At 45.5% G+C, this 57,671-nt stretch carries 60 protein-coding genes (1 of these 60 cut by a window edge); 13 read left to right on the top strand and 47 right to left on the bottom strand.

Going from position 1 to position 57,671, the window contains the following annotated elements; translation table 11 throughout:
* A protein-coding gene (locus ACKXF9_RS07915) for a beta-glucoside-specific PTS transporter subunit IIABC (protein ID WP_418265799.1) crosses the window boundary here: on the bottom strand, window positions 1–972 show its 5' portion. 903 nt of this gene lie to the left of the window's left edge; 972 of the gene's 1,875 nt are visible here — the first part of the coding sequence; its start codon is at window positions 970–972; its stop codon lies off the left edge, out of view.
* 602 nt (window positions 973–1,574) lie between these two features.
* Here ACKXF9_RS07915 and ACKXF9_RS07910 point away from each other — a divergent pair.
* From ACKXF9_RS07910 to ACKXF9_RS07875, 8 genes are all read left to right on the top strand, one after another.
* Window positions 1,575–2,132: a TetR/AcrR family transcriptional regulator gene (locus ACKXF9_RS07910; RefSeq protein ID WP_339396189.1), complete on the top strand. Its 558-nt coding sequence runs from the start codon at window positions 1,575–1,577 to the stop codon at window positions 2,130–2,132.
* Window positions 2,133–2,275: 143 nt separating this feature from the next.
* The gene (locus ACKXF9_RS07905; protein ID WP_418265798.1) at window positions 2,276–2,896 is read left to right on the top strand and encodes a hypothetical protein; all 621 of its coding nucleotides are present in this window, start codon (window positions 2,276–2,278) and stop codon (window positions 2,894–2,896) included.
* A gap of 354 nt (window positions 2,897–3,250) precedes the next feature.
* A complete protein-coding gene (locus tag ACKXF9_RS07900; protein WP_120020325.1) occupies window positions 3,251–4,459 on the top strand; it encodes a phosphoglycerate kinase in 1,209 nt (402 codons plus the stop codon).
* A 104-nt stretch (window positions 4,460–4,563) separates the two neighbouring features.
* Window positions 4,564–5,334: a triose-phosphate isomerase gene (gene tpiA, locus ACKXF9_RS07895; protein WP_005945612.1), complete on the top strand. Its 771-nt coding sequence runs from the start codon at window positions 4,564–4,566 to the stop codon at window positions 5,332–5,334.
* Between the two features lie 156 nt (window positions 5,335–5,490).
* On the top strand, window positions 5,491–7,017 hold the full coding sequence (gene gpmI / locus ACKXF9_RS07890) for a 2,3-bisphosphoglycerate-independent phosphoglycerate mutase (RefSeq protein WP_418265797.1): 1,527 nt from the start codon (window positions 5,491–5,493) through the stop codon (window positions 7,015–7,017).
* Between the two features lie 235 nt (window positions 7,018–7,252).
* Window positions 7,253–7,447, top strand: coding sequence for a hypothetical protein (locus ACKXF9_RS07885; protein WP_418265796.1), 195 nt, complete (start codon window positions 7,253–7,255; stop codon window positions 7,445–7,447).
* A gap of 9 nt (window positions 7,448–7,456) precedes the next feature.
* Window positions 7,457–10,039, top strand: a complete 2,583-nt coding sequence (locus ACKXF9_RS07880; protein WP_418265795.1) for an NYN domain-containing protein — start codon at window positions 7,457–7,459, stop codon at window positions 10,037–10,039.
* 46 nt (window positions 10,040–10,085) lie between these two features.
* Complete coding sequence (locus ACKXF9_RS07875) at window positions 10,086–10,985, top strand: NAD(P)H-hydrate dehydratase (protein WP_418265794.1); 900 nt, start codon at window positions 10,086–10,088, stop codon at window positions 10,983–10,985.
* A 191-nt stretch (window positions 10,986–11,176) separates the two neighbouring features.
* Here ACKXF9_RS07875 and ACKXF9_RS07870 read toward each other — a convergent pair whose 3' ends face one another.
* From ACKXF9_RS07870 to ACKXF9_RS07835, 8 genes are all read right to left on the bottom strand, one after another.
* Window positions 11,177–11,317, bottom strand: a complete 141-nt coding sequence (locus ACKXF9_RS07870) for a hypothetical protein (protein ID WP_158538758.1) — start codon at window positions 11,315–11,317, stop codon at window positions 11,177–11,179.
* Window positions 11,318–11,469: 152 nt separating this feature from the next.
* Window positions 11,470–11,736, bottom strand: coding sequence for a hypothetical protein (locus ACKXF9_RS07865; protein ID WP_418265876.1), 267 nt, complete (start codon window positions 11,734–11,736; stop codon window positions 11,470–11,472).
* Between the two features lie 388 nt (window positions 11,737–12,124).
* A complete protein-coding gene (locus ACKXF9_RS07860) occupies window positions 12,125–13,117 on the bottom strand; it encodes a hypothetical protein (RefSeq protein WP_418265793.1) in 993 nt (330 codons plus the stop codon).
* Window positions 13,118–13,324: 207 nt separating this feature from the next.
* The gene (locus ACKXF9_RS07855) at window positions 13,325–13,672 is read right to left on the bottom strand and encodes a hypothetical protein (protein ID WP_418265792.1); all 348 of its coding nucleotides are present in this window, start codon (window positions 13,670–13,672) and stop codon (window positions 13,325–13,327) included.
* 14 nt (window positions 13,673–13,686) lie between these two features.
* Entirely contained in the window at window positions 13,687–14,505 is an 819-nt protein-coding gene (locus tag ACKXF9_RS07850) for a hypothetical protein (protein WP_418265791.1), read from the bottom strand.
* Window positions 14,506–14,519: 14 nt separating this feature from the next.
* Window positions 14,520–16,364: a recombinase family protein gene (locus ACKXF9_RS07845; RefSeq protein ID WP_418265790.1), complete on the bottom strand. Its 1,845-nt coding sequence runs from the start codon at window positions 16,362–16,364 to the stop codon at window positions 14,520–14,522.
* Window positions 16,365–16,366: 2 nt separating this feature from the next.
* Window positions 16,367–16,858 (bottom strand): hypothetical protein, encoded by a 492-nt coding sequence (locus ACKXF9_RS07840; RefSeq protein WP_418265789.1) that lies wholly within the window; start codon window positions 16,856–16,858, stop codon window positions 16,367–16,369.
* Window positions 16,842–17,831 carry an AAA family ATPase gene (locus ACKXF9_RS07835; RefSeq protein ID WP_418265788.1) on the bottom strand — a complete coding sequence of 330 codons (990 nt, stop codon included), beginning with the start codon at window positions 17,829–17,831 and terminating at the stop codon, window positions 16,842–16,844. Before ACKXF9_RS07835 ends, ACKXF9_RS07840 begins: the two co-directional genes overlap by 17 nt.
* Before the next feature lie 556 nt (window positions 17,832–18,387).
* On the opposite strand from ACKXF9_RS07835, the gene ACKXF9_RS07830 reads away from it, so the two are divergent.
* Window positions 18,388–18,732: a helix-turn-helix domain-containing protein gene (locus tag ACKXF9_RS07830; protein WP_390574073.1), complete on the top strand. Its 345-nt coding sequence runs from the start codon at window positions 18,388–18,390 to the stop codon at window positions 18,730–18,732.
* A 173-nt stretch (window positions 18,733–18,905) separates the two neighbouring features.
* Here the strand turns inward: ACKXF9_RS07830 and ACKXF9_RS07825 are convergent, their stop codons facing one another.
* The 8 genes from ACKXF9_RS07825 to ACKXF9_RS07790 all read right to left on the bottom strand — a co-directional run bounded on the left by ACKXF9_RS07825 (window position 18,906) and on the right by ACKXF9_RS07790 (window position 28,269).
* Window positions 18,906–20,573, bottom strand: coding sequence for an AAA family ATPase (locus ACKXF9_RS07825; protein ID WP_249233195.1), 1,668 nt, complete (start codon window positions 20,571–20,573; stop codon window positions 18,906–18,908).
* A gap of 114 nt (window positions 20,574–20,687) precedes the next feature.
* The gene (locus ACKXF9_RS07820; RefSeq protein WP_418265787.1) at window positions 20,688–21,281 is read right to left on the bottom strand and encodes a hypothetical protein; all 594 of its coding nucleotides are present in this window, start codon (window positions 21,279–21,281) and stop codon (window positions 20,688–20,690) included.
* Between the two features lie 35 nt (window positions 21,282–21,316).
* The gene (locus ACKXF9_RS07815) at window positions 21,317–21,829 is read right to left on the bottom strand and encodes a replication initiator protein A (RefSeq protein ID WP_418265786.1); all 513 of its coding nucleotides are present in this window, start codon (window positions 21,827–21,829) and stop codon (window positions 21,317–21,319) included.
* 104 nt (window positions 21,830–21,933) lie between these two features.
* Complete coding sequence (locus tag ACKXF9_RS07810) at window positions 21,934–23,655, bottom strand: relaxase/mobilization nuclease domain-containing protein (protein WP_418265785.1); 1,722 nt, start codon at window positions 23,653–23,655, stop codon at window positions 21,934–21,936.
* The gene (locus tag ACKXF9_RS07805) at window positions 23,567–23,962 is read right to left on the bottom strand and encodes a plasmid mobilization protein (RefSeq protein ID WP_418265784.1); all 396 of its coding nucleotides are present in this window, start codon (window positions 23,960–23,962) and stop codon (window positions 23,567–23,569) included. Before ACKXF9_RS07805 ends, ACKXF9_RS07810 begins: the two co-directional genes overlap by 89 nt.
* A gap of 978 nt (window positions 23,963–24,940) precedes the next feature.
* Window positions 24,941–26,353: a DUF4062 domain-containing protein gene (locus ACKXF9_RS07800; RefSeq protein WP_418265783.1), complete on the bottom strand. Its 1,413-nt coding sequence runs from the start codon at window positions 26,351–26,353 to the stop codon at window positions 24,941–24,943.
* A 678-nt stretch (window positions 26,354–27,031) separates the two neighbouring features.
* Window positions 27,032–27,457 (bottom strand): hypothetical protein, encoded by a 426-nt coding sequence (locus tag ACKXF9_RS07795; RefSeq protein ID WP_418265782.1) that lies wholly within the window; start codon window positions 27,455–27,457, stop codon window positions 27,032–27,034.
* On the bottom strand, window positions 27,457–28,269 hold the full coding sequence (locus ACKXF9_RS07790; protein WP_418265781.1) for a hypothetical protein: 813 nt from the start codon (window positions 28,267–28,269) through the stop codon (window positions 27,457–27,459). The genes ACKXF9_RS07795 and ACKXF9_RS07790 overlap by 1 nt, the downstream gene beginning before the upstream one ends.
* 366 nt (window positions 28,270–28,635) lie before the next feature.
* On the opposite strand from ACKXF9_RS07790, the gene ACKXF9_RS07785 reads away from it, so the two are divergent.
* The gene (locus tag ACKXF9_RS07785; protein ID WP_418265780.1) at window positions 28,636–29,115 is read left to right on the top strand and encodes a flavodoxin; all 480 of its coding nucleotides are present in this window, start codon (window positions 28,636–28,638) and stop codon (window positions 29,113–29,115) included.
* A gap of 253 nt (window positions 29,116–29,368) precedes the next feature.
* Here ACKXF9_RS07785 and ACKXF9_RS07780 read toward each other — a convergent pair whose 3' ends face one another.
* The 4 genes from ACKXF9_RS07780 to ACKXF9_RS07765 form a co-directional block, all read right to left on the bottom strand.
* Window positions 29,369–29,770, bottom strand: coding sequence for a hypothetical protein (locus tag ACKXF9_RS07780; protein WP_418265779.1), 402 nt, complete (start codon window positions 29,768–29,770; stop codon window positions 29,369–29,371).
* Window positions 29,771–29,784: 14 nt separating this feature from the next.
* Window positions 29,785–30,984: a toll/interleukin-1 receptor domain-containing protein gene (locus ACKXF9_RS07775; protein WP_418265778.1), complete on the bottom strand. Its 1,200-nt coding sequence runs from the start codon at window positions 30,982–30,984 to the stop codon at window positions 29,785–29,787.
* Window positions 30,985–31,329: 345 nt separating this feature from the next.
* Window positions 31,330–31,569 (bottom strand): hypothetical protein, encoded by a 240-nt coding sequence (locus ACKXF9_RS07770; RefSeq protein WP_418265777.1) that lies wholly within the window; start codon window positions 31,567–31,569, stop codon window positions 31,330–31,332.
* Between the two features lie 47 nt (window positions 31,570–31,616).
* Window positions 31,617–31,838, bottom strand: a complete 222-nt coding sequence (locus ACKXF9_RS07765; protein WP_418265776.1) for a hypothetical protein — start codon at window positions 31,836–31,838, stop codon at window positions 31,617–31,619.
* Window positions 31,839–32,079: 241 nt separating this feature from the next.
* On the opposite strand from ACKXF9_RS07765, the gene ACKXF9_RS07760 reads away from it, so the two are divergent.
* Window positions 32,080–32,340, top strand: coding sequence for a hypothetical protein (locus ACKXF9_RS07760; protein WP_418265775.1), 261 nt, complete (start codon window positions 32,080–32,082; stop codon window positions 32,338–32,340).
* Between the two features lie 92 nt (window positions 32,341–32,432).
* Here the strand turns inward: ACKXF9_RS07760 and ACKXF9_RS07755 are convergent, their stop codons facing one another.
* Window positions 32,433–33,362 (bottom strand): PASTA domain-containing protein, encoded by a 930-nt coding sequence (locus tag ACKXF9_RS07755; protein ID WP_418265774.1) that lies wholly within the window; start codon window positions 33,360–33,362, stop codon window positions 32,433–32,435.
* Window positions 33,363–33,580: 218 nt separating this feature from the next.
* The gene (locus ACKXF9_RS07750; RefSeq protein WP_418265773.1) at window positions 33,581–33,766 is read right to left on the bottom strand and encodes a DUF4316 domain-containing protein; all 186 of its coding nucleotides are present in this window, start codon (window positions 33,764–33,766) and stop codon (window positions 33,581–33,583) included.
* Between the two features lie 4 nt (window positions 33,767–33,770).
* Here ACKXF9_RS07750 and ACKXF9_RS07745 point away from each other — a divergent pair, with 4 nt between their 5' ends.
* Window positions 33,771–34,202: an ImmA/IrrE family metallo-endopeptidase gene (locus ACKXF9_RS07745; protein WP_418265772.1), complete on the top strand. Its 432-nt coding sequence runs from the start codon at window positions 33,771–33,773 to the stop codon at window positions 34,200–34,202.
* Between the two features lie 72 nt (window positions 34,203–34,274).
* On the opposite strand, the gene ACKXF9_RS07740 is transcribed toward ACKXF9_RS07745, so the two are convergent.
* The 4 genes from ACKXF9_RS07740 to ACKXF9_RS07725 form a co-directional block, all read right to left on the bottom strand.
* Entirely contained in the window at window positions 34,275–34,604 is a 330-nt protein-coding gene (locus ACKXF9_RS07740) for a hypothetical protein (RefSeq protein WP_418265771.1), read from the bottom strand.
* Window positions 34,605–34,668: 64 nt separating this feature from the next.
* Window positions 34,669–35,451 carry an RES family NAD+ phosphorylase gene (locus tag ACKXF9_RS07735; protein ID WP_418265770.1) on the bottom strand — a complete coding sequence of 261 codons (783 nt, stop codon included), beginning with the start codon at window positions 35,449–35,451 and terminating at the stop codon, window positions 34,669–34,671.
* The gene (locus ACKXF9_RS07730; RefSeq protein ID WP_418265769.1) at window positions 35,448–36,788 is read right to left on the bottom strand and encodes a BCCT family transporter; all 1,341 of its coding nucleotides are present in this window, start codon (window positions 36,786–36,788) and stop codon (window positions 35,448–35,450) included. Before ACKXF9_RS07730 ends, ACKXF9_RS07735 begins: the two co-directional genes overlap by 4 nt.
* 2 nt (window positions 36,789–36,790) lie before the next feature.
* Window positions 36,791–37,174: a VOC family protein gene (locus tag ACKXF9_RS07725; RefSeq protein ID WP_418265768.1), complete on the bottom strand. Its 384-nt coding sequence runs from the start codon at window positions 37,172–37,174 to the stop codon at window positions 36,791–36,793.
* A gap of 171 nt (window positions 37,175–37,345) precedes the next feature.
* Between ACKXF9_RS07725 and ACKXF9_RS07720 the strand changes: the two genes are divergently transcribed.
* Window positions 37,346–37,774, top strand: coding sequence for an ImmA/IrrE family metallo-endopeptidase (locus tag ACKXF9_RS07720; protein WP_418265767.1), 429 nt, complete (start codon window positions 37,346–37,348; stop codon window positions 37,772–37,774).
* A 324-nt stretch (window positions 37,775–38,098) separates the two neighbouring features.
* On the opposite strand, the gene ACKXF9_RS07715 is transcribed toward ACKXF9_RS07720, so the two are convergent.
* The 20 genes from ACKXF9_RS07715 to ACKXF9_RS07620 all read right to left on the bottom strand — a co-directional run bounded on the left by ACKXF9_RS07715 (window position 38,099) and on the right by ACKXF9_RS07620 (window position 57,187).
* Entirely contained in the window at window positions 38,099–38,428 is a 330-nt protein-coding gene (locus ACKXF9_RS07715; protein ID WP_418265766.1) for a hypothetical protein, read from the bottom strand.
* A gap of 66 nt (window positions 38,429–38,494) precedes the next feature.
* Entirely contained in the window at window positions 38,495–39,733 is a 1,239-nt protein-coding gene (locus ACKXF9_RS07710) for a hypothetical protein (protein WP_418265765.1), read from the bottom strand.
* Window positions 39,734–39,755: 22 nt separating this feature from the next.
* Complete coding sequence (locus ACKXF9_RS07705; RefSeq protein WP_418265764.1) at window positions 39,756–40,277, bottom strand: hypothetical protein; 522 nt, start codon at window positions 40,275–40,277, stop codon at window positions 39,756–39,758.
* A gap of 148 nt (window positions 40,278–40,425) precedes the next feature.
* Entirely contained in the window at window positions 40,426–41,040 is a 615-nt protein-coding gene (locus tag ACKXF9_RS07700) for a VanZ family protein (RefSeq protein ID WP_418265763.1), read from the bottom strand.
* Between the two features lie 3 nt (window positions 41,041–41,043).
* Window positions 41,044–41,946 carry a sugar phosphate nucleotidyltransferase gene (locus ACKXF9_RS07695; protein ID WP_418265762.1) on the bottom strand — a complete coding sequence of 301 codons (903 nt, stop codon included), beginning with the start codon at window positions 41,944–41,946 and terminating at the stop codon, window positions 41,044–41,046.
* A 22-nt stretch (window positions 41,947–41,968) separates the two neighbouring features.
* Window positions 41,969–43,837 (bottom strand): glutamine--fructose-6-phosphate transaminase (isomerizing), encoded by a 1,869-nt coding sequence (gene glmS / locus ACKXF9_RS07690; protein WP_418265761.1) that lies wholly within the window; start codon window positions 43,835–43,837, stop codon window positions 41,969–41,971.
* Window positions 43,838–43,926: 89 nt separating this feature from the next.
* Window positions 43,927–45,312, bottom strand: coding sequence for a phosphoglucosamine mutase (gene glmM, locus ACKXF9_RS07685; protein WP_418265760.1), 1,386 nt, complete (start codon window positions 45,310–45,312; stop codon window positions 43,927–43,929).
* 211 nt (window positions 45,313–45,523) lie between these two features.
* Window positions 45,524–46,957: a flippase gene (locus tag ACKXF9_RS07680; protein WP_418265759.1), complete on the bottom strand. Its 1,434-nt coding sequence runs from the start codon at window positions 46,955–46,957 to the stop codon at window positions 45,524–45,526.
* 38 nt (window positions 46,958–46,995) lie between these two features.
* Window positions 46,996–47,928, bottom strand: a complete 933-nt coding sequence (locus tag ACKXF9_RS07675) for a GT-D fold domain-containing glycosyltransferase (RefSeq protein ID WP_418265758.1) — start codon at window positions 47,926–47,928, stop codon at window positions 46,996–46,998.
* Window positions 47,925–49,112 (bottom strand): O-antigen ligase family protein, encoded by a 1,188-nt coding sequence (locus tag ACKXF9_RS07670; protein ID WP_418265757.1) that lies wholly within the window; start codon window positions 49,110–49,112, stop codon window positions 47,925–47,927. Before ACKXF9_RS07670 ends, ACKXF9_RS07675 begins: the two co-directional genes overlap by 4 nt.
* Window positions 49,109–49,846: an acyltransferase gene (locus ACKXF9_RS07665; protein ID WP_418265756.1), complete on the bottom strand. Its 738-nt coding sequence runs from the start codon at window positions 49,844–49,846 to the stop codon at window positions 49,109–49,111. The genes ACKXF9_RS07670 and ACKXF9_RS07665 overlap by 4 nt, the downstream gene beginning before the upstream one ends.
* A 12-nt stretch (window positions 49,847–49,858) precedes the next feature.
* Window positions 49,859–50,890: a glycosyltransferase gene (locus ACKXF9_RS07660; protein WP_418265755.1), complete on the bottom strand. Its 1,032-nt coding sequence runs from the start codon at window positions 50,888–50,890 to the stop codon at window positions 49,859–49,861.
* A gap of 19 nt (window positions 50,891–50,909) precedes the next feature.
* A complete protein-coding gene (locus ACKXF9_RS07655; protein ID WP_418265874.1) occupies window positions 50,910–51,116 on the bottom strand; it encodes a DapH/DapD/GlmU-related protein in 207 nt (68 codons plus the stop codon).
* A 121-nt stretch (window positions 51,117–51,237) separates the two neighbouring features.
* A complete protein-coding gene (locus ACKXF9_RS07650; RefSeq protein ID WP_418265754.1) occupies window positions 51,238–51,441 on the bottom strand; it encodes a hypothetical protein in 204 nt (67 codons plus the stop codon).
* Entirely contained in the window at window positions 51,441–52,622 is a 1,182-nt protein-coding gene (locus ACKXF9_RS07645) for a radical SAM/SPASM domain-containing protein (protein WP_418265753.1), read from the bottom strand. Before ACKXF9_RS07645 ends, ACKXF9_RS07650 begins: the two co-directional genes overlap by 1 nt.
* A gap of 30 nt (window positions 52,623–52,652) precedes the next feature.
* The gene (locus ACKXF9_RS07640; protein WP_418265752.1) at window positions 52,653–53,249 is read right to left on the bottom strand and encodes an acyltransferase family protein; all 597 of its coding nucleotides are present in this window, start codon (window positions 53,247–53,249) and stop codon (window positions 52,653–52,655) included.
* A complete protein-coding gene (locus ACKXF9_RS07635) occupies window positions 53,246–54,214 on the bottom strand; it encodes a glycosyltransferase (protein ID WP_120020563.1) in 969 nt (322 codons plus the stop codon). Before ACKXF9_RS07635 ends, ACKXF9_RS07640 begins: the two co-directional genes overlap by 4 nt.
* Window positions 54,211–55,419 (bottom strand): glycosyltransferase, encoded by a 1,209-nt coding sequence (locus ACKXF9_RS07630; RefSeq protein WP_418265751.1) that lies wholly within the window; start codon window positions 55,417–55,419, stop codon window positions 54,211–54,213. The genes ACKXF9_RS07635 and ACKXF9_RS07630 overlap by 4 nt, the downstream gene beginning before the upstream one ends.
* 6 nt (window positions 55,420–55,425) lie before the next feature.
* Complete coding sequence (locus ACKXF9_RS07625) at window positions 55,426–56,553, bottom strand: glycosyltransferase family 4 protein (RefSeq protein WP_418265750.1); 1,128 nt, start codon at window positions 56,551–56,553, stop codon at window positions 55,426–55,428.
* An 88-nt stretch (window positions 56,554–56,641) separates the two neighbouring features.
* On the bottom strand, window positions 56,642–57,187 hold the full coding sequence (locus ACKXF9_RS07620) for a glycosyltransferase family 4 protein (protein ID WP_418265749.1): 546 nt from the start codon (window positions 57,185–57,187) through the stop codon (window positions 56,642–56,644).
* Window positions 57,188–57,671: the final 484 nt, after the last annotated feature.

Raw genomic sequence — 57,671 nt, 5'->3', positions numbered from 1 at the left:
CAGCATTTCAAAACCGGGGTCGGAAATAGAAGCAACTGCATAGGGGACCAGAGCCTTGTGCATGCCCATGGAGATCATGAAGGGCAGCACAGCAGCCAGCAGAGCAACGGCCAACCAGCCCAGAGTGTTGTACAGAGCAAGGATCACAGTGGTCAGCAGGGCGCCGATGTTGTAACCCAGAGGTCCGAGGACGACCAGTGCCACAGGGAAGCCGATGCCGAAGCACAGCATGGGCACAAAGAACACGCGGATGGCCTTGGGGCACCACTTGTTGGCCCACTTTTCAATGAAGGACATGAAAATGACGGTCAGGATGGCCGGGAACACCTGGCCGCCGTAAGCGATGTTCTGCAGCTTGATGCCGAGGAAGTAAGCACCGCCCTCGGTAGCCAGCAGAGCGGAAACGCTGGGGTGGATCATGGCAGCAGCCAGAGCCACCGACACCAGCTTGTTGCAGTTGAACTTGGTTGCAGTGGTGAAGGCGACCATGACGGGCAGGTAGTACAGAGCCGCATCTGCCACGCCGACGAACACCTTATAGGCGATATCTCCGCTGCTCATCACGCCCAGAGTGCTCAGCAGCACCATGAGGGCCTTCAGAACGCCTGCACCTGCAATGGCGGGGACCAGCGGCTGGAAGATGCCGACCATGTAGTCCAGAATAATGCCGCCGATCTCTTTTTTGCCCTTGGGAGCAGCGGGAGCCGCTGCCTGACCTGCGTTGAAGGTGCCCAGCTTGAGCAGCTCATCGTACACTTCGATGACATCGTTGCCGATGACCACCTGACACTGCGGACCGCTGGAAATAACGCCCATGACGCCGGCAGTCTTTTTCAGGGCAGCAACATCTGCCTTGGAGGTGTCTGCCAGAGTGAAGCGCAGGCGGGTGGAGCAGTGCTCGACCTGCACAACGTTCTTTTCGCCGCCAACCAGACGCAGCACGTCGGAGGCAGTCTGCTTGTAGTTCTTCATTGTGTTCTCCTTTATCTTGTGTGTGATGGCATTCCCCTGCCGTCCGGCCGAAACGGGCAAAAGAAAAAGGATCTAACAGAATGACTCCGTATACAGCTTCTCCCGGAATCATAGTATCTGGCTATAATTCACCCAAAAGAAAAGGTATTCGTCATTCCGTCAGATCCTGCCTGCATTACCAGTAACATGTCCAACTGGATATCATAGTGCTAGTATATCAGCCCTGATTTAATTTTTCAATATTACTTTTTCACAAAATAAATCTTAAAAAACTATGAGCTCCGTACAATCGTCTATTTTTCCGCAGAGCCGTTTCCTCTCTTCCTGTGCCGCCGCACATCGGTTTTAGGATGTAAAAGCCGGAACGCCTCTCTTGCGCGTGCACGGGCCGCTTGCTATAATGGTTCTATCCTATCTTTTGCCTGCCGCCTGCACAGGCTGTACCACCGCATTTTTGTCAGGCAGCAGTCAGGATGTACCCGAAAAATCTTTGCAAAGCAGGAGGGCATGGAGAGATCCGAAAGCTCAAAATATCTCTTGACAATCCCCTATCCGGTGTGTATACTACGCATTATGAACAACGTTCACGTTGAGGTGATCGGATGAATCCAATGGCAACATCAAAAGAGAATATCCTGCAGATCAGCAGAAAACTCATCCAGCAAAACGGATGGGCCGGTGTCAACATCCGTTCGGTGGCTGCTGCCTGCGGAGTCTCGGTGGGCTGCATCTACAATTACTTTGAATCCAAGACCGATCTGTTGAGCGCCACGGTGGAAAGCATCTGGAGCGATATCTTCCATCATCCGGAGGATGAGGCTGTCTTTCAGGACACTCTGTCCTGCGTCCGGTGGATGTACAAGCAGCTGGAGTACGGCTGCCAGCGGTATCCGGGTTTTTTCACCCATCATGCGCTGGGCTTTGTCCAGCAGGACACCGCCGATGGAAAGCAGCAGATGCATCGGGCCTGGCAGCACATTCTGGATGCCCTGTGCACAGTGCTGCGGAATGATGCCAGAATCCGGGCTGACGCCTTCACAGCGGAGTTTACCGTTGAAAAATTTGCAGAGATGCTGTTCTCGCTGATGCTGTCCGCTCTGGTACGGCAGGACTTTGACCCTTCTACCGTGCTGGAGATCGTACGGCGGGCTGTCTACTGAAAAATGTCCCACAGATTTGTGGGAATTTTTTAAGCCTAAAATGAACACTGTTCAACTTGATCGGTACTGCAGGATGAAAGTATCCTGTTCACACACACTATATTATATTTTCTCCAAACCAATTTGAAAAAGGAGCAAACCCTATGCGTGCAATCATTGAAACCGTTTTCGACATCTTCTATCTGGCCACCGTGCTCACGGTGGGCATCCGTATGATCCGCAGCAGCAAGAGCGGCTCGCAGTTCAAGCTGTTCGGCCTTATGGCTGTGGTGCTGGGTGCAGGTGATTCCTTCCACCTTGTCCCCCGTGCGCTGGCACTGTGTACCACCGGTCTGGAAAACTACGCAGTTCCTCTGGGTCTGGGCAAGTGGATCACTTCCATCACCATGACCGTCTTTTACGTGCTGCTGTATTATGTCTGGCGCAAACGCTACCATGTGGAGGGCCGGAAGGGTCTGACCATTGCCGTGTATGTCCTGTCCGCTGCGCGTGTGCTGCTGTGCATGATGCCTCAGAACCAGTGGCTCACCAACAAGACTCCCCTCGCCTGGGGCATCCTGCGGAACATCCCCTTCGCACTGCTTGGCCTGCTGGTCATCGTGCTGTTCTACCGCAGTGCAAAGGAGCACAGCGACCGGGCTTTCCGCTGGATGTGGCTCACCATCGTGCTGAGCTTCGGCTTCTATATCCCCGTCGTGCTGTGGGCTGAAGTGAACCCGCTGATCGGTATGCTGATGATCCCCAAGACCTGCGCTTATGTGTAGACCGTCCTGATCGGCTACAACGCCATGAAGGCCGAGGGCGGTGCAAAAGGCTGAAAAACCGGAGCGGATGCTGCCGACCGTCCCTGCCGGTGCAGCGCTCATGGGCGTTGAAACAGATCGATCAAGTGACCATAAAGGCAGACTCCCCTGAAAAAACAGGAGACCTGTCCTCCCTTTCGGTCAAAATACACACATTTCCGTGCATCAGCGGCAAATGTTTGTTAAACTATTATCTATCTTGCGACCTTGCAATGTGCACGGTTTTTGTTTATAATAGTATCGTAACGGGGCATGGCCCCCGAATGCGAGCGAAACTCTAGTTCAGACATTAAAACTTGAGAGGAGTTTATTACCATGGGTTTAGGTAAGAAGACGATCGACGATCAGAACTACTGCGGCAAGAAGGTTCTTGTCCGCTGCGATTTCAACGTCCCGATGAAGGACGGTGTCATCACCAACGAGAACCGCATCAACGCAGCTCTGCCCACCATCCAGAAGCTGGTCAATGATGGCGCAAAGGTCATCCTGTGCAGCCATCTGGGCAAGCCCAAGAACGGCCCCGAGGCCAAGTTCAGCCTGGCACCCGTTGCTGTGGCTCTGAGCGCAAAGCTGGGCAAGACCGTTGTGTTTGCAGATGACGACAATGTTGTCGGCGAGAACGCAAAGGCTGCTGTTGCTGCCATGAACAACGGCGACGTCGTTCTGCTGCAGAACACCCGTTTCCGCAAGGAAGAGACCAAGAACATGCCCGAGTTCAGCGAAGAGCTGGCTTCTCTGGCTGATGCATATGTTGACGATGCATTCGGCAGCTGCCACCGTGCACACTGCTCCACCGCAGGCGTCACCGACTTCATCAAGGATACCGCTGTTGGTTACCTGATGGAGAAGGAGATCAAGTATCTGGGCAACGCTGTGAACGATCCCGTTCGTCCCTTCACCGCTATTCTGGGCGGCGCAAAGGTCGCAGACAAGCTGAATGTCATCTCCAACCTGCTGGAGAAGGTCGATACCCTGATCATCGGCGGCGGCATGGCTTACACCTTTGTCAAGGCTCAGGGCTACGAGGTCGGCAAGAGCCTGTGCGACGATTCCAAGCTGGATTACTGCAAGGAAATGATGGCCAAGGCTCAGGAGAAGGGCGTGAAGCTGCTGCTGCCCGTTGATGCTGTCTGCATCAAGGACTTCCCCGATCCCATCGACGCTCCGGTTGAGACCACTGTTGTTCCCGTCACCGCGATCCCGGCTGACATGGAAGGCTGCGACATCGGCCCCGAGAGCATGAAGCTGTTTGCCGATGCTGTCAAGGCATCCAAGACCGTTGTGTGGAACGGCCCCATGGGCGTGTTCGAGAACCCCACTCTGGCAGCTGGCACTCTGGCAGTTGCTAAGGCTATGGCTGAGAGCGACGCTACCACCGTGATCGGCGGCGGCGACAGCGCAGCAGCTGTGCAGCAGATGGGTCTGGGCGACAAGATGACCCACATCTCCACCGGCGGCGGCGCTTCTCTGGAGTATCTGGAGGGCAAGGAGCTGCCCGGCATCGCTGTCATCCAGAACGCATAATTTTTCCGGCATCGTAAATGGGTGCGGCGGCTTCAGCGCCGCCGCACCTTTTTGTTTGTGCACAGACTGCACATATAGAAGGTAAATAAAGGAGATAGAGTATCATGGATAAGGCAAAGCGCAAGGCTATCATTGCAGGCAACTGGAAGATGAACAAGACTGCCTCTGAGGCTGCTGTTCTGGTGGATGAGCTGGTCCCCGCTGTTCAGGACGCAGGCTGCGAGGTGGTCATCTGCACCCCGTATACCGATCTGGTCACCGCTGTGGAGAAGACCAAGGGCACCAACATCCATGTGGGTGCTGAGAATGTTCACTTCGAGAAGTCCGGCGCTTTCACCGGCGAGATCAGCGCTGACATGCTGGTGGATCTGGGCGTGGAGTACGTCATCGTGGGTCACTCTGAGCGCCGCCAGTACTTTGCAGAGACCGACCAGACCGTGAACAAGCGCGCTCTGGCTGCTCTGAACGCCGGTCTGAAGGTCATCATCTGCGTGGGCGAGAGCCTGCAGCAGCGTGAGGAGGGCGTCACCGAGGAGCTGGTCCGGATGCAGACCAAGATTGCTCTGCGCGACGTGACCGCTGAGCAGATGGCAAATGTCGTTATCGCCTACGAGCCCATCTGGGCCATCGGCACCGGCAAGACCGCTACCGCCGATCAGGCTGAGGAAGTCTGCGGCCAGATCCGCAAGGTCATCGGTGAGGTGTACGGCGAGGCAGTTGCCGAGGCTACTACTGTCCAGTACGGCGGCAGCATGAACGCCAAGAACTGCGAGGAGCTGCTGAGCAAAAAGGATGTGGACGGCGGCCTGATCGGCGGCGCATCCCTGAAGGCTCCCGACTTTGCAGTGATCGTCAACGCAGCCACCAAGGGCTGATAAAACCGCAAAATAAGCCTTTTCCACTGCGGAAAGGCGGCACGAAGTGCCGGATGAGGGGTAGCTGCGGAGAATGCGCTCTATCGGGCACATTGCAGGCGCTGCCCCTTGTTTTTATTGAAAATAGTGTTCTCAAATCAAAGGAGATTCATTTTTATGGCAAAGAAACCTGTTCTTCTGTGCATCATGGATGGCTTCGGCTGGGTACCGGAGGAGACCTTCGGCAACGCCGTGGTCGCCGCCAAGAAGCCCCATCTCGATGCTCTGATGGCAAAATATCCCATGACCACCATCGACGCTTCCGGCATGGCCGTCGGCCTGCCCGATGGTCAGATGGGCAACTCTGAAGTCGGCCATACCAACATGGGCGCAGGCCGCATCGTGTATCAGCAGCTCACCCTCATTACCAAGTCCATCAAGGACGGTGAGATGCTCCAGAATCCGGTTCTGGTCAAGAACATGAAGGCCGCCATCGATGCCGGCAAAGCCATCCATCTGATGGGTCTGGTGGGCACCGGCGGTGTGCACAGCCACGCAGACCACTGGTTCGGCGTGCTGGAAATGGCAAAGCATCTGGGTGCAAAGGACGTCTACCTGCACTGCATCACCGATGGCCGTGATACCGACCCGCACTCCGGCAAGGGCTTCCTGGCCGACCTGCAGGCCAAGCTGGACGAGCTGGGCATCGGCAAGATCGCCAGCGTCTCCGGCCGTTACTACGCCATGGACCGCGATAACAACTGGGATCGTGAAGAGAAGGCATACGCTGCCTTTGTCTACGGCGAGGGCAATCATGCCGCCAACGCTGCCGAGGCCATCGAGGCTTCCTATGCAGCAGATAAGACCGATGAGTTCGTTCTGCCCTGCGTCACCTGTGAGGGCGGCCGCGTGCAGGACGGCGACACTGTGATCTTTATGAACTTCCGCCCCGACCGTGCCCGCCAGATGACCCGTATCTTCTGCGACGACGCTTTCACCGGCTTTGAGCGCCGCGGCGGCCGCAAGCAGGTGAACTATGTCTGCATGGCCGAGTACGATGCCACCATGCCCAACTGCGAGGTGGCCTATCCCCCTGTGGAGCTGAAGAATGTTCTGGGCCAGTACCTGTCCGAGAACGGCAAGACCCAGCTGCGCATTGCCGAGACCGAGAAGTACGCCCATGTCACCTTCTTCTTCAACGGCGGCGTTGAGGCTCCCTACGAGGGCGAGGACCGCTGCGTGATCCCCAGCCCGAAGGTGGCAACCTATGACCTGAAGCCCGAGATGAGCGCCCCCGAGGTTGCTGCCGAGTGCGTCAAGCGCATCGAAAGCGGCAAGTACGATGTGGTCATCCTGAACTTTGCAAACTGCGATATGGTGGGCCACACCGGCGTATTCGATGCTGCGGTCAAGGCCGTTGAGGCTGTGGATACCGCTGTGGATCAGGTAGTGTCCGCTGTGCTGAAGGCCGGCGGCTGCGCCTTCATCACCGCCGACCATGGCAACGCCGAGAAGATGATGAACCCGGACGGCACCCCCTTCACCGCACACACCACCAACGTGGTGCCCTTTGTGGCTGTTGGCTGCGGCGATGTGAAGCTGCGTGAGGGCGGCTGCCTTGCCGACATTGCACCCACCATGCTGCCCTATATCGGCCTGCCCGTCCCGGCTGAAATGACCGGCAAGAGCATCATTGTGGAGTAATTGACCGTTAAAATGGCCGACGCGTTCGCTTTGGGACGAGTTGTGGCTCCCAGCATCCATTTCGCGCCTTAAACGGCGCTCATGTCTTGCTGGCCACTGCCCCAACAACTCTTCCCTGTTCCCGCCACTGGCGGCGGTCATCGTTGTTGCATCAATAGCGGAATTATTACTCTTATATTTACAGCTCTGGAAAATCCGTGGATTTTCCAGAGCTGTTTTTCATGAAAAAAAGTCGATGATAGAAACTGAATTTTCTGGTTCAGGCCCCATTCGTGAAAAAACAGTTGGAGCGACCCGCAGGCCGCAACAAACTCAAAATGAAAATAAACTTTCCGCTGAATATAGCCAGAGCGCAGCGGCGGCCATTTTCAATCAAAACTTTTCTTTTTTCCCCATCCGTGCTACAATAAACATGAATTTTGAATTGTAGGAGAAGCGGATGGAAACTATTCACAAGCATATTGTTCTGGGCATTCTGGCCCATGTGGACTCTGGCAAGACCACCCTTTCGGAAGCCATGCTCTACCGTTCCGGCGCGATCCGCAAGCTGGGCCGCGTGGATCACAAGGACGCCTTTCTGGACACAGACGCGCTGGAAAAAGCCCGTGGGATCACTATTTTTTCCAAGCAGGCACTGCTGACGGCAGGCAGCACGGATATCACCCTGCTGGACACTCCCGGCCATGTGGATTTTTCCACCGAGACCGAGCGCACTCTGCAGGTTTTGGATTATGCCGTGCTGGTGGTCAGCGGTACCGATGGAGTGCAGAGTCACACCGAAACGCTCTGGCGGCTGCTGCGGCGCTACCATGTGCCCACCTTTGTGTTTGTAAACAAGACCGACCTGCCCGGCAAGAGCAAGGAAGAGCTGCTGGCCCAGCTGAATCATCGCCTCGGCGAAGGGTTTGTGGATTTTGGCATGCCGCAGGCCGACCGGGATGACGCATTGGCCCTTTGCGATGAGAACCTGATGAACCGGATGCTGGAGGCTGGACAACTGGCAGATGCCGAGATCATCCCGGCCATTGCCCGGCGGCATGTTTTCCCGTGCTGGTTCGGCTCGGCGCTCAAGCTGGACGGCGTGGAGGAGCTTCTCACCGGACTGGACCGCCTTACACGCCCGGCTCCTGCACTGGACGTCTTTGGGGCCAAGGTGTTCAAGGTCTCGCAGGATGAGCAGGGTGCCCGCCTGACCTGGCTGCGCGTTACCGGCGGGGAGCTGAAGGTGAAAGCACAGCTCTCGGGCGAAGCGGACGGCGAACCTTGGGCCGAAAAGGCCAACCAGCTGCGGCTGTACTCCGGCACAAAGTATACACTGGCAGAGACCATCCACCCCGGGCAGGTGTGTGCTGTCACCGGCCTGACCAAAGCCCGTCAGGGCGAAGGCCTTGGCGCAGAACGCGACAGCGACCTGCCGGTGCTGGAACCGGTGCTCAGCTATCAGGTGCTGCTGCCGGAGGACGCAGACGTGCATGCTGCGCTGGGCAAGCTGCATCGGCTGGAGGAAGAGGAACCCCAGCTCCATGTGGTATGGAACGAAACGCTGGGCGAGATCCATGTCCAGCTCATGGGCGAGATCCAGCTGGAAGTACTGCGCAGCCTGCTGGCAGAGCGGTTTGGTCTGAACGTGGAGTTCGGCCCCGGCGGCATCCTTTATAAGGAGACCATTACAGAGCCCATGGAGGGTGTAGGCCATTACGAGCCGCTGCGCCACTACGCAGAAGTGCATGTCAAGCTGGAACCGCTGCCGCGCGGCAGCGGAATGCAGTTTGCCGCCGACTGCCGGGAAGAAGTGCTGGACAAAAACTGGCAACGCCTTGTGCTGACCCATCTGGAAGAGAAACAGCACCTTGGCGTGCTGATCGGAGCGCCGCTGACAGACGTGAAGATCACCCTCATTGCAGGCCGTGCCCACCTGAAGCACACAGAGGGCGGAGATTTCCGGCAGGCGACCTACCGTGCTGTGCGGCAGGGCCTGATGATGGCCAAAAGCCAGCTGCTGGAGCCGTGGTACGCCTTCCGGCTGGAAGTGCCGGTGGAAAGCCTTGGCCGTGCCATGACCGATATCCAGCGCATGGAAGGCAGCTTTGACCCGCCGGAAAGCGGAGAAGAAACTGCTGTGCTTACCGGTTTTGCTCCGGTAGCTTCCATGCGCAGCTACCCCATGGAAGTGGTCAGCTATACCCGCGGTCGTGGACGGCTGACCCTGACGCCGGATGGCTGCCGGCCCTGCCACAACGCGGCGCAGGTCATCGAAGCCGCAGGCTATAAGCCGGAACATGACCTTGAAAATCCCGCAGATTCGGTGTTCTGCGCCCATGGAGCCGGCTTTGTGGTACCATGGGATCAGGTGCGCAGTCACATGCATGTGGACAGCGGCTGGGGAAAAGCCGCGCGCCCGGAACCGGAGGCGCAGACTGTGCCGCAGCACCGGGCCATGGCCTACCGCGCCACTCTGGAAGAGGATGCTGAACTGCTCAAAATCTTTGAGCGCACTTATGGGCCCATCAAGCGGGACCCGCTGGCCGCATTCCGCCCGACGCAAAAGCGGGAACGTCCGGATTTTGACGCTCAGCAGTGGGAGATCCTGCCGGAATATCTGCTGGTGGACGGCTATAACATCATCTTCGCATGGGACGAGCTGAACGCCCTTGCAAAGGATAGTCTGGAAGCCGCCCGGCATAAGCTGATGGACATTCTGTGCAACTATCAGGGCTACCAGAAATGCAACCTCATCCTTGTGTTCGATGCCTACCGGGTGCCGGGCAGTCCGGGCTCCATCGAGCAGTACCACAACATCCATGTGGTCTACACGAAGGAAGCAGAAACGGCGGACATGTTCATTGAACATGTCACCCACGAGATCGGCAAAGGACGCCGCGTGCGCGTGGCCACTTCCGACGGTATGGAACAGATCATCATTCTGGGGCACGGTGCGCTGCGCGTCTCTGCCCGCATGTTCCACGAGGAAGTGCAGAACGTGGAAAAGCAGATCCGCGCCCTTGTGCAGGGGCAGGCGTGAGCTTTGAGAAACAGCAGATTTTAAATCATTTTCTGGAGGTGCCTTTATGGCTGTGGAAATAACCGAAGATTTTGTCTGGCAGGTCATCCCGCCGCGCCCGCGTGAAAGCCACAAGGGCACCTTTGGCACTGTTCTGGCCGTTGCGGGCGGTGCGTCTTACCGTGGTGCGGCCCTGCTTGCCGCCGAGGGAGCTCTGCGCACCGGTGCTGGCATCGTGACCCTTGCCAGTGTGGAGCCGGTGCTCGCTGCTGCCGCAGCCCGCCTGCCGGAGTGCTGTCTGTGCCCGTGCGCCGCAGGGGCCGAAGGCGGCATCTCACCGGAAAGCATCCCGTTTATTCAGCGACAGAAGGCCACAGTGCTGCTGCTGGGCCCGGGCCTTGGCGGTACGGCCCAGAGTGCAGCCCGCGCAGCAGAGACACGCATACTGGTACAAAGACTTCTGCCGGGCTTTGCGGGCAGTGCAGTGCTGGACGCTGACGGCCTGAATGCCGCCGCGCAGCTTTTGGCTGAGGGGAAGGCGCTGCCCCATCCGACGGGCGAGTTGATCCTTACGCCGCATCCCGGTGAAATGGCCCGGCTCACCGGCCTATCCGTGGCAGAGATCAGCGCCGACCGTGAGAAAATTGCCCGGCAGTATGCGAAAAAATGGAACGTCGTGGTGGTACTCAAGGGTTCCCGCACCGTTGTGGCTGCGCCGGATGGCCGTGCATGCGTGAATCCCACCGGCAACCCGGGCCTTGCCCGGGGCGGCAGCGGGGATGTACTGGCCGGTATGACGGCGGCCCTGCTGGCCTGCCGTCTGCCTGCGTTTGAAGCTGCTTCCTGTGCGGTGTACCTGCATGGTGCCGCAGCTGACCGTGCTGCTGCGCTTTGCGGGGAGTACGGGATGCTGCCGCATGATATCCTGCCGCAGCTTGGCCGGATGTTTGCGGAAAATCAGAGATAAACTTAGAACCAAGTCCTGATTGCCATTTCTCGCGCTGCCAGTCGATGCCGGCCGATGTCAAGTCTTGGACAACATTTTTCACAAATAAATTTGAAAAAAAAAGCAAAAAAATAAGCCCTACAAGGCTTTCAGTCGGTATCGAACCGATCTGAGCCTTGTAGGGCTTAACAGTTTACCCTATATGTTTTTTCTTAGACCGCCTGCAGAGAGGTGTTTTCCATCACTTTCTTGAATTTCTCTACTGTCATTCCAGCATCTTCCGCTGCTTCTTCAATTGTCACACGGCCTTCTTGCAGTTTTTCAACAAATAAAACTTTTAAAGAACAACTCAAGCCGTAAAAAAAGTCTTTAGTTATCGTAGTTTTTCTCAGTTGACCATATTATATCACACTCACCAATGTAATATCATGGGCAACTTTGCCTTTTTGAAATTCAATCCATGCTGTTCAGTTTATCCACGAACTGCTGCACGGCAGATACGATCTTACGGATTCTCTGCCGAGAACCCCAGCGCACTGGCGATAGGCGCACAGTACTTGAACGTCTCGTCCATCATTGAAACATTGGTGTTCGCATTGGAAGAAGCAGCGGCAGTCACCGGCAGGAACTTCTTGCCGACATTCTCCACAGAAGATCCGATGTTCTGGAGCTTTTCTCCAGCTTCATCGATCTTGGCAAGAGTCGCATTCTGGATGCCATTTGCGTAACCCCCTCCTTTTGGGCATAAGAAAAGCCCTACTTTCTTTGACATAAGTAGGGCAAAATTAAACTATAAAATTCTTAACTTGAAATTTCTATGGTGATTTTGCTTGAGCAATTTCACAAAAAGTCGTTTTTCTGAAATTTCTTTTGCTTCGTATTTTCACGATAAGCTGATTTTCTGAAATTTCTATGCTAAAATAGCCTCAGAAATTTCAATTTCCGTTTTTCGGAGGAAAGGAAACAATCATGACAAATCGAGCTGGTACACTCGTGAGTAATCTGTCAGACGAAATGGCTTATGAATCTTTTCGACCGACTCTGCTTCCACCGAATCCTCCTATTGAGGTGTCTGGTGAGCTTTTCACGAAACTTATGCACTCTTCTCAGGAAGCACCTGATAGGTCACGATCACATCTGTGACATACACAGGAGTCTTGTCAGAGGCTTCGCCCCAGCGGAGTGTTTTCCATCATTTTCTTAAACTGCTCCACTGTCATTTTTGCCTTTTCAGCGGCACGTTCCATTTTTAAATCGCCGTCTCGAACAAGCTGCACCAGCATCCGCATCTCACCAATGCTAATGCCTTCTTCTCTGCCTTCGGCCTTTACGCCCTGACTAAGGTTGCACATAACAAGCACCTCTCTTTCCAGATCTTCGTTCATTGCAACGCCAAATTCTTCTTCAAGAATTTTCTTTTTCTCAGTAGCTGCTCTGGATGAAGAGAGCAGCACATCCATAAATTTCACAATACCTGTATAGTTTTCTGTACCCGACTCTCCCAGACAAATCGTTACAACGCTCATCAAATCATAGTTTTCTGATTTTTCAACAGCATTTCCAATCAACTGCTCTGGCCGAATGGAATAACGAATCAGAGTATTCCGAAACTCTTTAGTTGGATGTGTACAAACCCAGATAGAGTACACTTTTCGGATTTTCCCATACTCTGAGTTCGTGAATATCGGGCCGTGCTGTGCAGAGATCATTCTGCTGCAATAATAGATTGCACGCTTCGTCAAAGGGTACCCCGGATTAAAAGCGGTCTGCGCTTCTACATTGATAATAAGACGTATCACATCTTTCTGTTCAGCAGAACCTTCTGATGCTGGTGCGATTGCATCGAACCGAACATCATAATTGATGGTTCCCTCAGTCAGCGTAGAATCCTCATTATTGCTACCAGCAATTACGTCAGAAGTTTTCTTGGGTCTGTTTGTATCATCAACATGAACGCCAACTGTACCCACTTCTGGAGTTCCTTCGATATACTTCTCTGCAATTTCGTCTACGGAGCAGGCACTGTACTCATTCACGCAGTTCTTCATAATCTGCGCCAGAATCTGTTTGTTGGCCAGCAGCTTCTTGGCAGCCTTATCATAACTCAAATCGTATTCCGTCTGCGTTATCGCATGAGCAAGCTGATTTTCCATCGGCATTCACTTCCTTACAGCAGGGTCAACAGGAGCATATACTATCCCTATTGTGCTTTCATCTTACCATAAAACACCTTGCATATCAAGCAGGCAGATGTAAACTTTTCAGCATAGATTTGTCCATATTGCCCATTCTGATTTGAATTCAGGCCAGCAAAATATTTCAATAGTGCCACACCTGTATTCCAGATTTTTCCGTCTTTTCTAACATTCCCGTTCATCTTTTTCAAGCGATATGATAACTGCGTTTTTCTCAGCATCATACCGTCCTTTAAATTGATGGTCTTTTCCTACAGCTAGACCATTTGTTTCCAGAAGTGCATGGATGAACTGTATTCCGTTAATCATCATCCGGCACTGGCCATCGGTCAGCAGCCTATCAGGAACCTTAAAGGACATGGGATGTTCAGCGGTGCACGGAGTAATCACAATAGATTTCCGATCTTTTCTCTGCAAAACACAAATATAGGTCGGACTCCCAAGAACACGAATAACATCCTTTCCCACATTCATTCTTCGGCTTTCTGCCGGAATTGTCACCAGCAGATTCATAATTCGTCCAGAACTCATGTCAGCATTCCTTTCTCAACAACCTCACTGCCCGGTCGTTGTACATTTTCAGGCTGTTCCGGCAAATCTGGTAATGGTGTATTTTCTGAGTCTTCACCTTGCGGTATCGGTACTGAAGTAGTGCCTGCTTCCCGTTCAGTCTCATCCAATACTGCAGAGCCCTGATACCCAATAAAATCTTCAAACAGATTCATCTGATGGCCTGCAATGTAATCAGTATAAGATTTCCCGATCCGATCCTTATAGACATCCGGGAAGAATTTTATCTGTTTCTTCTTTGTCTCACCCGTAACAGGGTCTGTGTATTCCTGTGGTTTTGGGGTGAACATGATTGCTTCTTCCAAGTCGAATAACATACAAAGGCCCTGATCTGAGTTCGCCACCCGTCCGAGTATCTTATAGCGGCATTCACGGTTCCAACTCATGATTTTGAAGATATTTTCCACAAATTCCAAAGAGGTAATATCCTTATTCACCCAGTTTTCGTCCTTCTGTCTTGCCCATTCAACAGATGCACTGTCCTCTTCCGGGCACATAATCAACGCAAGCCGCTTCTTATTGGGGTGCAAAATCGGAAGGACATACTTGATTCCTTCAAAAAGCCGAATGCACGCCATATTAAATTTCATAACACCATATTTTATGCTCACTGCAGGTTTATTCAGCATGGAAAACTGGGTGCGCGGCGGAAGTTCATAGCCATCGAACTTTTCGTACTCCAGTTCTCTTTTATGTTCTTTCCGTATCTGTGCGAGTTCACGAATCAAGGAGATTTCCCGAACGCTCAGTTCCTGCGCCCTGTTTTTTTCTTCCATTCTATAAGTTCCCCCTACATCGACATCAAAAGATCATCCAGTTCACGTTGAACTTCATTTTTGCTTGGAATTGCACCAATCATGGGATTTTCTACGACTTGGCCAGATTCCATCACATCACTAACTGTAATGCTCTGAACCCATTTACTCCGATATAGCCGGCATTTCAGATTCATCGAACAATTTTCTTGTTCATACTGATTTTTCCCAGTCAAAATCCGGGACTCATCTAATTCAAAGAGCAGGAATTTTGCGTTTTCCCGTTCCTGGCAGATACCACGGCACTGATAGCGGCAATTCCTTCTCCAGTTCAATGTTTGGAAGACCAGTCCAGAAAATGATCTGGCTGAAAAAGCACTATGAACGTCATTGTCATCTCTCCAGCGCATCGTCGTTGAAAAGCCATGATTGCTCTTTCGCAAAATCACGACCTGCAGAATCGGATGATAGAGCAGTTCCACATACTCGCAGTCGTCCAACCGGCTATGGCAGGCCTTGCTGAAACGGATTCCATTTTTAGAAATCGTCATAACCGGGCTGCTCTGGTTGATAAAGCAAGCACCTGAAACCGTCATATATTCAGATTGAAGTGCCTTTCCCAGTGTTGCCCCAGCCCTCATCTCTGCTATATCGTTCAGTTTCATCACCTCTTCCGGCAGATAGGTGCTCAGGCAAAGGCTGCGGATGCTTTCAACACTGATGCCGCTCCAATTCGGATGGATGCCAACAAAGCCTTTCAATGTTCCCTGCTGGATCACCACAATATCCTGCACACCGCACTTCTTCCTGCTGGATGCCACCAGATGTGCAGCCCGTGCAATTTCCGGCGAAACGATTGCTTCATGGTGTTCCGGAACATAGGCAGAGCAGCGATTCCCATTATTCTTTGTGACCTTGCCCAGCTTGTAGTCCACCACGATGCTCTTCCGGGCTTCCAGATCACCCCAGCGGCGTTCATTTTTCATGATGTTTGCCACCATCATGCCATTCCACTCCTGCTTGCCACGCAGGGTGCTACGCTTCTTCTGCGTCAGCACTGCCGCAATTTGATCGCAGTTATAACCATAGATAAACGCCAGAAAGATAAAACGCACCGTCTTTGCTTCTTCCGGCTCAATTACCAACTGTCCATCTTTGGTATGCCGATACCCCATCAGGTCGGCCACCGGGTACTGGCCTGTCATAATGCGCTGGTCATACGAAAGGATCATGCGGCGGCTCTTATTGCCCGATTCCCAGTCCGCCAGAAGCGCCTGAATGTCAAGGCTGTATTGGCTACTTGGATTCAGCGTGTAGATGTTTTCAGTTTCAAAGTACACGCCAATGGGATGTGCCGGGTGCATGGTTTTCAGTGCTGCGATCTGCGTCATACAATCCGAAAAATTTCGCGCAAACCGCGAAATGCTGGCGCAGATAATCAAATCCATCTTCTGGTCTTTGGCATCTCGCATCATTCGCTTAAACGCATCCCGTTTCCGCAGTGAAGTACCCGATTTTCCTTCGTCACTGTAAATATCTTCCAGACTCCAATTCTCTGTTTCCGCTATTTTTTGAGTATAATAGAGGGTTTGGTTCTCAATAGAGGAAATCTGCTCCTCGCTGGATGTACTGACACGGGCATAAACCGCCACACGTTTCAGGTCGCTGTCGTAAATCGACGGTGTCGGTTTTGCCGGACGAAAGTAGTCTTTTGCCGTTTTCTGGCCCTGTTCTGCCTGCTTATGGATTCTGTCACGAATCTCTGCTTTTCGCCTTTCAGATTCCAGATGCCGGCTCTGCCAATCCGCTCCACTCGGCAGCACTTCAAGGTTTTCTACCGAAATACACTCTACGTCTTTTGGATTATACTGTCCATCCACGTTCATTTTTCTTCAACCTTTGTCATTTCATGTTCCAGTCGGATTCTCCACTCAAGATAATCTTTCCTTCGGATCGATGTATATTTTTCGGCCAATTCTTTCAGGCTCTGCCGTTGGTTATCAACATTGAGAATCGTGTCAATTCTCTGGTCGTCATCATCCGTAACAACGTCCACCCGCATCGGCAAATCAAACAGATATTTCAGCAGAAAACAGAAATCACAGGTATTCGCTGCAAGGTAGGCCCTTGTCTGTGAAAAAATCAGATTGACGGCACCCTTTTTGCAATCTTTGAGCAGATGCACCATTTCCGGGCGTTTATAAATTTCCTTATTCCCTGTGATGTCAATATAGACACCAACCAGCCTTTTATCCGCATCATCCCTAAACTTTTCAGCATAGTAGGAACTGTGATAGGCTACTGCTGAATCCTTAGAGCGTTCCCACAGTTTTGCAAGTTTCACATATCCACCAACCTTATACTTGCGGTCCATTTATAGCACCTTCTTCCAGCTGAACACTCCAATACCATCTCCGCTTCTTCTGGTAGCAGTGGATTCCCATTTCCGTTTTTACCATCCGCGCCACTCGTTTGCTGACACCCTCATTGTCCAGACGGCAATAAATTTCATTTGCGCTCATATCGCCTTTTTCAAGGAAATGCTTGATCCAGTAGGCAGCTTTCTGTTGCTCTGTATCAAATTTAGGTTCGGCGTCCGGCTGTTGTTTTTCAAAAAGCTGTGGCCTGCATTCCAGCCATCGAAAGCCCTTGTCGGCAGAAATGGAAAAGCGGATGTCTTCTGCCGTAGGCGCAAGACTGTTTTTGATTTGATGTACGATTCTTATATCAGGATTCTCGGTATCTCGCTCCACCTGCAGGACGCTTCGTGCTGCTGCCACAACATCAATACTGCCAAGGCTGCGGTACAGCCCTTTGGAGCCTTCTTTTTTGTTGAGGTGTCCAATCAGAACGATAGCGCAGTCGTAACCAGCAGCCCACATTCCAAGGCGGCGCATGAGTTTCCGCGCTCTGCCTGCAATTTGCAAATCCGAATCGCTGCCAAGATAAGCCTGAATCGGATCGATCACGACCAATCGAGGCCGAAATTCAATGATTGCCTGACGGATGCGCTCATCGTCCAATGTAAGGCCGTTATAAACTTCTTCGTTGATGAAAGCAATCTTCCTGCAGTCTGCTCCGCAGCGTTCCAAGCGGGGCTTAATCGTGTCTGAAACACCATCCTCTGAGCACTGATAAATCACTTTTTGCGGCGTACCAATTTTGCATCCGTCCGGGGTCTTACCTCCTGTTGAAAGTTCCGCAATCAGATTCATCATCATGGTAGATTTTCCATCGCCGGGATCACCCTGCAGAAGTGTGATTTTCCCGATTGCAATAAAGGGATACCACAGCCACCGTACATCCGTTGACTGAACTTCGCTATACAGTGTCAGCAGCCGTTCCATTTCGTTTTCCCCACTTTATTTTCGCAGCTTGATTTCATGCTTTTATTATACTCTTATCAGATGATTTTTTCTGTGAAGTGGCACTTCACATGTGCAGCAAATTGTGATGTAACACTTCACAAAATTGCCTCAGAACACACGACCGCTAGGGGTGGCCCCGCCAAATTCTGAGCCACATTTTCATCATTTTCTCTATACAAATGAAAGTACATCCGTTAACTGAACCCCGCTGTACAGCGTCAGTAACTTTTTCACTTCGTTCTCGCTCACATTATCGTGCTGTTCAATTTTATGGTTTTATTATACACCTGTCAGATAATTTTTCTGTGACCCAGCAGGTCACTTGTTCCTTAAAATGTGACCCAGCAGGTCACTTGTTCCTTAAAATGTGACCTACTGGGTCACATTTTGGCCTCAGAAGCCATCTCCGCTAGAGGTGAAAAACGAAAATTCTGACTTCTATGTTGGCTGCTCTTTTCGTTCTTCTTGATTCGTTTTTCCATAGGCCAGATAATAAAAGTACTCTTATGCGGGCATTCGAAAGGAAGATTTACTTATGTCCGTCAATTATGTTGCTTTGGGAAAACGTATTGGTTATTTCAGAATGCAGTGTGGTAATATCACCCAGGAAGCCTTAGCCTCTAAAATCAATCGCAGTCGTGAATTTCTGGCCAAAATTGAAAAAGGCACAGAACACCCCAGCGTTGCCACTCTGGTCGATATTGCCGACGCCCTCTGCATTTCCATTGATGATTTGTTGATAGACAGTCTTCACTATTCCGTTTCAACTTCCAACACCGAATTGCATCGTCTGTTATTGGACTGCAACGAAACTGAGCAGGAAATCATTATCCGCACGGCGAAGGAGTTAAAGGCCACTCTCGTCAGCCTTGGAATTTAACATCCATCCGTATTAAAATCACAAAATAAAAAGGCCCGCATAAGTCGCAGACGCACCCTCGAATCATCTTGGGTGCTGTCTGTGGTTTATGCGAGCCTCTCTTATAATTCTTTTTCTGTATTTTAACTCATTTTAAGTTATAATACAGAATTCAAGTTAAGATTTGTTGTGAATCACTTTTTCTTTACCATGCAGCGCTTTTTAAAGAACGAAATACCGTAGCAAAGAATCTGATCGTAATCATCCTCATACTCCTTTGCATACATCCGATCATCAATTTGCTGCAAGGCTATATCGCATTCACTTTCCAGATTTTCCAAAACCTTCGTGTACTTTGCTTCAAAGATTGCAACGCGGGCATTGATGGAATCGTAAACGACCACATCACTTCGGCCTTCTCCATGCTCCTTATTGGAATCCACCATATATCCGGCACCTGTGAAGATGCCCGCAAGGAAAGCATGATAGAAGTCTTCCCGGTAGTCATGGTAGCTAATGGTGCGCCGGAGCAGAGCATTCATTTCCTTGGTAATGCCCTCGCTATCACCGTTCCAGACTGCATCGAACAAAGCATTTCGATTCCACTTCTTCGTACTGTCATCGAACCATTTGATGACTGTTGTTTCAAAAATCTCTTTGATTTCTGCGTTCGGAATCATAAGGGCAACCATGCCATCCGGCAACTCACCCTTATAATCTTCTTCACGCGCCTTGGTTAAGTACCCTGTCAGGTACAGCGTACTCCAAAGATTGTCTTCTGAGGAATGTAGATAATCATAGGTCAGGTTTTCATCCACACGCTGAACGATGCAGCCACCAGCCATCAGCGTTTCAAGTTTATTTGTGATGGTACTGCCTGCATAGTCAATAAAGGAACGGATGATTGCATTGTCGCTGGTGTTCTTCCAGTAGCTGATAGGCTTAGCTTTCGGATTGCGCTGCAGTTCCAGCAAATAATTCATTACATCCCACGGGCAGTAAACATCAAAGGCTCCGAAATGGTATCCATCATACCATTTCTTGATGCTCTCAGCCTGCGTTGTCAAGTCAGCATCCTTTAGCAACAGGTCAACCTCACTCTGTACAAATCCGAAATACTCGTTCAGACGAGAATTTGTGATAGTATCCGATACAAAATTATTTGTTCCCGTAAAAATGCTTTCTTTCGCAATCTTTAAGCAGCCCGTAACAACTGCAAACTGAAGTGCTTGATTGTCTTTTAGAGCCTGCATCAAGCCTTTCATAACATCGAGCATTTCATTATAATAACCGTTATTATTCGCTTTTGCTACAGGGACATCATACTCGTCTATAAGAAGAATTACAGGCTTTGCATAATAGCTCTGCATCATCGTTGTCAAAAGCATAAGGCTGTTCTTAACTTCTTTTATAGAACCATTGCCATGTGCAAGATGCTCAAACGCTGTTTTTTGGAATTCTGTAACACTTTTACTATCAAGCAAATAAAGATGTTTGTTGTACAAATCCGCTATCACCATTGTGAGCATATCGTATGCCCCAGTAAAATCCAGACCGTCTACCTGTCGGAATGAAACAAAGACTGTCGGATACTGGTTCATCCACTCATCACATAATACCTGATGCTCTGCAATTTCCAGCCCATCAAACAGTTCTTTGCTGTCTTTACGGATGTCAAAGAAGCTTTCTAACATACTCATGCCAAGCGTCTTACCGAAACGCCGTGGTCGAGTGATAAGTGTCACTTCTGCTTTTTCGTCCAAAATTTCCGCAATCAGGCCAGATTTGTCAATATAATAAAACCCACCGTTCCGAATCTTCTCAAAGTCCGAAATACCAACTGGGATGTTCAATTTTTTCATCTCTGCTGCTCCTTTCGCGTAGCCACACACAGACTTTTTATTGCTTCTATGATACCATGAATCTCATGTTCTTACAAGAAAAACTCTGCTTACTGCATTGATTCTGGCTACGACTCATTCGGCATAGTCTGCCAACACATTTTCAAATGTAAAATGAATTTTCACATGTTCATCGTTGAAAACCTCGATGCGGTCAATAAAAGTTTCTACCACATTCTGTGATAAGTACATCACATCGCCTGCTTCTTCTACAGTACTCATGACAGTCTGCAAATGATCGGTGTCCCTCTTCACAGGCTGGAAAGCTTGATTTTTCTCGGTACGCAGCCTTTGAATCTGCTCCATCTTTTCATCTTCCTGCACTCTGTAGGCATCTCTCTGCCGGATGAACTCTTCCTTACTCATATTCCCGTCGGCGTATTGCTCATACAGTGCAACGCGCTGTTTTACAATCTCTGCCTTTTCTGCACTCAGCTTTTCTTCCTGCCGTTCCAGTGCGGAAAAGCAAATCAACGCCTTGCGTTCCCGTTCGTGCAGGATTTCCAGTACGTACTCTGCCTGCTTTATCTGCGCTGTCAGCGCATTTCGGACGATATGTTCCAGCAGTTCCTCGGAGATCGGGATTCGCTTGCAAGGGCTGTCCACCGCTGTGGCCGAAAATCTGCAGTTAAACGAGGGACCAAGCTTCTTGAGTACACGATATTTCATCAGCTTCTGGCAGTAGCCGCAGTAGACCTTGCCTTTCAAGGGATACTGGTGTTTTGTGTAGTTCCCGGCCTGGTGCTTCCCATGCTGCAGCATAATGACCATTTGTGCCTGTTGTTCTTATTTATTTGGTTAGGTGTGCAGTTTTGCGCAACCGTATTGCTCACTTTTGAGCAATCAGGCTGCTCATTTTGGGCCATCTCGATTGCGCATTTCTGCACAGTCTGAGGAACGCCGAGAAATATCTGATTGGGCTTGGAAAAGCCATTGGACCGCCGTTCGATCAGCCGTGCGGCTTCCAGTTCCCGTAGAGCGCGGGTGACACTGGAAATACTGCTTTGCAAATCTGCCGCCAGCCCTGCCAGCGGATAAAGCACATATGCCCGGCCCTGCGCGTCCACCCAGCCGTTCTTCTGGGAAAGGGTCACGCGGTCCAGCAGCAGAACATAGGTCAGCCGCGCTGTATGGGACAGGCTCATCTGCAGCAGAAATTTCGGATAAGGGAAATACGCGGGCAGTGGGGTCTGTGCTTTGATGTACTCTTTACTCAAACTTCCTCCTAGTCGTTTTCAAAAGTTCCTGCCGAATGGGAAAGCCCTGCACGGGCTTACGCATCCGGCAGGGTTCCGGGGTGCGGGGTGGAAGACCCTGCTGCTTACAGGCTCATATCATAGCTGCGCTTCTTGCGTTTCGGTTGACGCTCGCGCTGTTCCTGTCGAGCCTGCTCCTGCCTTGCCTTTTCGCGGACTTTGGCCTCCCACTCGTGTTTCCATGCAAGGTCGGATTTCATCTCATTGGTTTTTCGGAAGATGCTGTATACATTATCCGATGCAATTTCCAGACGTCGGGATTCTTCTTTCAAGGGAGCATATGCCTTTTTCCTCTCCGCGATTTCTTTGGTCAGTTCTTCTTTCCGTTTTTTCAAAGATTTCAACGATGGAAGCTTTCCATCGTTTTCTTCCCGGAAATATTTCACGGATTCTGCATAGGCATCTAATTCCTTGGAATGCTCTGCACGGAATTTTTTCTTAAAAATCGCCTTCGCAAATTGCTGCTGGACCTCTTTTGTAGAAAGGTACTGTCCCGCATAATGAATCTGTTCATTGGTTTTGTACAGTTCATCCTCTGCCTGTGACAGCCGCTCATACGCTGCCTGCGCATTAGCCTGTGCTGTCTTACACAGATCGTTCAGTTCCGTCAGGTCGGTGATGTTGTTTTCCTGCACCCATACCAGCGTTTCAGCCATTTTCTGCAAATTGCTGATTTTGACCTTTAGTGCATAGGCCAGATTTTCCTGTGCCTTGACATTCTCCTGCAGGTCCACAACGAGCCGCAGCCTGGTTCTGGTCGTAAAGATCAGTATGGGTTCTTCCTTGTACCGCAGATTCTTCTCGGCGTTCTGAACAAAGAATCCTTCCAGACATTCTCTTTTGCAACTGTCCCCTAAAGAACGTTCCGATATAAACTTGTTCCGTTCCGGCGGCAGATAGCTGTAACGCCCACGTTGAGCTTTGACGAAAATGTCATATTCATCCTGCAGGATGTTTTGAAAATCTTCATACGAGATTGCTTTCTCACGAGCAGCGGCAACGGCATCCCGGATAAGCTGTTTCTGTGTTTGAAACTTTGTCAGGTTGGGCGTAAATCCTTCCTTTTCGATTTCCTGTTTTTTCTCATCCAGCCGACGCTGTGCCCAATACTCTGCTTCGGTCACACCCGTTCTGGATGGTGACAGTATATCGACCTGATGCAGAAATTCGCGGCGGCACAAATCCATGAGGGATTTCTGCAGGTGTTTCAGGTACTCGTTCGTCACATGGTGCTTGTACCCTGCCTTGCAGTCGATAGGGTGCTCCATAAAGGGCTGCTGGGGCACATCCAGTTTTCGCAAACTGTTGATTACGATATGGACATGAATGTTTCCGCTGCCATTGTGCCCGTCCATGTGCGTACAGACCAATGCCTGATGCCCCGGAAAATTTGCTTTTGCATATTCCAGTCCAAGCTCCTGCGCCCGTTTTCCCGTCAAACAATTTTCTGTACTGTCGCGCGGATCGAAGCTGATAATGTAATGGTGGCTTTTGATTTCACTCTTATTTTTGTTCTTCTGATATTCGCGGTTCAGCTGCTGGCAGGCTGCATCGAAAGAATAGGGTTCACAGTTCAGGCCGTCCAGATAAAACTCATCCCGCATGATACGATTGCCGTTTTTGTCCAATATCGGAGTTTTACGATACTCGTCATGTTTGAAAATCAGATATTCCAGTGCAGCACCATAGTTTGAACTCTTACTTGCGATATGCTTTAAGATTGCCATAGTTCTTTCCTGCCATTTCTGCGACCTGCTCCCGCATTTCAAAAATACAGGAAATCGCATGGTTGATGTTTTCGAGCATTGCACGCGACTGGATACCGCCACTGTTGAAGAACGCCGCGATCTGGTTCAAGTTGTTCCCGATGGTGGCAAACTCCCGTGTGATAGCTTCGATCTCGTCCGGGTGGACATAGAACACATACGAGGTATTCACGCGGCCTTTCATCAGCATCTGCGCTGTAAATTCAGAGAGGGTCATTCCGGCATCTTCTGCCTGCCGGTGTAAAAGTTCATGTGCTGTTTCTGTAACTCGTGCGGAGATTACTTTTGTCTTTACGATAGATTTCACTTTTTTCTTCGTTCGTGGCATGGGGTCTCCTTTCCAAAATCAAGCATTTGATTTTCCCGGCAGTGCGTCTGCACTCCGGCTGTGGCCTGCTGCGGCAGGCCACCAATGGGCAAAATCATGTGATTTTGCACGATGTGAGGGTATGGGGAGCGCAATCCCCATCAAGATGCCGCCGTAGAGAAACCGCCCGTAGGAGCGGTTTCGTATACAAAGGCGAATCTTGCTCTTAACTACCGTCCACTCTGTCCCGGCCCGTTCCTGCCCGATTTTCTCCGGCGTATTTTCCGGTAAGACGTGCAGAATGCACATTCAGTACCAGAGGTATCCTGCTGGGGTGGCTCATGCGATTTTCAAGGTGCGATGTAACTTTGTAAGGAATCGGGGAATTTCATCAGTGATACCGTAGCGAATTGGCTTACTTTTGAAAACACTTCCTATACCCTATACAAACTTTAAGGGGTGTTTTTAAACCGGGTCTTTTGAAAGTTCAAAGAAAATTCATTTTTCCAACGTTCCCCTCTACCTATAACATTCTAAAAGGGGTGTTTGGCAACCAGTTTTCTAAATTTTGTTGAACTACCTAATTTTAGAACATAGATTTTGTTTATTTTCCACTCATAAAACTAGAGGAAATCCGTTTCACAAAAGGTTTGAAAGCCCCTACACTAATAGGAATCCGCAGGGCCGTTTTGGAATACAGTTTTGAAAATTTCACAATTTTGGATAAAAAGAAAAACGGCAAAGTTCAAAATCGAGCCTTACCGTTGTAGCCAAAAACATGTTATAAAATAAAAGTCCCACGATAAGCAGATGTCATATCTACTCATCGTGGGCTTTACTATTATTTGAGTTTTGCGAGGATTCGACCCACACTACTAGTTAAAAGTTTTAGTGAAGATTCTGTTCCGTTTTTTTACTTCTAAGGGTGTCCGACTTTTTGTGCAGACTTAAGAGTATTTTCCCTTTTAAAATGGCCCTTGGCACATTGATACAACACTCTCACACAATTTGAATATCGATATATTGCTCTTCTGGTTCAACATATTCCGAACACATCATAGATATTTTAATTTTAGCATCACCTTTCTTTACCGGAACCATATAAAAATCGTCAAAAGTTTCTGCATCTTTGTGAGGGAGTTGTCTATTTTCTGCGAATATACTGTTTTCATCAATATAGAAACAGTAATCTTTTGTGTCTAGCCTATTGCTAAGAAACGAGGAATTTATCGCATCAAATGAATAGCTTGGCTGCACACATGCAAAATAATTGGCCAAATCCACCATGGGATTCATCTTTCTTTCATATTCTTTTTCTGCCGCATCAATCGGGTTTGGGGGAAGTTTCGGTGCTGGTGGTTCAACTAATTTTTTCACATCATCAATATTCATCAAATGAACACACTCCGGAAATGTTGCACTAACTCTAACGTCCGTTGCCTTGGCCGTACCATCATTTTCTATTTTCAAATAAAGTGCAACCCCGCCCTTTTTTAGTTTCTCATGCACCCTCATTTGTTTAATATATTCATCTATCGCTTTGGCATCAGGTAGTGACTCGTTATACTTTTGTATATCTTCTTTCCTAACATACGGCCTCAAATGGGCATCCACATAACCTATTTCCAGTGGCTCGTATTTATTTCTATAATTTTCCGCATTGCCAGTAATTTCCCGCATCTTTATATGATTCTCACTTATTTCTTGCACCAGGCCTCCGTGCAAATAACACTCCTCCTTCTTGCTCTCTTCTGCTGAGTCTACTTCTGCTATTACAAAAGAAACTTTCAAATGTGGCTTTCTTACGACAATCTGTGACTTGAGTTTTTCGTTTTCTTCTTCTAACTCACGGATTTTCTTGTTCAATTTTAATAATTCTGCGTAGCTTGCCTCAATATCAAAACTGTCGCCTCGAATCCATCCGGTTCGTTCTTTCCTATCCATCTGTTGATGCAACGATGCTATTACTTTTCTCGCCAACTCATCTTCATTCTCCCACCACTGCACCGTATGACCGTGACTTGCGATTACTTTGAATTTTTCCAACTTTTCCCGTTGACTATCCGATTCTATGAAGTCTCGTTGCAACGGAACACTATCAGCCATAATAAAGACTAGAATCGGAATCTTCTTTTCAGTCGCATACCTGAATTCTTTTTCTGTATAACTGATTCCTGCATCTGAGCCTTCTTCAATCTCAGATCCGTATCTCTGCCCTAAAATCAATACATAATAGTCCGAACTATCAATAGTTTCCTTAATTATCTCCCATTGCTCTTCATCGGCAGCATTAAACATTTCCATTCCCACAGGAAAGTGCATCATAGACAGAATGGCATCACGAACCTTTGCACGAGCTTTCACTAAGTCCTTATACGTGGATGAAATAAATATTTGGTACTTCTTTTTCATCAAAATTCACCCCGACCAGATTTTTCAGATAGACATATTGCTACTTGCAATCTCAGTATATCACAAATTGCCAAACGAATCACCTGAATTCGCACTTTTCCTACACCACTCTATTTATTCTCATTCACAATCTGCGAAAAAACAGACTCCCTATATCTCGCATTTTAGTTTTCTGAACCATTTACCAGCAAAGATATGAACAGCCTCCTGTATGAAATGCACAAATTCTATTTTAATTACAGTAAACAAAGCAAGTAATATAAATTTGTAAATTCCCATATTTACTAAATCGTTAATGAGATTGCTCAGAGTACTAAAACCCACAACATCAAACCGATTGCGCATAGCTACAGCCTAGACGTCAATGAAACGCATCGCAGATGGTCTAATCTTCATAAAAGATTATCCACGATAAACAGATAACATACCTGTTCATCGTGGACGTTGCTATTATTTCAGCTTTTTGAGGATTTCATTGGCACTCACTCCTACGGTAAGTGACTTTTCGGATCGGCTTTTAAAAAATCAATATTAGCTGATGATGGATCAGCCGAGAGTACTTTTTGCGGACCGCTTTTCTTTAATTTGCAATGCAAAGTCAATCGTAGGCTTGAGACAACTCTTGCTTTCTTTGGTTTCAGGCATGGTAGATGATTTCTTTTATAATAATACTTGGTATTAAAACACCTTTAATACAACAACCAAAATAATGAGTGCCACAGCAATTATCGGATAAAAGCATAACTCTGTTATTGAGAACAAACAACTGCAGAAGCAGAGCCGCTTCATTTCTTCCGTTGTTCCAGTTGCCGTACTTGTGTCTAAACAAAAATCAATCTGAGCTTCATCTTTTGCTATAACATTCTTATATAATTGTTTATATTTTCGTTCTTGCTGCAAATAGAACGAATCCAAAATCCAAAAACCTATAATTGGAATAAATGCCAGCAGAATAAATCTTTTGTCAGATCCTTGTGTTGAAATAGCACCAACAATCGCAATTAAGGTCATTGACCAGCCTTTTAATTGAAACGAGTTCTTTGCCATCCGCTCAATGATAGCCTCTATCATTTCAATATGCTTAATTTTCTTTTCTGGAATCATTATTTTCCCTCACAAAGCCCTTTTGTAAAATAGAGCTGATCCAAGACTCCCAAGCCTGAATATTTTCCATCCTCTGTTGCATTGATAATATCTTTCATAGATATTATCATTAAATGCTTGATATCTGCATCATACTCCACTGAAAGCCCATCGTGTCTTACCGATTCACTTAATGCGAAATTCATACTCTTTCTGATTGGATATGTTTTTCTAAGAAATTTTGACATCAACAACTCACTATAAATCCATCCAGAATTAGTTGTACCATTCGAAATATCTTTTGCCTTCAACGCATTTGGTGTATCGAGAACGATTAAGCATTCTGTGCTATCCATCATTTTCAGTAAGGCACCATTTAACATCATGTGAACATGGGCTGTAGACTGATTTCTTCTTTGGTAATCATATGTATCAACAGAACCATCCGGTTTTGTCTTTGATACGCAGTATTTATTGTCAATCTGTTTTAGTAGATCATCTGCGTATCCCCAAACACAGGAATCAATAAAAGCAGTCAAACCAATATCATTCAATAGCCCTGCAAACGCGATTACATCCTTTTCGTCTTTGTGTGAATGAGATAAAAACACGTCTGCTTTAAAAGATGGGAACCAATCTTTTTCAATCTCTGATGCCTTCAGTTCTCCATCAACTGAAAGATACCTATCCAAGGACTCTTTAACTTTTTGCTTATGAGCACTGTATACCTTTAAGCCTTTTTTATAATACTGCTCCCGAATCTCCCCGGCCGACTCTGGCAAATCCATCTTAAAAGTCGCAAACATATTGTAAACGCCTTCTTTCCATTTCACTTGCTCAAATTCAAATATGGATTCATCATTTTTTCACTTCTCAACTGATCGCAGATTGTTGTCTACCGCTCACCACGAAGACGTATATACTTATCCGAACCACGCAAGCACTTTCGTACCTATATGAAAATGCTACCTTATTTTCCACATTAAGAAGTTACTGTCATCTATAGTTTCAGTATATCACAACTCGCCAAACATGTCATCCCCGAAATTTCACATCACTCAACCATCATATCTTTAATTTCTTTATCTCGACCATGCTTAATTATGTAAATAATAAACATCGCTACCATTGCAATTTCCATAATCAAATGCCGTGCTATACTTACCTTATACAAAATTATCCAGAGGGAGTGCATTGCTATGAGCAAAAGACTTGTCGCCTACTTTTCTGCCAGCGGTGTCACCGCAAAAGTTGCCGAAAATCTGGCGGATGCCATCGGTGCAGACATTTTTGAGATTCAGCAGGAAGTTCCATACACCAAGGCCAATCTGAATTGGATGGAAAAGAAGGCTCGCAGTACCATCGAAATGAGCGACCCAGCCTCTCGCCCTGCTATCGCTGCCAAACGTGATAACATGGACGAGTATGGCATCATCTTTGTCGGCTTCCCTATCTGGTGGTATGTTGCTCCAACCATCATCAATACATTTTTAAAGAGCTACAACTTAAAAGGTAAGACCATCATCCCCTTTGCCACCTCCGGCGGAAGCGGCATGGGTAAGATCAATGAAAACCTTGCGCCAAGTTGCCCTGGGGCAAAACTGCTGCATGGTAAGGTATTCAGCTCGTATTCCAGCAAGGCCGACTTATCTGCATGGGTAGAAACGCTGAGCCTGTAACTTTCACATTCCTGCGGAATGAAACACCCTCATAGCCGAGAAGATTTACGAATCCTCTCAACTATGAAGGCGTTGTTTTTTATTCGTGCAGTTCCAAGGGCAGGCCATCCATGTCAACGAGATATTTCATCTTCATATACTTTTCGGCAGGATGCCACTTTTTGAGTACTCAATGGCTTGATTGAATTCTTCTAACCTCTGGCCCAGATTCCAGAAATTTTCTAAGAGCTCCCCTGATTTCTAATACCAGACCTCAAACAATATGAATTAAGACAAGTAAGACAGCTGAAATCGAAAGATACAGCGGAGTAATCGAGATGCTTTTCATCATAAGGCATGGAATTGCCGATACTTTTTCGTTGAATTCGCTTGTATCCATAGAAAAGTCAACCAAATTGTCATCACTTATCTTTGAAACCTTATCGTATAATTCCCTGAAAAGTTTTTCTTGCTTCAAATAATACGCATCCAGAAACCAAAACACAACGTTTAGAACCAACGCACAGGCATATATCTTCCAATCACTCTCTTCAAACGATAATGCCACAATAGCTGCAATGACAGTAACATTCCAACCTTTTAAGTAAAAAGAATTCGATGCCATCCTTGATATTGCAGATTGTATATAATCCATATGTTTGTATTTATTATTCATAATTCAAAACTCCTTTACACATTTATACTTTTGCCTTCAATTAGAGCCAATGCCTTATAATCAGAATCTAAAAACCATGTGTCGTCCATTTTGTCGAGATGGAAATTCTTTTTATCTATAGCTTCTTTAGAAACACAATAAATCGGCTTTCCCAATTCTGTAAAATAATTCAATTCATATTTACACCAACTAGAATGGAGTGAGTTTTCCGATACGACAAAAATCATTGCCTTAGATTGCTCCATCCGTTTTTCAAGCACTCTTAACGTAGCTTCGCAGAGCAAATGTCGTTTCAAATAATCAACATCATTAATCCAATCACAAAATATATTCTTTCCGTCTTGGTTCTCAGCCTGTATTAATTTCTGGACATGGGTGCTATCCTTGCTGCTATGGGATATAAAATAGTCGTATTCTTTAATTTGCTGTTCCCTTGAATTTTCTATTCTATACTCAAGTTCATTAGGATTCTGGGGGATTTCATATGTTTCAAACGAGTACACTTCCTTAAGAAACTTTTTTCTCTTTTTATTTTTAGTGTGTATCTGCATATATTTTTGTCGTCTTGCTCTTGGTTGATAATTAAAACTCTGCAAATGATAAAACGCTTCCCAACGAAGCTGTTGATTTAACTCGGTATCATTCAATTTGAAAAAGAATTGGATTATCCTATCACTATAGTACTTTTTCAGTTCCAAGAGTATATATCTTCTATCTTTTTGACTTGTATTTTTTCTTTCATATAAACCGATTAATTGATCTATAAACGAAGGGGTCACTTGCTGAGTCTTAGACAATGCTTTTTCAATCTTTTGGGTTACTTTTTCAATTTTGGGTTTTCTTTTTAGCCAAAGATTTTCTCTGGCCAAAGCCCGACCTTCTTCTGTATAGTTATCACAATGTAAGTGCTGATATTCCTTTGACAAAATTTTCTTGCATTGGGAGGCATCCATTAAAAGCACTTCTGGTGCTTTCATATTGTATCTATTTTTTCCGAATTCTTTTTTAATATAACGATCCTTGTTTTGATAATACACATACTTAATTTCAACAGAATGCCACTCATGCGGATAAAATTTTTTTAATAATTCTATAATATCATCAATTGAATATTCTTTAGGCAAAAGGGGCTCTATCATTTTCAATTCACAATTAAACATCAATAAAATATCACTGATTTCATGATTGAAAATGTGTTTCGTAACTCCCGGCATTATCATTTTCCTCCCTTTTATATGAATCAAATCGCAGCAAAAAAGACATCACAACAACATACGAACCTTGAATCTCATAGAATATAGCGATTCAAGAAAATTAGAGTTCTGTGTTACAACTCTATTTAGATAGATTCCTGCTTCCATTATACTATTTTTTCTCACCTTACTGGTATAAAGATTCAGCAACATCTTGCCGATAGAAAGCTCTCGCTTTTTCATAGTCGGAAACGATGATTGCAACGCGATGTATCACCGCTAAGTTCATTTTTGTATTCCTCCACACTTTATATGTACCATGCCTGCCGAAGCATTACTGCCGCCAGTTCCAGAAGTACTACTACGCTACCGACCACCTGTGGTATCATAAAAATCACAAATCCACCGATCAGCATTTGAAGTGCTTCCATTCCCTGCGAATGCTGCAGGAGGTACGAAAGCACCGCCGTCGCCAATAACACACTGCCCAGCAGATAGAAAAGCCATGCAGAGCAGTGATGCAGGAATACCACAAACCACTTTGCCAGTCATACAGCAAGGATCAGCGGCAGGGTTATCATCACCAGTATCAATTTTAACAGCCATCGAATCGCTTTCATAATGTCCTCTTTCTGGCTGGTATGTTGCCCATATTATAACACATTCTTTGATGTTACAACATGGGCAACGCAGCCTTTTTTGAAATTCAGCTCGTATGCAATGCTTTTACAGTATCTTGTATTTTGCAGGCTTTCTTTGCAGGAGATATACCGCAGGATCAGTTCTTTCTGGTTTTCAATGCTGTTGCTCTTATCTTTGCCATCTTTGCCCAGATCACCATCAGCCCTTGAAACACGCTGATACGCTGCAATCATGTTTCTGCACTCTCCTTTCCAAGTTCTGTAAACACATCCTGAAATCCAAAAACAATCCGAATCCGCTTGTCCGCACTCACTTCGATTCTCTGCACAAGGGTTTTCACCAACTGAATTTTGTAATTGATCTTCTGCCGCCTGCCCTGCACCATCGTTCCAGTGTAGATTTCATTTTTTAGAATACAAAGCGTTTTTGCAGGCCGGCAACAAGAAGATGTACCGCTCCGCACATCAGGATGAAATGGCCAGATATGAAGAAGCTGTTCAATTCTTGAAACGCAATTCCACTGATGGCACAATTCCCACGATGAAAGATTTACGAGCAGAAAAGGAAAAGCTGATTTTTACGCGAACCGCACAATATGAAAGCTATACCTATTTCAAAGATTACTACCACGAATTGCAAACCGCTTGCAGGAATGTTGATATGATCCTTGAAATGGAGCATACACAGCAGTACCGCCGTACCCAACCCAAGCGCAGTCACGAACCATCACTCTAAAAATGACATAAAAAAGAGCTAGCCACAAGACTTTTCCAAAGTCCTATGGCTGGCTCTCTTACTATTATGCCATAATTTATTGAAAATGTTTTTCAATCTTGCCTCATTAAAATATCATATGTACCAGAAGCATTGATACTAATTTTCTCTCTCCACGAATTTCCATTAGAACCCGCATAAATCAAGTATACTCCTGCAGGAACAACAAGCAATACCGAATCGTCCTGTACATGAAACTCAAATCCATTTTCTTCATTTCCAGCACTGTACTCATAGATTATTGTTTGCATGTCAGAAACATTCATATCGTCAAACTTTAATTGTACGAAGCACATTCCGCTTGGCATATAAGGCAGATGTGTCACATTCCTTGTGGGATTTCGATCTTTATTCAAGTCAATTTCTTCAATGCTTGTCATTCCATTAGACCAATAAATAAATCGTCCCGATTTTTCTATTGTCATAGAATTTTCGCTTATATTTATCATCTGATGAAAATAATCTTCTACTGTCAATCGGGAAGTTTCGATTTCATTGGCCGCATTTATCAGTTTAATTTCTGTTCCACGTTCAACATTCGTGTTCGGCTGTAAGGTTTGTTCACTAACGAATGTATTTTCATCACATGTTTTATCTATAACGTATAATCCCGAAATTGTGAGCACTTGCTCTGCTTCATAAGCGTTCATACCAACAACATTCGGAACTATAACTGTATCATCTGTCAAATTTGACGACCTCGTAACATCTTCAGTTTCCCCAGCATTATTAAAAATATAGTTCGCAGCAAAAACCCCAATCAATCCTACCGCAACAATTGCTGCTATTTTCTTCGCAGCTTTTTCTCCATCATCTTTTTCCTTCTGTCCCGAATCTGCCCTCTGGTGTACGAAATTTTTCCGTGCAGAATGTTTCCGCACAGAATATAATATATAACAAAAGCCCATTAGAATCAGAATTAGCAGTTCTACTGCATTCTTAATCGTCCCCATCTTATCTAGCATATAGTTCAAGAATTCCATAATTACCTTCCCTACTCACTGCATTACTAACTCTCGTCCCATCTATTATAATGCCACCTTTAGCTGATAAAATCAATCAACTTTCCCCAAAAATGGTGCACAATCTTTGTGCTGAACCATTGAACCATTTTTGTTTACACACATAACAAACAAAAAGTCAGGGCTGCCTAATGGCAGCCCTGACTTTTTGCAACTTAACCTTTCCGGCTTCGCTCCTGCTACTGTTGCTTGGTCTGCTCCTTTTGTTTCCGCTCTGCCTGTTTGATATGCAGCCGATCCAGCACCGACCATCTGCCACCAATGCGCCGTGGCTTTTTCGGCACGTTGTTTACGCAGCCATCTATCATGTCGTAATTCTGCTCTGTACCGGATTCCCGCGCACGTTCATATGTTCCGTTCGTCAAGCATATGTTGGGTTTACTTTCGCTCTATTTTGATAAGCCATTGATCCTTATCAATCGCCAGCTGGACAAACAGACAAAGCAGATGGTGTGCGGCTATGCGCTGGGGCATTATCTGGAGCATCAGCTGCTGATGGACTTGCATACCCTGAACAAGTTTCTGACCATTAAGGACAAGCACATCCTTCTTTACGAGCATAACGCTTTCACATCCCACCTGATGCTGGACAGTGATGAAGTCTATCAGATGGCAAAACGTGGGTTGGACGCGGCGCAAATTTCCGCAGCGAAACGGATTCACCTCAATCTGGTGCTTGTGAAGCTGCTGGAACTGCATCATTTGGGATACGATCTACGGCACTATCACGCCCAGCACCATGCGTTTATCAAACAGTTCAATCTTCCGGCACATTTTCAGTTTGATGTGGCCGCCGGATGAACTTATGTTCTTATAACCCTAAAACCCGTAATGAACGATGCGTTATGCACTGTCCATCACGGGTTTTTCGTGTTATTTCAGTTTTGCGAGGATTTCATCGGCACTCATGCCTTCGGCAAGCAGCTTTTTCAGAACGGATTCCGCTTCTGTCTTTTTCGCTTCTTCTGCAGCTTTGGCATCTGCCTTCGCCTTTTTCCCCTCCAGCTTGACAATATCCCTGTCAATGGCTTTCAGTGATACTTTCTTCTCTTTCAGGTCAGCTTTCAAAGAATCAATATTGGCAGCGATAGATGCGATCTCGGCAGAGAGTGCTTCCTTTGCGGACTGCTTTTCTGCAATCTGTGTTGCAAAATCGGCAGTCACCATCTTTGGCTTATTCTTGCTACCTTTTGTTCTGGGCATAATAAAAACCTCCAGAAAATTATAGTAATATTAGTATAGCACCTCTTATTCAAATTCTCAAGAATCAATTATTATCCGGTGTCAATTGAAGCTGAAAATTCAATCGAAGTTCACTCACCGGATCTTCCATTTCGCAAGTATAGTCATTTCTTGTCACATCATAAACCACGGAACCCACAGCCTCGCATTTATCAAAGTTAAAAATCACGACATTAACACTGTTTTCATCGTTATAAAGAGAACTTTTAAATACAATTCCGTCATAGCCAATTCTCTTTACAAATTCTGCAATATACTGTGTGGGAATATAATCCAATGTATCATCATCTTCTGTCACTGGCTTTGAATAAAGTTGTGACAAAGCATAGAATAAATTTATCTTTACCGACTTCATTCCCTTCGGGTAATTTTGCAAAGAAAAGTCCAGCAACCGCAACCTTTCATTAACGCGAATCCGTGCAACACTTACCCTTGCACCTAATCGAGGACGCACCTCAACAACAGATAAGTATGGCCTTGTTGCACAGTAGAGATATGGAATATAACGATAATTAGCACGCATATCCTTCGTGCATTCTGACGGTGCAACAAAACTCCCGTCTTTTCCAAATCCAAAGAACGGATATTCTCCGTTTAATTTGTCTTTTGAGTGAACAATCCTACTCCGATAAAGATATTGTTGTGAATCGAAAAGAAGTTCAGGATTTGTTTCCATTTCCTGCAGCATCTTTAATACGTTATTATCTACCGGATTTCGATTTTTATATTGTATCTCTTTAATAAACTCTGACAGCTTTCTTGAAATCTGTTCACTCGATTGCTTTTTTGAGTATGCATTGCCTCTCATTCTTTATCTTCCAGACTTTCCATATATTTTTTTGCATCTTTCATAAAACTCACTGCAATCATCACGATTACCGCACCAATCGGGAAAGCCGCAACAATACTCACCGACTGAAGGTTGTTCATGGAACTTTCTGCAAACAGCAAAGCAATCGGAAGCAAAATCAGCAGAATACACCACATCAACTGAATCCCCTTATTCGGCTGCTCGCCATCCTCCAGTGTGTGATAGCTATAGCAGGATGCCGTCAAAGCAATCGAATCAAAAGAGGTCGCATAGAAGGCAATCATCGTCAACAACACAACTACCATGATAACAGGTGCACCCGGCATCGTTTTGATGATAGACACAATCATGCCATACAGATCTCCGCTTTCCAGATACTGTGCAATAAAGTCAGCCTTTCCAGTAACCTGCATTCCCATAGAATAGTTACCAAGTACGATAAAACTCGTCAACGTAGAACCAACACCAAATACATAGCCACCAAGGATTGTCTGACGTACTGTTCTGCCACGAGAAATGCTGCCGATAAAGAACGGGGCAGCTACGCACCAAACCATCCAGTAAGCCCAATAGTAGATTGTCCAGTTCTGCGGGAAGTTCGATGTACGGAGCGGGTCAGTGAACGTAGACAGATCAACAAAGTTCTGGATCATTCGTCCAAGGGAAGAAAAACCGGTTTCAATAATATACCGTGTTTCTCCACCAAACAGCAGAACAAACGCAATCAGGCCAAAGAACATATAAATACAAATGTTTGCCAACTTGCTGATTCCCTTAAATCCATACAGCAAGGAATATATATATACAGCGCAGGTAATCAGAAGAATAATAATGTTGATTACAGTACGACTAACGGCAACATGGAACAGTTCACTGATAATGGTTGCCATAAGCGGTGTTGCTACACTAAAAGTGGTAGCAGTACCAGCAAGGAGGGCAAACACAGCTAACAGATCAATAATGCGACCTGCCCAGCCATCAGTATGCTTTCCAAGAATCGGACGGCAAGCCTCTGAATACTTCTGACGGTTTCTTTTTCTCACATGGAGCATGGAGGTTATGTAGTCTTGTGTTTCACGGTATTCTTCAAAAGTATCCTGAACTTTCTCCGCCACTTCCGATTCATACACCCCAGCCGTGATGAGCAGCTTCCGTACCTTTATTGGATTTAATCCCAGTTCTTCACCGATGGCCTGCAAGGACACCTCAGAATTATAAAGCGCCACAGCAGCATCCATCTGCTCTTTCAGATTCTTCCCGGCATCATACTCCGGCTTCAGCTTCTTCCGGCCTCCACCGGACTTTCTGGCTTTATATGCTCTTTTCTCTCCCATAATTATTCGTGCAGCTCCAGCGGCAGTCCGTCCGGGTCATGGAAGAAAGTCATCTTCTTGCCGGTATAATCATCCACACGGATCAGCTCACATTCAATGCCAACTTCTGCCAGTTCTCTGACTGTCTGCTCCACGCTATCCACGCAGAACGCAAGATGACGCAGCCCACAGGCTTCCGGTCGGTTCAAACGCTTCGGAGGATTTTCCTCAGCGAAAATCTCAAGCTCTGTGTGTTCATTGATACGCAGATCCAGCTTCCAGTCCTTGCGCTCCGGGCGGTAGTTTTCTCTGATGATAGAGAAGCCCAACTTGTTCACATAAAAATCCTTAGCTGCTTCGTAATCAGATACAATGATTGCAATGTGGTGTATTTTAGATAAGTTCATATTTTCTCCGCCCCGTTTCTTTTAATTTTGTTCTTCTTTTATTTTCGTTATAAACTATACGACGTCCTTCAAAGAATACCGTGTGAACTCCTAAATACCGGCACCCGCAACATCAAACGGATTGCGCGAAGCTGCAGCCTGGACATCCTTGAAACACCTCGCTTCAAAGATGTGCTGGGTTTTCTTTCACTCCACTTTGATAAGCCATTGATTCTTATCAACAGTCATCTTGATTCGCAGACAAAGCAACTGGTCTGCGGGTACGCTCTGGGGCATTATCTGGAGCATCAGATTCTTATGGACTTGCACACGCTGAATAAGTCTCTGGCGATTACAGATAAGGAAATCTGTCTTTATGAGCCAAACGCTTTTGCATCCCACCTGATGCTGGACAGCGAGGAAGTCTATCAGATGACGAAACGCAAGATGGATGCTGCTCAGATTGCCGATGCCAAACGCATTCATATCAATCTGGTGTTGGTAAAGCTTCTTGAATTGCATCATCTGGGGTATGATTTTCGGCACTACCACGCCCAGCACCATGCATTTATCAAGCAGCTCAACCTGCCGGAATATTATCGATTTGATGCTGCCGGATGAATCCGTATTCTTGTAGTCAAAACCACCGGCTAAGCCGGTGGCTTGAGTAAGCCCTGGAAGGGCATCCTACTGGCCAAGCCCCTCAAGGGGCCTCGAGCAAGCGTCTTTCATCTGCATTACCTGCCCCCTACCGCTCTAACGAGCTATGTTGCAAAGTGCATCTTCTAAGATGACAATTTCTTTGTCATCTCGCTTTGCTCGAATCTTATAGCTAAAGCATTTTCTACTCCACCAGCGGAGCTGGTGGTTGTCGCTCGCTCAAGCTACTCAATCCTAAAACCCGTAATGAACAAGCCACAACGAGCGTTCATTACGGGTTTTCTGTTATTTCAGTTTAGCGAGGATTTCATCGGCACTCATGCCCTCGGCAAGCAACTTCTTCAGAACGGATTCCGCTTCTGCTTTCTTTGCTTCTTCTGCAGCCTTAGCATCTGCCTTTTCCTTCTTTGCTTCCAGAGATGCCACTTCTTTTTCGACCTTCTTCAAAGCAGCCTTTTTTGCTTTCAGATCAGCCTTTAAATTGTCAATATTTGCGGTGATGGATGCGATCTCAGCAGAGAGGGCTTCCTTTGCGGACTGCTTTTCTGCAAGCTGCGTTGCAAAATCAGCGGTCACAGTTTTGGGCTTGTTCTTGCTACCTTTAGTTCTAGGCATAGGTAATAACCTCTTTCCTTTTTAATGGTATAAGTATAGCGCTGTGGATTAGCTAAACTCAACCTATCATGAGAAATCTGCTGAACAGTTAATGCAGAAGCCTGTTCCTCCATCATTTTCAAAACAAATCCCTTTCCCGCAGGCAGGGCAAGTTGTATAAACCTGTTTCCACGCATCTTCCTGACCTGCATTAGAATAAGGTATTTCATTCGAAAAATCTATAATAGTCATCGATTTTTCATTCGTACGCCGTGGAAGCAATGGATACCAATTGTCCAAAACATCTCCTTTTTCTATTATATTCCCCCACCACAAAACAAGTGGACATGTATTAGGCACGTTTAAATCTGTTGCACAAAAAGCACCAAATCCAGCCGACGGGTATAGGTTATATCCCAATGGATACATGCCCTTTTCCGTTCGGCACTTTTGAACAATCTCTATTCCTTTTTTCAGAAAAGCACGTTCAACTATATCTCTGTTTTTCATTGAGGAAAATATGCCTGGAAAATACTCCAACCGATTCGTTCGATAAAAATATGGTATAGTTCTTTCTTTTCCGAAGGTTCTCTCTAAACTGGTTTTATAGTCTTTAATTATCGGCACATCATTCAAATTTTTATTAGGCCACAAGCAGTCTTGTCTTGGATCCCATACCGATTCACCGTTAACGCTTTTTATCGTTTTATTGTTATGAATTTCATTCATAACGTGAATTTTGATATTAATGTTTTTCTCTTTAGCTTTTGATTTCACCTTTTCCTCACCATAGGATTGTCCACTTTCGCAAGAAATCAAATACCATATATCGATTTTGGTACACTCTGAGGCCTGTTCAATGCAACGTGTCAAATCTTTTATCAATCGACTTCCCGTGAAAAGTCCATCATCGATATAAATATAGTATTTATTATCTACACTTACCTGTGGCTGTACATTAATATCGCAGTTGTATTTTTTCTTTACGAGATTCTGAAGCATCTGAACAAGATCAGTTTGGCTCTTCCCTTTTTCCTGCATATCCAAGAATACAGTGTCCTTAAAGATTGCATGAACACTTTCATAGTTTTCGTCTTGTACGACACTTCGAACTACATTATCCAGAAATTCTTCAATTTTAGTTTTATTAAAATACCATCTCTGGAATACTTGTAATGTCTCTTCTAAGATTATTTTCTGATCATCCACATCAAACTGTGACACCCACTTATGCACATGCTCACAATTTAATTCAATTTCTACTTTTCCTTGCCGGAAATCTTTTATGATTTCTGATATGGATTGTTCTAGTTTTTGTACTCCCATATAAACCTCTAATACAATGATTTCACTGTTTGAGATACTCCGCATCCCCTAAGGCCTTCAGCTGTTTTAGCGTAGGGCCGTACACATAGTCTATTTTTTGAATGTTGTTTCCAATCCATGTATATATTGAAACTTTAGCACAATCAGCTCGTACATAATACAGGTTCAACCCATATTGATACTTCCGATCCACTAATGCATCCTTTACTCTCACAGAATCAGCATTATATGTATCCGATTTCTTTTTCACCTCGCAGTAAAAGATATTTTCTCTTTTCTTTCTTACATGGAGCAAAATATCAGGTGCAATCCACCCCTCCTCATTTCTAGGATGAGGTCTCTTTACGCCGTTTCCTTCTCTATTATACTCTAAGTCAATACAGGCAGTCTTTTCATAATGAGGATCAAATTCATGCTGTAGATACATTGCCAATCTACCTGCGATAGCTCTCTCTTGAACATCCGTTTCAAACAATGCCACATCTTTTTCATAAAGCCAATTGAACGCTTTAGTCCAAAGAGCAATCAGTTCATTATAGTCCATAGCTTCCCTCATCCATAAGAGGTTATCCTCTACATCTTAGCCACAGTATCTTATACTATGTTGCCTGCTGCTCACCACGAAGAGGTGTGTGATTATCCGAGCAGCGTAGGGAGCTACCGCTCCCAGTATATCACAATTTCATCCAGTTTTACAGCCGCTTTCTTGCCTTCATCAACGCACAATACATCAGTCCGCCTAGCACTCCGCCGACTGTGTTATAGAAGATGTCTGATAATTGAAACGTACCCAAGCGAAGCAATAATTGCAACATCTCTATGCTTATCGAAAAGATAAATGCTATCTTCCCGCTTTGCCACAGGATCTTTTTCCAGCTGTTTCCTATCTTCTCTCCGAATGTCCACATCGCTACTGCTGAAAAAGGCATCATCATGATTACGTTCTCGATACACTCGGTGGTCAGTTGCTGTTCACCATTCACTGTCTCCCAGATGCCCCAACCGCCCATAACATCGGATAAAGGATTCATCCACAGCTGACGGTTTAACAGGGTTCGGAACAAAATAAGTGAGGTCACAAAAGCTAAGAAAAACAACCTCCGGAAGAACACGCTCTCTTTGAACTTCTGATACCAGGTCACTATGGCATTCTTCCAGCCTTTGCCTGCATGTATTGGCTCATAAGCATAAAGATAGAAAAACATAGCTAGGAAGGAAAGTAGAAGCGAAAACCCAAACGGCTCGTAGAGAGCCGTCAGAATGTTTGTGAGAATCTTCCCGAATAAATCAATAGTTTCTTTCATCATTGTTTAGAGATCACTGAACAGGTCAGCCTTGTACACGCCGTTTTCCAGCATCTTCTTGAAGCTGTCCTTTACGGCTGCAACGTCCTCATGGTAGGTCATGCCGTACCAGGTGTCGTTGGTCTTCAGAACCTTCACAGACATCTTTCCCTGCTCCAGCAGTTCGCCGATGAAGATAGGAATCAGATACTCTGCTTTCAGCGGATTGCCCGGAACTTCTTTCTCAAAGAACTCTTTGAAACCTTCCTCCAGCACGTCCAAGAAATCAGGAGTCAAGCCCCACATATTCATGGAGACCAGAGAATTCACATCAACAGCTACGCCGTCTGCATCTGCTCCAGTCACAGTCTTTACAATGTTCTTTGTCTCCACGACCTCAGTCAGATTATTCTGCTCATCCATCTTGCAGATACCACGGGTTACACCACCGTTATCAGACAGCGTGTTCTTCAGCACAAAACCCGCCATGCAGGACTTGCCGCCGTTTACCAGATATTCGTGAACTGCTTTAAAGCCTTCCTTGCCATAGTAATCGTCTGCATTGATGATAATGAACGGAGTATCAATCACATTTTTAGCAGCAAGCACAGCCTGACCGGTTCCCCACGGTTTTGTACGGCCTTCTGGCAGAATTCCCGGAATATCGTTGATATCTTGAAAAGCATAATCCACTGTCGCATCATGAGCATCACAGATAGCTTTAATGCGGTCACCAATGACCTCTTTGAACTCCTTCTCGATATCCTTGCGGATGATAAATACCACATAATTGAAACCAGCTTCAATCGCATCATGGATTGAGTAATCCATAATGATATGTCCAGCATCATCCACTGGCTCCAACTGTTTGATTCCTGTTCCAAAACGGCTACCGATACCGGCTGCCATGATAAGTAACGTTGTTTTCATAACTTCTTCCTCTTACTAATTTTTATTCTACTGTCACACTCTTCGCCAGATTTCTCGGCTTATCCACGTCCAGACCCTTGGCAACAGACACATAGTAGCCAAGTAGCTGCAGTGGAATCACTGCCAGACTACCAACAAAGTGCTCGTCCACCTTTGGAACATAAACTGTGAAGTTTACCTGATCTTCGGTTTCATACTTGCCATAAGTAGTGAGCCCCATCAGATAAGCACCACGGCTCTTGCACTCCAACATATTGCTGATAGTCTTTTCGTAGAGTTCGCTTTGGGTCAGCACGCCGATGACCAGCGTTCCCTGCTCAATCAGACTAATAGTTCCGTGCTTCAGTTCGCCAGCTGCATATGCCTCCGAGTGAATGTAGCTGATTTCTTTCAGTTTCAAACTACCTTCCAAGCAGACAGCATAGTCAATGCCACGGCCAACGAAGAACACATCGTGTGCATTGGCATATTTCGCAGCAAACCACTGGATGCGTTCCTTATCTTCCAGAGCTTTCTGCATCTTTTCCGGGAGAGTCAGAAGTTCAGAAATATAGTAGCTGTACTGCTCCTCCGTGATTTTTCCTCTCACCTTTGCGAACTGAACAGCCAAGGAGTATATGGCCGCAAGCTGTGCACTGTATGCCTTAGTCGTAGCAACAGAAATTTCAGGGCCAGCAAGTGTGTAAAACACCTTGTCTGCTTCACGGGCAATGCTGCTGCCCACTACATTGACGATTGCCATTGTGGTAATGCCATTTTCTTTTGCCAGACGCAGTGCTGCCAGTGTATCTGCTGTCTCACCAGACTGGCTGACAACAATCACCAGCGCTTTCTGATTGAGTGGCATTTTACGATAGCGGAACTCCGATGCAAGTTCCACACGCACCGGAACATCCGCCATATCTTCCAGCACATACTGAGCAGCCATACCAACATGCCATGCAGAACCGCAGGCAACAATATAAATCTGCTCAAAGTTCTTAATCTCCTCTTCGGTGATTTCCACACTGGACAGGTCGATAGCTCCATCTTTGATCACAGAATTCAGGGTATCTTGGACAGCTTTCGGCTGCTCATGGATTTCTTTCATCATGAAATGCTCAAAGCCGCCCTTTTCAGCTGCTTCTGCATCCCATTTAATCTCGGTGGTCTGCTTTTCGATTTCATCGCCGTTCAGGTCATAGAAATGCGCCTCACCCGGCGTCAACTTTGCAAACTCAAGGTTGCCGATGTAATACACATTGCGAGTGTATTTCAGAATTGCCGGGACATCCGAAGCCACATAAGTTTCACCATCCGCAATACCGATAATCATCGGGCTATCCTTACGCGCCACCCAGATCTCGCCCGGATAATCACGGAACATCAGCTCAAGCGCATAGGAACCGCGTACACGAACCATCGTCTTGGCAATGGCATCAATAGGACCGAGGTTGTACTTCTTATAATAGTAGTCCACCAACTTGATGACCACTTCGGTATCCGTCTGGCTGTAGAACGTATAGCCATGCTTCAACAGTTTTTCTTTCAGTTCAGTATAGTTCTCGATGATGCCGTTATGTACGCCAACGACCTCAGACTCCACTGTGCCGGAACCGGAACGGCTACAGTTACCGGAAACATGCGGATGTGCATTCGTCTGGCTCGGCTCACCGTGGGTTGCCCAACGGGTATGGCCAATACCACAAGTTCCTTTCAGTGCATTACCGTTATCGGTTTTCTCAATCAGATTGGACAGACGGCCTTTTGCTTTCACGACCTGTGCCAGTGCTTCTCCATCCCGGACAGCCAATCCAGCCGAGTCATATCCTCTATACTCCAGTTTAGACAGGCCATCCAGCAGGATCGGTGCCGCCTGTCGATTTCCTGTAAATCCAACGATTCCACACATAGGTTTTACCCCTCCTATTATTCATTTTTCTATGATACTTTTCCACTTACACAAAACGACTCCGGACACTGCCAGAGTCGTCATTGACTTTATACCTTATATCCCTTTTCGCAGATCACATTGACCACTTCATCAACATACTTCTGGCAAGTATTATGGTCAGGTGCTTCCACCATGACACGCACCACCGGTTCAGTACCGGATTCACGCACCAGAATACGACCAGTATCGCCCAGTGCCTCAGCAACCTTAGACACGGCTTCCTGCACAGCAGGATCATTCTGTGCAGCCTTCTTATCGGTCACACGAACATTCTCCAACACCTGCGGATAGATCTTCAGCGGTGCCGCCAACCCGCTCATCGGCTTCTTCTTAGCCAGCATGACTTCCATCATCTTCAGACTGGTTAAGATACCATCGCCGGTGCTGGCATATTTGGAGAAGATGATATGACCACTCTGCTCACCACCGATACGACAGCCGTTCTTCGCCATGTACTCGTATACGTACTTGTCGCCCACAGCAGTCTTGGCGTAACCGATACCTTGCTCATCAAACGCTTTGTACAGACCAAAGTTGGACATGACAGTCGTAACCACAGTATTGGTCAGCAGCTTGCCACGCTCTTTCATATAGCAGCCATAGATATACAGGATATGGTCGCCAGTGATGACATTACCCTTCTCGTCCACGCACAGGCAGCGGTCGGCGTCACCATCGTAGGCAAAGCCGACATCCAAGCCCTTCTCTACTACGAACTTCTGCAGACCCTCGATGTGGGTGGAGCCAGCATTGTTGTTGATATTCAGACCGTTCGGCTTGTTATTGATAACGTAGGTATCTGCACCCAGAGCATCGAAAACGCTCTTAGCGATATTCCAAGAGCTGCCGTTAGCGCAGTCCAGGCCGACCTTGACACCCTTGAAGGAATAGATGCCGAGACTGATCAGATAGCCCATATAACGGTTACGGCCTGCCACGTAGTCCACCGTGCAACCGATGTGCTCACGACGAGCAAAGGGCAGTTCCGGCCAGTCCTTATCAAAGACATGGAGTTTGCCGTCAATATAGTCCTCCACCAGCAGCAGGGTCTCCTCGGGCATTTTTTCACCGTAGCAGTCGATCAGCTTAATGCCGTTATCGTAATACGGATTATGGCTGGCAGAAATCATGATACCGCAGTCAAAGTCATCCACACGAGCGATGTAAGCTACAGACGGCGTGGTAGTAACGTGGAGCAGATAAGCATCTGCACCGGAAGCCGTCAGGCCAGCGACTAGGCTGTACTCAAACATGTAAGAGCTGCGACGAGTGTCCTTGCCAATCACTATGTGAGCAGGGTCGTTATCACCATTGCGCTCACGGAGAGCGTTATAATACCAGCCCAAAAAGCGACCCACTTTATAGGCATGGTCTGCTGTTAATGTAATTCCGGCTTCACCACGGAAACCGTCCGTTCCAAAATACTTTCCCATTTTTCGTTATTCCTTTACTTTTTTCTTTCCCACCATCCATGGCGCAACTCTTACAACAGCCTCATATGCCATACTACATATTGCCATCGTAATAGCTACCACTACCATGACCAATAAGAAGTTTTCTCTCACTACATCTGTTCCCATGTGCAGCGAAATTGACACGATTTTTAACATCCCTCCACATAGAATCACGATCAAAAAAATCGTATTATTTTTTTATCATTCTGATAATTTTACTGGAAGCACTGTTTTTCAGCATAAACACACACAAAAAATACACCAAAACAGCTATTACAATCTCAACAAGCAGTCTCATCCATACAGCTTGTCCAAAAAATAGTTTATGGCATAAAACAAGCGTGAGCGACATGACGAACGCTGATGTTAATATTGAAAAAACATCTCTACAACACATATTGACTTTAATCGTTCTTCTTGTTGCTACAATCATGCTTATGGATACAGTAAATTCAGCTACGACGGAGGCAATCGCAGCTCCGTTTTGCGTAAAAGTAGGAATTAACAGGTAATTTAATACTGCATTGACAACTGTTCCAATTAAGACGCAAGCTAAATAACTCTTTTCTTTACCAGCGGTGAGCAACAGCTGACAAAAAACCCCACCAGACAATGGCATCAATACAATAAGAATTGATAAAATTCTAATCGTGCTAATGGCAGGCAAAAACTCAACACCAAAAAGCACTTCCACAATTTGGTCTGCGACCAATATTATTCCGCAACAACACGGTACAGATATTAAAAAAGTTACATTGAGAAACTGTCTTGACAACTTTTTTATCTCACTTTTATTATCCTCGCTAAAAAGATAACTAAATCTAGGCATCAAAACTGCGGAAATACCTGTTAACGTATTTGCAACAGCTTTAACAATTTTCGTAGAATTAGAATAGTATCCTACGCTTGTAGCATTAGACATCACTGTAAGCATTGACACATCAAGTAAAGAATATATCTCAATGGCAATAACAGAAACGAAAAAAGTCATAATAGGTCTAATGTGCTTTTTCAAGGAGATATTGCAAAAGTTTAATTTCACATACCTTTTTAGATTGATAAAATTCAAAACATAATTTCCAATGCTACCGAAGCAAATAATAAAGGCATATGCAACCAAATCACTTTTTTTTCTGACAAAAATAAAAAGCAACAAAAGCGATACTATTTTTATAACAAAGCTACGAATCATAATATATCCATATTCTTCATAGCCTTGATAAACCCATTCAATATTAATGATATTGAACACGATAATACTAGAGAAAATCAATGTCAGTGCCGTATTCGAATTATTAATCTTAAAACAGAATGCGGTAATCAGATATACAACGGTTGCTATAATGGAGGATATTAAATTAATCGTAAAAAGTTCCGAAAAAGTTTTGTTACAACTATTTTCATCTCTTTTTGATTGAGCAATTGCTTTTACACCATAAGAAGGAATTCCTAGCGCAGCTGCCATGCTAAAATAAGTCGCCAAGTTTTGTGCTGAGGAAACTTCTCCAATTCCTGCCGCTCCTAAAACTCGTGATATATAAGAAACCGTCACTAGAGGAAAAACGACGGATAACCCTTTATTAATCATGCTAAAAGCCGAATTTCTTGAAACTGATTTTCCCATTGACGATTACCCCCTTTCACATAAAGATTACTTTTTAATCACGATAAGACTCTATCAATGATGGAATTGATATATGTGCTATCATTATCATAAACATCTGAACAAGTTTTCACGCCACTCTCATTAACATACTTTCCTTCAATGGTTTCCCTTAAAATCGCATGTCTTAGATACCACATATATTCGACATCAATATGTCCAATATCCACAAATTGATATCCCTCATCACACAACTGCGACGCTAGAATAGAAGCTGTCGGCCCTAACGCCCCTAAAATCAACGTATCCTTTTCCACATTTGATCTTATTGAATTTTTTATAGCTTCAATTCTTTCGTATGCATTCTCTGCTGGACAAATGATTCGTTTTATGGAACTTGCATTATCAAATAGATCATTACCCATCCCCAGCTTTGTTTTTTCGCCTTCGACGATAACTACATCTCTTTTATCCCATATTCTCTTCAACAAATCGAAGATCTTGGCACTATAATTTCTATCTCTATAATCAATATATGGTCTTGTTATGCTCGCATCACTATACACCCTGTTTACATCCATAAATTTCACTAGTCGGGAAAGAAAATTGGCACGAATAATCCTCCAATGCATTTTCGCATAAAGATTACATTTGGATGAATCAAACACTCCGTGAGGAATTCCAACTAATAAGTTTTCATTATCACTTTTAAATGCCGAAGTTAAATCGCTCGCAAACTCAGCTGAATAGTCTTGAAAGGAAACCATACTCTCACCTGACATCCACATAAACTCTCCATCCCCAAATCGGCTAAGTGATTTCCGCTCCTTGACAATTAATGACACTGTTTCTTCATCCGAATAAAATTTAATATCCGGAATTTGAGACTTAACATTTAATGCTTTTAAGTATTCCGGAACAGTTCTTATCACTTCATAACCATACACTACCTTATCAGGTAACAATTTTTTTATCTTTTTTTTCCATGTCATTTGAGTATTTCCCCTTCCTGAATTCTTTGCATTTTAATTCCGTAAAGCAATACAACTGCTGCCAGAAAGTCCGATGAAAATGTTATTTCAACTGTCGCCAGCGAGACAAACACATATATCAGCGCCGTTAGCGATCTGACATCGCTGCAGTTTATCTTATAATCATTCTTCGGTCGTTTCATTGCAATGCATAACCACATAACTAGCAACACCGTTCCAAAAATTCCTATTTGCTGTATCCAATCGAATACACCATTCTGTGCATCTACTATTCCATGCCTCATTAACACCTCATACCCCGTACCATATCCAAATCCCCAAAGCCAGTGACCCTTCATGATATTAGGAAGCATTGAATAGATCACAGTTCTAAATGTTAATGTAACATCTTTACCTAGTAATTGTGTTATGACATATGTAACCACACTGTTAGAAAGAATCACCTCAACAAAAACTACAAAAAGCAGACTTGCCATCAAAGCGACAAAAAAAATCTTACCGCTTAAAAAGAGACCAATATTTTTTTCATTCAGCCATAAAAACAGCAGCAACGCAACAGTACCCACTATACCAGTAGCCGCCCCCAATTCTATAGACATTGTCATTGTCATTATAAAAAATAAAACTAGAATTGCATTATTAAGTGAACTTTCTCTAACTGTTCGCAGTCTAACATTTTTATCAGCAATGAAAAATGAAATAAGATAAAAATGCATATAAACCACTTGAAATTTTGTTCCTACAAGAAACACATTTCCTCCATATTGTAGATGAATAGTTGTAAACAGTATCAAAAGATCGGTAGCTATCACAACTAATAGGGTCATTCGATAAAAAACCTTAATTAGATTCTGCATTTCCTCTCGTTGACAAAACATTTCCACAGTTAACACAAATTCCACTAATGTTGCCGTAAAAACAATAGCTGCCAAAAACGGATTCCTATCCGTGTAGCCATTCCTATTAATATACGATACGATCAGTGTCGCTATACAAAAAAGGGCTATGCCGACATTCAGTCCTCGATAAGTATTCCTAGACAAAATCTTAATATTTGATGCTATCATCATTGCTACTACAACAAGGAGGAAATACTTTATGGGATTGTATGAAATATATGTTGTTGAAAAAAAGACAAGTAAATATACTAATACAGCATGTATTGTTGAAATTTTAATCTTCATTCGCTTTGTTCCTTTACGCAATTAGTACATTTCTCAAAACATTTTTCTATAAACTCATCATAGGAAGAAAACATTGCTTTATGTGCACTCATGTATTTAACAGTATCCAATTCATTTTGGCATAATGCGATTTTATTTCTAAATACATCATTTTTTTGTGCCTCTTCAGCCGTTTCAAATAGCATAAAGTACTCATGGAACACTTCTTTCCCGGGTCTTTTTCCATATCTATCAAAATACTCAACAGCAAGTTTTTTGGCTTCATTGAATTGTGCCCGTTCTCTTTTTTCATAATATTCATCTATTGACATAATTCGTTTTGCCGGCACACCTGCATACACGCAATTGTGATCACAATTAGAAGTAACAACGCTCCCTGCACCAATAATTACATTGTTACCAATTTCAACATTTCTGGTTATAACAGTGTTCATCCCGATAAACACATTATCCCCAATTTTCACCGTTCCACTTGCTCCTAATATTGCTCCTTTTTCTGTTTTTAAAACTGACCATGCATAATCATGAGTTAATATTTTCACGCCTTCAGTAATTCGCACATGATCTCCAATCGTTATCATCCACGGGTACTGCTCATCAATTAATGTCTTAGAAGGCACATATATTACGCAGTCCTCACCTATGTTCACACCAATACTGCGAAGATAGTTTATATACGATTCTGAAGAGCACCTTTTCCCCAGTAGGATTTTCTTTACCCATTCCTTAAACATCTCTATTTATCCTCACGCCTTCGCTTTTATCAAGCAATAGCAAAGGCCAGTCATTTTATATTTAATTGACAAGAAAAGAATCTTTCGCGTAATCGACTCTCGCTTCAAATTCATTTGATGAACCACATTTTGCATAGTTTCATCATTGACTATATCACTTATCATCTTTTTCTTTTCAGTATTAGATAAGCCTGAGATTACAATCATCTTCATTGCAGCTATTGAATTTGCCGTAAACGGGTACGCCATTCTTCTTTTAACTTCTTTGCTGTACTCTAGCTGATTACATTTATCTATGCACGCCTCATAAAAGTGCCTTATCCGATTATATCGGTCTTTCTTATAAGAATGCGTTAACGATGTCTCGTTTTCACAGTAAAAGTAGAATGCTTCTGGAATAACCACAACAGTCTTAACATCTCGGTAAAGATCGAGCAGTGAATATACATCCTCAGAGATTATCTCTCTTTCTGAAACAAATCTCCAAGAGTTTCTTCGAATCAATTCCATTGAGTATAAAGCTGTCCAAGCACTCATTCGTAAATCTGTTACCACACCATTATCGGGATTCCAGCTTATTAAATCCGGAAGAAATGATGCCAAAACCTTTTCACCAACATATTTTTGGCATTTAGTTTTCGGAGCAATCACATTTGTTACATTGCCATTTTTATCTACTGTTGAAAAGCCAAATATGCCAATATCGGCATTTTCCTTTTTGACAGCTTCATACGCCTTTTCTATCGTATCATCTGCAATATAATCATCACTATCGAAAAAACATATATATTCTCCGGAAGCATTTTCTATTCCTGTATTGCGAGCATATCCCAATCCTGCGTTTTTCTTATGAACAACCTTTATCCTCCCATCCCTCTTTGCCCAATCATCGCACTTTTGGGGACAGCCATCCGGAGAACCGTCATCCACAAGAATAATTTCAATTTTTTTATATGTTTGTCTTACAACACTTTCAATGCATCGATTGAGATATTTCTCAACATTGTATATTGGTAATACAACGCTCACCAAGCCTACTTCCATCAATATAATCCTCTCTATATTAGTTCTTCATGTTTTTTATCACTCTCGCCGGGCTCCCAACCGCTACGCAATAGTCCGGCACATCTTTAGTAACCACTGAATTAGCCCCAATCACGCAATGCTTTCCTATCTTCACATTGCCTACTATCACTGTATTGATTCCAATGTAAGAACCTTCTCCAATGGATACTTTCTGACCTCTTTGTACAATTCCTTGATCAATCACAGGAACATCTATATTGTGATACTCATGATCACAATCGGTTATGTACACATTGGGCGAAAGGAGAACTTTTTTCCCAATTTCCAGATAGTTAGCAATAGAAATCCTGCATCTCTCGCCGATTTCAGATCCATTGCCGATTCTTACCGTACCCCCCCCCCGACCAGATTTGGGTATAGGGGCGTACTGTCACACCATCTTCCAAGACAATATTGCTTTTCCCTTTTAAGGCGCAATGCTTTCCAATGTAAACATTTTTTCCTGCCTGCACCTGAAACCGCTTCGCCTGGACTTTTCCAATGAAAGATTTTACTGCTGCCTTTACCATTACTTCGTCTCCATCTGCTGTGCGATATCAGCATCCACGATTTCCTCGCCGGTCTTATGCTTCAGCTGCTCCTTAGAAGCTTCACTCAGACCGTTATTGATCACGCAGTTCATATCGCAGGTGCTGCACTTGTCCAGATCCTCTTTAGTGACTTTGCCATCACGGTAATCACGGCAAATCTTCAGCTCATACATGCTATACGGATGTTTGGTGAACAGAGCCTTGAACTTATGCACCAGAACCCAAGTAGCAGGCTTCCAGATGTACTTATGCATAGCAGGACTTACACTACCAATCATCCAGCAGTCACGGTCACAGCAACGAACCTTTGCGCGAACCTTCTCTGCTTCCGGACTATTCCACAGCTCGTCCCAGGTCTGATTGTTCAGGTTGCCCATGACCTCTTTATCCTTGGTGCCGTTGCACGGCATAACATCACCATACGGGTCGATGAAGAAGGTATCGAAGCTCATGTCGCAAGGCAGCAGACGCTTCTGCCCGTAGATGTAGTTAATCAGGCCGTGGTTAAAGTACGCACGGAACCACTTCTTCGGGCTATTGCTGCGGAGCAGCTCATTGACCAGATTCTCGAAGTTCTTAGCCACCATCGGACGATCATGGATGATGTTCTTAGCCTCAACGAAATAGAAGCTGTTATGCAGAGATGCTGTTGCGAACTCCATGCCCATCTCATCGGAGATCTTGTACAGAGGAACCAGGTCAGGAGCATTCTTGTCCTGAACAGTCATGCCGAAACCAACGTCCTTCATGCCCATCTCACGCAGTTTCTTCAGCGTGCCATAACCACGCTGGTAGCCGTTCTGCAAGCCACGAATCTCGTTGTTGGTCTGCTCCAGACCTTCGATAGAGATACGAATACCGATCTGCGGGAACTCCTTGCACAGGTCAACGATACGGTCAGTGAAGAAACCGTTGGTCGAAATAACGATACGGTCGGACTTCTTGTACAGCTCACGCACGATATCCTTCAGGTCAGCACGGATGAACGGCTCACCACCGGTGATGTTCGTAAAGTACATCTTCGGCAGCTTCTTGATGGTCTCGATGCTGATTTCCTCTTCCGGCTTGGAAGGTGCTTTATAACGGTTGCACATAGAGCAACGTGCGTTGCAGCGATAAGTAACGATGACCGTACCATTTAACTTCTTTTCTTCAGACATGATTAACTCTCCTATTGTTTACTCTCTCTTTTAAGAATACAGAATGTTTGTCCTTGCACTGAAATTCACTAGCACTCTATCTGCAATGTGGCTTTCATCAAAGAAATATGTGCTGCATACGAAGTTGTAGATTACAGCACAGGCAAGTGCCAACCACGCGCGTTTCTTGTTTTCCAGCAGGAAGCAAAAAAACGGAAACAACAGATAAAATACGAAAATCACTGCCAACGTCCAACTTACACCGATAACCGATATGTTCATATTCGGCAAAAGACCCTGACAAAGTGTCAGGTTTGCAAAGACCTCATACAATGCACTTTTACTGGGTGACATTACAAAGTCCAGCGCACAAAGCAATGCGAAGTACGGCCAAATTTTACTGTATCTTTTGGCGTAGAACTCTCCCACACTGATTTTCTGATCCTTGAATTTCTGGTAATAGCCACAGCACATACCAAAGCCACTGACCATCATAAAAAGGAAAACGAGGTTTGTGAAAGACGGAATAAGCTGCTCAAACACAAATCCTCCTATCCCATATTCTCCATTTGTGAGGATGTGCATCAGCGCAATGCCGATAATGGCATACGCCTTCAAGCCATCTACTCCTTCATACCTTTCTTTCATTCCGCAAGCATCCCCCACAGTGTTTCGGTATACTTTTCCTCAGAGCACTCATTCTCAAGGAAATCCTTAAATTTTGCTGCACAGATATCTGCATCGTTTGTATGCAGAAGATAATACTGAATTTTGTCCACCCAGTCCTCTACGGTATTCTTACATAAGGCTCCGCATCCATCTGACAAATATCCTTCTGTCGTAACCGTATCGGATGTTATAATCATTTTATTATTTGCAGCCGCCTGAAAATAGACGGTCAATCCTGCCGGTGCTTCTGTATCCAGTGGCATGGCAATAAGTTGTGACTCGCACAAAAACTCCATAAATTCGCTTTCCGGGATATCCGTTTTAACGCAGACATTATCCCCCATAGCGCCTAAGAACTGTTCTTTCAGAGCACTCGGCATAACACAATTAAACGTCACCTTTGGAAGCTTTTTCGCAACTTCAAATAGCAGTTTCCAATCCCGGCCATTTCTACCACCACAAAAAACCGTATTTACCTTGGTTTCTACTCGCTTATTCAAAGTATAATTTTGATGATAGACATCATGCAAAAGCGTAAAATTCACTTTTGTATTCAAAATCTCATTAATATAGCGGCCGTACTCCACAGTCGTAACTGTTGCCGCAAAAGAATTTGAACACAACGCCTTTTTATAAAGATACTTTGCCACCTTGTTTTTCGTTGTATTTTTATCTTTCAACAAAATATTGATTGCTATAACTTTAATTTTCTTGTTGGTCAGTTTACTCAACCACCAACACAACACTCCCATAAAGTCATACCAGCATACAATGGTGTCACCTGATTTTGTACGTTTTACGGTTGTACTGCACACTGAGAGCATTTGCTTGATAGAAGTGCAGCGCCACTCAGGATAAATTTCCTTGTACTCTTTTTCAAATGCCGCAGTCAAAAACGACATATCTTCCAATTTCTTGGGTTTATCATATAAAACATAAATCATGCTTCACCTCTATAAACCTTCATAATTTTCTCGTAATACTCATCGATTGTATCGAAGCTGATGTCTTTGCAGTTCTTGCTATACTGCTCACACAGCTTCTTATCACCCCAGAGCTTCTGAACCTTCCTTTTCAGGTCTTCGGCATTGCCGCTCTCAAACAGTTCACCAGTTTTACCGACCTGAATCAGTTCCGGGATACCACCTATCTCAGCGCCTAGCACCGGCGTGCCGTACATCTGGGATTCCATCACGGAGAACGGGCAGTTCTCATACCACTCAGACGGGTAGATGGAGAACCGTGCCTCACGGATGAGCTTTTCCAGTGCCTCGCCTTTCTGGAAACCAACGTTCTTGATGTTCTTAATACCATTTACTGTCTCTTCCAGCGGGCCAGTACCGGCGAAGATGAACTGCACATCCGGCAACTCCTTACAGACCTTGATGAGCGTGCCGATACCCTTCTCCTCCGAGAAGCGGCCGAAGTAAAGGACGTAGTCCTTCTTTTCCGTTTCCTTCCACTCCACCTTATCGATGAAGTTGTGCATTGCCACAGTCTTCGTCGCAAACAGCGGGTTGCTGTCCATCTTGCTCTTCATGAACTCCGAGCAGCAAATCATGGTGTCAATGTACTTGTAGGTGCCCTTCCACTTCCAGAACTCAGCCTCCATCATGCCGATGGCCGACTTCGCAGTGGAACCGTGGATGCACTTGCCTTTCATGCAGTTCACGAAATGGCCGCCGAGGCACTTCTCACAGTTCTGGTGGGTGTTCGGATTGTTCAGCATGTGGTTCGGGCAGACCAGCTGGTAGTCATGTGCCGTGAAGATGATCTTACAATCTCTTCCGTTCTCCTTGCGCCACCTCACGATTTCCAGAATGATGGAAGGTGTCAGCTGGTAGTTAAAATTATTCAGGTGACAGGCATCCGGCTTGAAGTCGTCCAGAACTTTTCTCAGCTGCACCCGTGCTTCCTTGCTGTAGATGGTCTTGATCGGGTAGGTCAGCTTGCTCAGTTTCGACCCACCGTGGAAATCCATATCAGATGTATAAGCATTGACCCGGTTGCCCACGCAGCGGCCTTCGTGCTCCATACCGAAGTACTGAACCTCATGTCCGTGCTGCTCTAGCGCCTCACCCAGCTTAAATATGTAGGTTTCTGATCCACCGTTTGGATATAGAAATTTATTTATTATCAATACTCTCATTTATTATTATCTCCTGTACAGTTTCATCGTTTTCTTTACAACTTCATCCCAGTTATATTTCTCGCAGATAAAGTCAGCTGCCTGATTCTTCATTCTTATAACCATTTCTGGATGGTCACAGGCATCTTGCAATTTTTCTCGCAAGTCCTCTACATCTGACTTTTTGAAAATCAATGCCTTATCTTCCACAACCTCTGCACATTCTGGAATATCGGATACCAGACAGCAATTGCCGTAGCTCATCGCCTCCAGCAGACTTAATGGCATTCCTTCCAGATCGGACGGCAACGTGTAGATGTAAGCGTTGCTGTATAGTTCATCCAGCATTGCTCCCTGCACAAACCCGGTAAAGAGAATCCGATTGTCACCCTTCGCCAGTTCTTTCAATTCCTCCATAAAGGAATCCGTATCACTGGAGCCACCTGCAATGACCAGTTTTTTATCTGTCTTGACATTCTTGAAGGCCTCAACCAGATATCGAATCCCCTTTTCTGGCACCAGACGACCGAGGAACAATATGTATGAGTCTTTTTTCAGCCCGAACTTATCTGTAATCAGACTTGCTTCCCGAATCTGCGGCCTATTCACGCCATTAGGGATAAAGTGCGTTTCTCTTCCATAAGTTTCCTTAAAATAGTCCTGCACTCCTTTGCTCAGAACAATGACCTCGTCCGCATATTTCGCAGCATTTTTTTCGCCTTGGTGGATAAACTTAGAACCAAGTCCTGATTGCCATTTCTCGCGCTGCCAATCAATGCCATGGACGGTAACAACAACTCTTTTCCCAAACATCTTCGGCAGCCATGCAAAGAACGCCGGTCCTTCGGCGTGGATGTGCACCACATCGTATTTTCCAAATGCACTATAAAGTGCCGCAAATGCGGAGGAGCTGACTGCAGCAAGTCCACGCCGTTCAATGGTCGGAACAGCCTTCTGACGGATTCCCTCGTACTCCGTTTTACCAGCATCGTCATATTCTGCACCACTCACATGATGGCCTGCTCTGTTGTAGCAGGTCACGTCACAACCATTCTGTGCCATTCGGGTGCAGAGCTCTTTGACAACGATCTCTACTCCACCTTCTCTCGATAATCGCTTCTGTCCGAACATTGCAATCGCAAGTTTTTTACTCATAAATCTTTCCCACAATCCCACTCAATTTTTCATCAATATCTCGGCCAACACAAAGAGCGGATAGGCTCGTACACCTGTCCGCTGGCTGTCACCCCACCCTCATGGTCGAGATTTCTTTCTGGATGGCATTGCTGCCACCCAAAAAGATCAGTCGTTCATTCTTCGGGTAAGAAAATATGAACTTCGGGGTGCGGAGCCTTTCATTCTCTGCCGTACCCTTGTCCCTATTATGACAGCCGCGTATTATTTCACACTCCCCATGGACGGTAACAACAACTCTTTTCCCAAACATCTTCGGCAGCCATGCAAAGAAGGCTGGTCCTTCGGCGTGGATGTGCACCACATCGTATTTTCCAAATGCACTACAAAGTGCTGCGAAAAAGGAAGAGCTTACCGCTGCAAGTCCGCGTCGTTCAATAGTCGGAACAGATTTCTGACGGATTCCCTCGTACTCCGTTTTACCAGCATCGTCATATTCTGCACCACTCACATGATGGCCTGCTCTGTTGTAACAGGTCACGTCACAGCCATTCTGTGCCATTCGGGTGCAGAGCTCTTTGACAACGATCTCTACTCCACCTTCTCTCGATAATCGCTTCTGTCCGAACATTGCAATCGCAAGTTTTTTACTCATAAATCTTTCCCACAATCCCACTCAATTTCTTCATCAATATCTCGGTCAACACAAAGAGCGGATAGGCTCGCTTGCCTGTCCGCTGGCTGTCACCCCACCCTCATGGTCGAGATTTCTTTCTGGATGGCATTGCTGCCACCCAAAAAGATCAGTCGTTCATTCTTCGGGTAAGAAAATATGAACTTCGGGTTGCGGAGCCTTTCATTCTCTGCCGTCCCCTTGTCCCTATTATGACAGCCGCGTATTGTTTCACAGGTTCCATACGGGTTCTGTATTCTCCGCAATCGGATCCATTTCACCCGCTTTGACCTCTGGATTTCCAAATTTGATTTTATGTTGTTTTTGTACCACAATAACCCCGGACGATCTTTCGCCCAGGGTATCTCATCCACGTGATTTAATTCTGCGCAGTTTCTCTGCTCGAAAGTACAGATGTTTTTCTGTTCTCCCACTCACCAAAAGCATACTTATTTCCCCCAACCGC

This window comes from Faecalibacterium sp. 9, assembly GCF_048320955.1.
GTDB classification, from domain to species: domain Bacteria; phylum Bacillota; class Clostridia; order Oscillospirales; family Ruminococcaceae; genus Faecalibacterium; species Faecalibacterium wellingii.
Note: the sequence above shows the minus strand (reverse complement) of the source record. Positions and strands in the feature narration are given on the sequence as shown.

Coding starts and splice junctions, on each gene's coding strand:
- ACKXF9_RS07910 (WP_339396189.1), top strand. CDS start 1,575: ATGAATCCAATGGCAACATCAAAAGAGAATATCCTGCAGATCAGCAGA.
- ACKXF9_RS07905 (WP_418265798.1), top strand. CDS start 2,276: ATGCGTGCAATCATTGAAACCGTTTTCGACATCTTCTATCTGGCCACC.
- ACKXF9_RS07900 (WP_120020325.1), top strand. CDS start 3,251: ATGGGTTTAGGTAAGAAGACGATCGACGATCAGAACTACTGCGGCAAG.
- tpiA (WP_005945612.1), top strand. CDS start 4,564: ATGGATAAGGCAAAGCGCAAGGCTATCATTGCAGGCAACTGGAAGATG.
- gpmI (WP_418265797.1), top strand. CDS start 5,491: ATGGCAAAGAAACCTGTTCTTCTGTGCATCATGGATGGCTTCGGCTGG.
- ACKXF9_RS07885 (WP_418265796.1), top strand. CDS start 7,253: ATGATAGAAACTGAATTTTCTGGTTCAGGCCCCATTCGTGAAAAAACA.
- ACKXF9_RS07880 (WP_418265795.1), top strand. CDS start 7,457: ATGGAAACTATTCACAAGCATATTGTTCTGGGCATTCTGGCCCATGTG.
- ACKXF9_RS07875 (WP_418265794.1), top strand. CDS start 10,086: ATGGCTGTGGAAATAACCGAAGATTTTGTCTGGCAGGTCATCCCGCCG.
- ACKXF9_RS07865 (WP_418265876.1), bottom strand. CDS start 11,736: ATGTCAAAGAAAGTAGGGCTTTTCTTATGCCCAAAAGGAGGGGGTTAC.
- ACKXF9_RS07860 (WP_418265793.1), bottom strand. CDS start 13,117: ATGGAAAATCAGCTTGCTCATGCGATAACGCAGACGGAATACGATTTG.
- ACKXF9_RS07855 (WP_418265792.1), bottom strand. CDS start 13,672: ATGAATCTGCTGGTGACAATTCCGGCAGAAAGCCGAAGAATGAATGTG.
- ACKXF9_RS07850 (WP_418265791.1), bottom strand. CDS start 14,505: ATGGAAGAAAAAAACAGGGCGCAGGAACTGAGCGTTCGGGAAATCTCC.
- ACKXF9_RS07840 (WP_418265789.1), bottom strand. CDS start 16,858: ATGGACCGCAAGTATAAGGTTGGTGGATATGTGAAACTTGCAAAACTG.
- ACKXF9_RS07835 (WP_418265788.1), bottom strand. CDS start 17,831: ATGGAACGGCTGCTGACACTGTATAGCGAAGTTCAGTCAACGGATGTA.
- ACKXF9_RS07830 (WP_390574073.1), top strand. CDS start 18,388: ATGTCCGTCAATTATGTTGCTTTGGGAAAACGTATTGGTTATTTCAGA.
- ACKXF9_RS07825 (WP_249233195.1), bottom strand. CDS start 20,573: ATGAAAAAATTGAACATCCCAGTTGGTATTTCGGACTTTGAGAAGATT.
- ACKXF9_RS07820 (WP_418265787.1), bottom strand. CDS start 21,281: ATGAAATATCGTGTACTCAAGAAGCTTGGTCCCTCGTTTAACTGCAGA.
- ACKXF9_RS07810 (WP_418265785.1), bottom strand. CDS start 23,655: ATGCGATTTCCTGTATTTTTGAAATGCGGGAGCAGGTCGCAGAAATGG.
- ACKXF9_RS07805 (WP_418265784.1), bottom strand. CDS start 23,962: ATGCCACGAACGAAGAAAAAAGTGAAATCTATCGTAAAGACAAAAGTA.
- ACKXF9_RS07800 (WP_418265783.1), bottom strand. CDS start 26,353: ATGAAAAAGAAGTACCAAATATTTATTTCATCCACGTATAAGGACTTA.
- ACKXF9_RS07795 (WP_418265782.1), bottom strand. CDS start 27,457: ATGATTCCAGAAAAGAAAATTAAGCATATTGAAATGATAGAGGCTATC.
- ACKXF9_RS07785 (WP_418265780.1), top strand. CDS start 28,636: ATGAGCAAAAGACTTGTCGCCTACTTTTCTGCCAGCGGTGTCACCGCA.
- ACKXF9_RS07780 (WP_418265779.1), bottom strand. CDS start 29,770: ATGAATAATAAATACAAACATATGGATTATATACAATCTGCAATATCA.
- ACKXF9_RS07775 (WP_418265778.1), bottom strand. CDS start 30,984: ATGCCGGGAGTTACGAAACACATTTTCAATCATGAAATCAGTGATATT.
- ACKXF9_RS07770 (WP_418265777.1), bottom strand. CDS start 31,569: ATGGCTGTTAAAATTGATACTGGTGATGATAACCCTGCCGCTGATCCT.
- ACKXF9_RS07765 (WP_418265776.1), bottom strand. CDS start 31,838: ATGATTGCAGCGTATCAGCGTGTTTCAAGGGCTGATGGTGATCTGGGC.
- ACKXF9_RS07760 (WP_418265775.1), top strand. CDS start 32,080: ATGGCCAGATATGAAGAAGCTGTTCAATTCTTGAAACGCAATTCCACT.
- ACKXF9_RS07755 (WP_418265774.1), bottom strand. CDS start 33,362: ATGGAATTCTTGAACTATATGCTAGATAAGATGGGGACGATTAAGAAT.
- ACKXF9_RS07745 (WP_418265772.1), top strand. CDS start 33,771: ATGTTGGGTTTACTTTCGCTCTATTTTGATAAGCCATTGATCCTTATC.
- ACKXF9_RS07740 (WP_418265771.1), bottom strand. CDS start 34,604: ATGCCCAGAACAAAAGGTAGCAAGAATAAGCCAAAGATGGTGACTGCC.
- ACKXF9_RS07735 (WP_418265770.1), bottom strand. CDS start 35,451: ATGAGAGGCAATGCATACTCAAAAAAGCAATCGAGTGAACAGATTTCA.
- ACKXF9_RS07730 (WP_418265769.1), bottom strand. CDS start 36,788: ATGGGAGAGAAAAGAGCATATAAAGCCAGAAAGTCCGGTGGAGGCCGG.
- ACKXF9_RS07725 (WP_418265768.1), bottom strand. CDS start 37,174: ATGAACTTATCTAAAATACACCACATTGCAATCATTGTATCTGATTAC.
- ACKXF9_RS07715 (WP_418265766.1), bottom strand. CDS start 38,428: ATGCCTAGAACTAAAGGTAGCAAGAACAAGCCCAAAACTGTGACCGCT.
- ACKXF9_RS07710 (WP_418265765.1), bottom strand. CDS start 39,733: ATGGGAGTACAAAAACTAGAACAATCCATATCAGAAATCATAAAAGAT.
- ACKXF9_RS07705 (WP_418265764.1), bottom strand. CDS start 40,277: ATGGACTATAATGAACTGATTGCTCTTTGGACTAAAGCGTTCAATTGG.
- ACKXF9_RS07700 (WP_418265763.1), bottom strand. CDS start 41,040: ATGATGAAAGAAACTATTGATTTATTCGGGAAGATTCTCACAAACATT.
- ACKXF9_RS07695 (WP_418265762.1), bottom strand. CDS start 41,946: ATGAAAACAACGTTACTTATCATGGCAGCCGGTATCGGTAGCCGTTTT.
- glmS (WP_418265761.1), bottom strand. CDS start 43,837: ATGTGTGGAATCGTTGGATTTACAGGAAATCGACAGGCGGCACCGATC.
- glmM (WP_418265760.1), bottom strand. CDS start 45,312: ATGGGAAAGTATTTTGGAACGGACGGTTTCCGTGGTGAAGCCGGAATT.
- ACKXF9_RS07680 (WP_418265759.1), bottom strand. CDS start 46,957: ATGGGAAAATCAGTTTCAAGAAATTCGGCTTTTAGCATGATTAATAAA.
- ACKXF9_RS07675 (WP_418265758.1), bottom strand. CDS start 47,928: ATGACATGGAAAAAAAAGATAAAAAAATTGTTACCTGATAAGGTAGTG.
- ACKXF9_RS07670 (WP_418265757.1), bottom strand. CDS start 49,112: ATGAAGATTAAAATTTCAACAATACATGCTGTATTAGTATATTTACTT.
- ACKXF9_RS07665 (WP_418265756.1), bottom strand. CDS start 49,846: ATGTTTAAGGAATGGGTAAAGAAAATCCTACTGGGGAAAAGGTGCTCT.
- ACKXF9_RS07660 (WP_418265755.1), bottom strand. CDS start 50,890: ATGGAAGTAGGCTTGGTGAGCGTTGTATTACCAATATACAATGTTGAG.
- ACKXF9_RS07650 (WP_418265754.1), bottom strand. CDS start 51,441: ATGGTAAAGGCAGCAGTAAAATCTTTCATTGGAAAAGTCCAGGCGAAG.
- ACKXF9_RS07645 (WP_418265753.1), bottom strand. CDS start 52,622: ATGTCTGAAGAAAAGAAGTTAAATGGTACGGTCATCGTTACTTATCGC.
- ACKXF9_RS07640 (WP_418265752.1), bottom strand. CDS start 53,249: ATGAAAGAAAGGTATGAAGGAGTAGATGGCTTGAAGGCGTATGCCATT.
- ACKXF9_RS07635 (WP_120020563.1), bottom strand. CDS start 54,214: ATGATTTATGTTTTATATGATAAACCCAAGAAATTGGAAGATATGTCG.
- ACKXF9_RS07630 (WP_418265751.1), bottom strand. CDS start 55,419: ATGAGAGTATTGATAATAAATAAATTTCTATATCCAAACGGTGGATCA.
- ACKXF9_RS07625 (WP_418265750.1), bottom strand. CDS start 56,553: ATGAGTAAAAAACTTGCGATTGCAATGTTCGGACAGAAGCGATTATCG.
- ACKXF9_RS07620 (WP_418265749.1), bottom strand. CDS start 57,187: ATGAGTAAAAAACTTGCGATTGCAATGTTCGGACAGAAGCGATTATCG.